The following is a 57,671-nucleotide window of genomic DNA, read 5'->3' as shown; positions in this document are numbered from 1 at the left end:
ACTTCCGAGGGACCGGCGATCATGTCGATGCCGACCGTTCCGAAAACCTGCTTCTTGGCCGCGGCCACATAGGCGTTGCCGGGGCCCATTATCTTGGCGACCGGCCGGATCGTCTCCGTCCCGTAGGCAAGCGCCGCGATCGCCTGCGCGCCGCCGACGCGGTAGATTTCGCTGACGCCGGCGACGCGCGCCGCGGCCAGAACCAGCGGGTTGAGCGCGCCGTCGGGGCAGGGCACTGTCATGACAATCCGCTCGACGCCGGCGACGCGCGCCGGTACGGCGTTCATCAGCACCGAGCTCGGATAGCTTGCAAGGCCTCCGGGCACATAGAGCCCCACCGCCTCGATCGCCGTCCAGCGCGAGCCGAGCTGCACGCCGAGCGCGTCCTCGTAGAAATCGTCGGCTGGCATCTGTCGCGCGTGGTGACGCGCGATGCGCTCGTGGGCGAGTTCCAGCGCCTGAAGGGTTTCCGGATCGATAGAGGCGAACGCCGCGTCTATTTCCGCGCTGGTCACGGCCAGACCCGTCGTTGCGAGATCCAGCCGGTCGAAGCGCAGCGAATATTCGGCGAGCGCTTCGTCGCCGCGCTTGCGCACGGCGTCTATGATTTCGGCGACCGCGGCGTTGACGTCATCGGATACCTCCCGCTTCATGGCGAGAAGCGCCGAGAAGCGCGCGTCGAAATCCGGATCCTGTTGTCTCAGGCGCATGACCACGGTCTGTCTCCCTGCATGTCCCGTAGGGCGCGGCTACACGTCGTCCAGCGGATGTTTCGGCTTGAATTCGGTTTCCCAGGCGGCGCCCAGATCGCTCAGTTGCGCTTCAACGCATTCGACATCGAGCTCGATGGCCATCTCGCCGGAGAAGATCAGTTCCACCAGGCCGGCGGGCGCGTCCTTGCCCGGAACGAAGTTCACGGTCAGCAGCGAAAGCACCTTGTCGCCGTCCCTGCGATCGAAACCGCGCGAGCGAACGCCTGTCACCCGGTTGAAGTGAAGTGCTGTGCGGCGGCGTTCATACTGCCTGGCGCTGCGGCCTTCCGCCGCTTCCCAGACGAAACGGTTTGCGACGAGTATGAATCTCTGCGCGGAAGCCTGCCACGTCAAATCCGCGGCTTTGATGACGGCGTCCTGCATGTGGGCCGACAGGATGGAGAGATCTTCCTTGTCGAGTGCGATCAGTTTGAGAAGCTGCATGGTCGGTCGGTGGTCCGCTTGAGGAGGTTTTCAGGACAAGCCCTAGATAGTGGTTTGTCGCCGCGCGCGCAATTCGGTCTCAGGCGCTCAGACGCTCAGACGTTCGACCTCGGCGCCGCATCGGGTCAGTTTCTCTTCGAGGCGTTCGAAGCCTCTGTCGAGATGATAGACCCTGTTGACGACGGTTTCGCCCTCGGCGGCAAGCGCGGCGATCACCAGCGACACGGAAGCGCGCAAATCCGTCGCCATCACCTGCGCGCCCTTCAACCCGCCCACGCCCTTGACGGTGGCGGTCTGGCCGGACAACGAAATGTCTGCGCCCAGTCGCGCCAGTTCCTGGACATGCATAAAGCGGTTTTCGAAGATCGTCTCGGTGATTTGCGACGTGCCCTTTGCCTTCGTCATCATCGCCATGAATTGCGCCTGAAGGTCGGTCGGGAAGCCTGGAAACGGATCGGTCGTAACGTCCACCGCCTCGAGGCCTGCGCCGTTGCGCGATATCCGGACGCCGGAATTGGTGGGCGTGACTTCCACGCCGGCTGCGCGCACGCTGTCGAGCGCGGTTTCAAGCAGGCTTGCGCTGGTGTCCTCAAGGGTCACGTCGCCGCCGGTCATGGCCACGGCCATGGCGTAGGTCCCGGTTTCTATCCGGTCGGGCAGAACCCTGTGACGCGCGCCGGAGAGCGACTGAACGCCCTCGATCACAATGTGCGACGTGCCGGCTCCGGAGATGCGCGCGCCCATGGCGTTCAGGCATTCGGCCAGGTTGACGACCTCGGGCTCGCGCGCGGCGTTGGAGATTTCCACGGCGCCGTTGGCCAGGGCCGCAGCCATCATCAGCACATGGGTGGCGCCGACGGAAACCTTCGGAAATTCGTAGTGGCCGCCCTGGATCCCTTTCGGCGCGCGGGCGTGCACATAGCCGCCGTCGATGTCGATGTCGACGCCGAGCGTCTTCAGCCCGTCGATGAAAAGATCGACCGGTCTCGTGCCGATCGCGCAGCCGCCTGGCAGCGACACCTTTGCTTCGCCCATGCGGGCGACGAGGGGGCCGATGACCCAGAAACTCGCCCGCATTTTCGATACGAGATCGTACGGCGCCGTCGTGGTTACGATATGCCGTGCGGTGAAATGTATGGTTCTGGAATAGCCCGCGCCCTGGCTTTCCCGGCGTCCGTTGACGGAGTAGTCGACCCCGTGATTGCCGAGAATGCGGATGAGCCGTTCCACGTCTGCGAGATGCGGCACGTTTTCCAGCGTCAGCGTGTCGTCCGTCAGAAGCGACGAAATCATCAGCGGAAGGGCGGCGTTCTTGGCTCCGGAAATCGGTATGACGCCGTTCAGCCTGTTACCGCCTACAATTCTGATCTGATCCATCGGCTTTCCGGGCGCAAACCCGCCTTTCTACTCGTCTTGTCTGTGTGCAGCGGCCTGTCCGTCAGGACTTCTGGCCCTCCGAGGCGGGCAATCCGGCTGCGTCGTCCATGGCGCCTTTGCGGCGCGCGCGCACCTGCTGCTTGCGACGTTGCAGATTGGCGCGCAGGGCGTCGGCGAGACGTTCCTTGCGCTTGTCCGCGGCGGATTTGGGTGACTTGTCCTGCCTGTCCTCGTGCATCCAGCCGACATACCGCAATTGTCGTGCAAGGGCAAAGGACAATTGCGTGGCTTAAACGCGGCATTGGTCCTTGCGCTGCAGGAAACTCTGTGGCAATAGGCGTTCCGTCCCGCGGACGGGGCATTTGCTGCCGTAGCTCAGGGGTAGAGCACTCCCTTGGTAAGGGAGAGGTCGAGAGTTCAAATCTCTCCGGCAGCACCAGTAAAATTTCCGCAATATTCACGAATAAATAGCAACGAAAATAAGTACTTAGTTGCGTTGCGGCTGGCGGGCGGCAACTTGCAGAAACGTGCAGCAAGTTGCAGAACGAAACGTGATCAAACGCCAACTTACGGCACAATGTGGCACAGATTCGGCACAGTTGAGTCTTGTTTTGTTCTCGCTTGCTACTTCGTTCAGAAGGATAAGGCTCCAGTTAAAACCCTTTACGCGGACAGGTCATTGTTTGTGGAGCTAAGCGCTTCGATTTGGGTCCAAGAGCCGCTGTACTTTTCTTTGTCATGTCCGCTTTGCGCCCTAAATCCTGCCGTTGAAGGGTTTCTGCACAGTATCTCGATACCGGATACCTGCCACCTGTCGTAATCAGAGCACGATTTGACACTCGCAAGGGAGCAAAATAGCCCGTGCCCACGCTCTGCTGCTGAGCACCGTAGCCCTCGATTCCAGGTTAGATGACGTCGCCGCCCGTTGGATAGCTGGGCAGAGTTCCGGTGAAGGTGATTTCTCGGCCTTTCACTTCCGCAGGCGCGAAAAGGCCATCGTCGGATTGCAGCCGTGCGGTTAGCGCCATATCATGCCTTTCACCTTGGTATCCTTATAACTCGAACTCCTCGATGATCGCCGCCGTGTGCTCGCCGACGCGTGGCGCCGCGCGGGAGAATTTCGGCCGCTCGCCATTGACCCGGATCGGTGAGCGGGTTGTCATGATCGACACATTGTCCTCGCGTTCGACCGTCTGCAGGAGGTCGAGAACGTTAAAACCCTCGCTTTCCAACAGATCGTCCCAGCCGAGCACCTGTGCGCACCAGATATCGGCGGGTTCGAAGATTTGCATCCAGTCCTCCACCGTCTTCCCGGCGATCGCGCCGGCCAGGAGTTTCTTGATGTCATCTCGCTCGGTGAACGAGATTGCCGGATCGCCGCAATATGGATCGAGCGTTTCCAGCCCCATCAAATCGCGCAGCCGAGAGATCGGCGTCATCGCGATGGCTATGAAGCCGTCCTTCGCTTCGTAAACGCCGTAAGGCGCCGACAGATAGGCGTGAGCGCTGCGGAAGCCGGCGCGTTTCGGCATCCGCCTGCCGTCATTGAGATAGGTGGTCAGCACCTCGAACTGAAAGTCGACGAGAGCCTCCAGCAAGCTCGTCTGGACATGGCTGCCTTCGCCCCTCATGCCGCGCTTGACGAGGCCGGCAAGAAGACCCTGCGCCAGCGCCGCACCGGCGAACATGTCGCCAACCGCAAGGCCCATTGGCACCGGGCCGTCGCCATCGTCGCCACTCAGCCACATCACTCCGGATCGCGCCTGGGCGAGAAGATCCTGGCCGGGTCGCTTCACCCATGGACCTTCCTCTCCATAGCCGCTGATCGAGCCATAGACGAGGCGCGGATTGATCGCGCGGACGGTTTCGTAATCGAGCCCGATGCGCTCTATAACGCCTGGCCGAAAATTCTGGACCAGCACGTCGGCACTGGCGATCAGTTTCTTGAGGCGGGTGAGATCGTCGGAATTCTTCAGGTCGACAGCGAGGCTTTCCTTGCCGCGATTGATGGCGTGGAAAATCGTCGAATCCCCGCCGATTTCGGTATCGCTGAGATAAAGCGTGCGGGAAAGATCACCTGCGCCAGGGCGTTCGATCTTGATGACGCGGGCGCCGAGGTCCTGCAACCGTAAGGTCGCATAGGGGCCCGAAAGGAACTGGCTCATGTCGAGAACGAGGAGGCCGGCGAGCGGTAAATCGGAGTTGTGTGTCACTGTACTTTCTGTCCGGCTTTGCGTTCCACCCGGTCCGAAAAATCTCGCGGCTTCCGGTTTTTCGCGGTCTGCACACATGGGTCATCGGCGCAAGAGTCGATTTGGCCGTGCGTTTTGTTCATTCCTGTCGTTCCTGTCACAGTATTCCCCGATCAGCGAAATTGACTCCCGTCATGTATCGTATATAAACATTATTTATCACATGGAAAACTTCACCAGGAAGTTTCCCACAAGAGGAGGAGCAAGAATGGCCTGGAAGAAACTCAATCCGACTATGGTCGCCGGAACAGGATTGCTGGCGACAGCGCTGTGTTTCCAGATCGGCGCCGCATCGGCGGAAACGCCGGAAGCGTTCAACACGCTTCCGCCCGAACTGAAGGCTCTCTACGAAGGCGTCGAGGACACGCTTCAACCGGGTGCCTATGACGGCTTCAAAATGCCGGAAAAGCCGTGGAAATGGTGCCATTCGGAATCCTATCAGGGAAATCCCTGGCGCGTCTCGACCACCAACGAACTGAAACGGCTGGCTGACATCTACAAGGACAAGGGCTGGGTCGAAAGCTTCGAGATGTCCGACTCCAACGGCGACGTCAGCCGTCAGATCTCGCAGATCCGCAGTTTCATCGACAAGGGCTGCAGCATCATTACGTCTTTTGCCGGCTCTTCGACGGCGCTTAACGAGGCGATCAAGGCCGCTTACGACGCCGGAATTCCCTTCGTGACGGGCGCCGGCGCCGTGACCAGCCCCTATGCGATCAATGTCGATTCGAATTACGTCAAGTTCGGACAGGACCTCGCCCAGGCGATCGTCGACGACCTTGGCGACAAGGGTGGAAGCGTTCTGCGTATCGAAGGCATCGCCGGAAGTCCGCTTGTCGCACAACAGAAGGCCGGCGCCGACAAGGCTTTCGACTCCGCCGACAACGTCAAGGTTATCCGCGACGTGAACGGCAACTGGTCGGCCAACGTCACCAAGACCGTCGTCCTTCAGACGCTCGCCACAAGCCCGCAGCCGATCGACGCCGTCTGGACCTCCGGCAGCGAGGCGCGTATCGTCGCGGAGGCCTTCAAGCAGGCAGGCCGTCCGGTGCCGCTGATCACCGGCAGTATCTCCGGCGACGCCCTTGGCTACTGGAATGAAAACCAGGACGAGTTCCGCTTCGCAGGCGGCGCGCTGATGCCGACCTGGACTTCGCAGACCCTGTTCCGCGTTGGCGTAAGAACGCTGGAAGGCCAGGAGCCGAAGCTCAACATCATCATGGTTCCGGTGCCGGAAGTGAAGCAGGATGAACTCGGTTCCTGGTATCAGGACTGCATGACCCCGGCTTCGTCTTCAATCTTCCCGGTCGCGCCGGAGGATCCGCTCCCGCCGCAGCTCATGAACGATTACTTCAAGAAACCCGAAGCAATTGCCGAATTCGATTATTCGGCGACGCCCGACCCCTGCGCGGGTAAGTAGAAGCCCTCCCGGGATGAGCCGCTCCGGCGCCCCTTGCGGGTGCGCCGGAGCGGTTTTTCTGACACTATTCGCCGGAACTGCAAGAGCTGACGACAGGACACAATGCTCGAAATAAAGGGCCTTTCGAAGCGATACGGTGAAACGGTGGCGCTCGACCGAGCCGACATATCGCTCGATTTCGGCGAAATACACACAATTCTCGGAGAGAATGGTTCGGGCAAGAGCACGCTCGTCAAGCTGCTGTCCGGCATAGTCTCACCCGACGCCGGCGAAATCATGCTTTCAGGCGAAGACATCACGGGGAGGAACCCGGCGGCTTTCCAGGAGAAGGGCTTCGCCACGGTGTTCCAGGAAGTGTTGGTGGCGCCGGACCGCAATGTCATCGACAATATCCTGCTTGGCTACGACGACCTCTGGCGTCGCAGGACAGCGCGCCGCGACCGCGCAACGCTCGCAGCACAAACGCTCAAGGAGTTCGCTGTTACAGAGGCGCCCCTTGAAGAGCCGGCCGGCCGGCTGCCGCTGGCAGCACAGCAACTCGTCGTCATTGCGCGCGCGCTGGTGCGCAAACCGCAAATTCTGATTCTGGACGAAGCGACCGCGGCGCTTGATTTTGCAGACCGCGAAGCGGTATTCGACCTAATGCGCCGGTTGGCCGCCGATGGTTGCCTGATAATCTTCATCACCCATCGCATGGACGAGGTGATGAGCCTCTCGAACAAGGTCACTGTATTGAGAAGCGGCCGCGTGGTCACCACTCTCCGGCGCGAGGAGCTGGAGCCGGAAAAACTGCTCGCCCTGATGGCCCCGGAAATGGCGGGGGTCGAAGAGTGAACGCGGTAAGGGACAAGCTGATCGTGGAAGGCCTGCGGCTGCGGACCGACCGACAGGCGATCGACGAAAGCATCGGCGCCGGCGAGATCGTGGGCCTCGCCGGTCTGGACGGAAACGGCCAGGAACGCTTTCTGGAAATGCTGGCCGGCCTGGTCGCCCCCGCAGGCGGCAGCATCGGGTACCGCGACGATGTCGGGCGCACGCACGCGATCAACAGCTTTCGCCGCGCCGTTTCGCACGGCGTCGCATACCTTCCGCGTGATCGGCGCGCCAGCGGGATTTTTCCGGCTCTCTCGATTCTCGACAATTTCGCCATGGCGACAGTAACCCGGGATTGCGTCGCGGGCCTTATCAGCTATCGCCGCCGCCGCGAACGCTATGACCATTACCGCGAGCGGCTTTCCATCGTGGCGCCTCATCCGCGGGAGCCGATCACCACGCTTTCCGGCGGCAACCAGCAGAAGGTTCTGTTGGCGCGGGCGCTTGCCTTGCAGCCAGGCGTATTGCTGCTGAACGATCCGACCAGAGGCGTGGATATCGCGACGCGCAAGATACTCTATGAAGTCTTTCGTGAACTGTCGAACGAGGGCATGGCGCTGGTAATTCTTTCTACTGAAATCGAGGAATCATTGCATCTGTGCGACCGCGTTCTGGTGTTTCGCGATTTTGAACTCGCAAGCCGTCTCTCCGGTGAAGAAATGAGCGCCGACCGCATCATCGCAACCATGTTCGGAAGAGATTCATGAGTGAGCGGGGCGCCACCACAGGTTCGGGACATCGCCTGGCCAGAGCTATCCAGCGCAGCGTTTTTTCCAGTGCGGGCTTCGCGCCGCTGCTCTTCGTCATTCTTCTGGCGATCAATATCTGGCTCAATCCTGCGCGGTTCGCGCCGGCTGCCTGGGGAACTTTGCTCGGGCTGGCCGCGCCGCTGATAGGCGCAGCCGTCGCCTCGACCCCGGCCTTTCTCGGCGGGCGCGGCGGCATCGACATTTCCGTCGGACCGCTCATGGGTTTCGTCAACGCGATCGTCGTGCTCGTCTTCATCCAGATGCTGGGCGTATCATCGCCCTTCGCGATTGTTCCGGCGGCTTTGCTGGTCGGAGTGGCGGGCGGTGTGGTCAACGCCTTCCTGGCGACGATCCTGCGGATCCAGCCGATTGTCGCCACGCTTGGCACATATCTTGTGCTCGTCGGCGCAACGCTGACGATCCTGCCCGCGCCCACCGGGACGGCGCCGCAATGGCTCTCGCAGCTTGCCGGAACATGGTCTATCCTGCCGCTCGGATGCGTGTTCCTGGTCTGGTGGGCGATCTGCCGGACGCCTTATTACGATCAGCTGATGGCCGTCGGCAGCGACGACCGCGCCGCCTACACCGCCGGCGTGCCGGTGACAAAGGTCCGTTTCCTGTCTTTCGTCATCACCGGACTGTTTTCCGGGGCGGCGGGACTGATGCTGACGGCGCTGATTGGGTCGGCCGACCCGGCTGTCGGGCCGACATATACGCTGATCGCGATTTCGGCGGTTGCGCTCGGCGGAGTCAGTCTGGCCGGCGGACGCGGCAGCGTCATTGGCGCCGCTATCGGCGCCATCGACATTTTTCTGCTGCAGAGCGCGCTGACCTATCTCAACGTCTCTACATTCATCTTGCAAATCAGCTACGGCGCGATCCTCGTGCTGGCGATCGTCCTGACTGCGGTTCAGGATCGATATATGGAACAAAGAGCGCAAAGGGCGGGATCATGAAGAGCCTGTCGACAGACCAGCGCAGGGCGCTTGGCGCATTTCTCATCGCCATAGCCCTGCATATGCTCGGAACATTGCTCATCCAGGGCTACAGTTCGGCCTTTTCGATGAGGGCCATGCTGGTGCTCGCATCGCTGCTTGCGATCGCCTCGATCGGCCAGACGCTGGTCATCATTCTGGGCGGCATCGATCTTTCGATCCCGTTTGTCATCGGTTTCGCCAATGTGGTCTCGGCGCAATTGTATGGCGACGGCATGAGTTTCTGGGTCGTCTGCGTCATCGTGCTTGCGCTGGCGCTCGTTATCGGCGCGTTTAACGGGCTGGTCTCAGGTGGATTGAACATCCATCCACTGATCGTCACACTTGGAGTCGGCACTATAATCCAGGGCTCGGTCCTGTTGTGGACCGCCGGGTTTCCGTCCGGTTCAGCCCCCGCGACGCTCTCCGAATTCGTGTCCATCGGAGGTTCGGCAATGGGGCTTCCGGTGCCTTGGCTCGTACCCTGTTTCATTGTCGTGATCGCCTTGATCACCGTTCTTCTCGTGCGCACGCCCTATGGGCGGCGCGTCTATGCGGTAGGCAATAATCCGCGCGCAGCCATGCTCGCCCTGATTAGTCCACTCGGGATGTGGACGCTGACCTTTGCGATCAGCGCATTCTTCGCCGCCGTGACCGGCATCCTGCTCCTGGGCTTTACGGGCTCGGCATACGGTGAAGTGGGTCAACCATACCTGTTCCAGACGATCGCCGCCGTCGTTATCGGCGGAACCGCGCTGGTTGGCGGACGCGGCTCCTATCTCGGCACGGTCGCCGGAGCGCTTGTCCTGACTGAACTTAATACGCTGCTGATCGGCCTCGGCCTCCAGCCCTCGGTGGTGCAGGCGGCCCTTGGTCTTGTCATCATCCTGCTGGTTTCGCTCTACGGTCGTGACCCGCATGTCAGCACGCGGATCTGACTGTCCTTGTCAGACAGGGATGCGATAGATCTTCCGGGCGTTGTCAAAAAACAGCGAGCGCTTTTCGTCCTCCGACAGATCGGCGATGATGTCGCTGAAGAGCGCGAGCCAGTGATCAAATGTGATATGCAGACCGGCGACCGGATAGTCGCTGGCGAACATGCAGCGTCCTGCGCCGAAGCAGTCGATGCAGTGAAGGATCACGCCCGCCAGACTTTCGCGCGTCCATGCCGGGTCATAGGCGACGGGATCGGAAATCTTCAGGCTCACATTTCCCGCCGCGGCAAGACGGCGAAGTGATGCGCGCCACTGGTCCATCCCCTCGGCGTCACGGTCCATCGGACTGCCACAATGGTTGAGGACGAATTGCATATCCGGGAAATCCCGCGCCAACCGCAAGGCCATATCGAGCTGGCGGCTCGATATCAGCAGGTCGAAACTGAGACCGTGGCTCTGCAGATGCGCCAGCCCGGCGCGCCATCGGGCATCCTCCATCAGGTCGCCTCGTTCCACCCGGGCCTTGGCGGGGTCAGGATGCCAGGAGATGATTTCGCGGATGCCGGCGACGCGTTCGTGCGCGGCCTGTCGTTCGATGATTTCCTGCGCATTGTCGCTGGCCAGCGCAGCGTAGGCAACGTATCGGGCCGCGATGCCCGCCGGGCGTTCGAGGCTGTCAAGCCATTCGGTCTCGCCGAGCGGATCGGTCGGATCCCAGTTCGCCTCCACATGGACGCTTGCGACGATCCCCGATCGGGTTGAAGCCTTGAGGTAATCCTCGACGAGGTAGTTGCGCCGCAGCGGCGCGAGTTCATCGCCTTGTGTCGGCCAGTCGAGCCAGGCATGACGTTCGAGGCGCAGATCCCACAGATGATGATGGGCGTCTATGATTGGTCCGCGATAGGTCTCACCGCCCACCGGGAATGCCTTCCGTGCCGGCGCCGCAGACCAGCGCGCAGACCTCATCGCCCTTGGAGAACGCGACGCGCCCGGTGCGCAATGCGGCGATTGCGGCGGCGCCGCTCAGATCTGCGGCGAGACCGAATTCCGACCACAGATAGCGTGCGGCGGAAACCATGTCCTCGTCCTCGATGAGCACGACTTCGTCGATGAGACTGCTGGAAAGTTCGAAAACCTCCGGATCCGTTTCGGCGCAGGCCATTGTGGCGACGCGAGTCGTCACCTTTTGGACAGGAACCACATGTCCGGCTTCGATGGAGGCATGAAAGGTGGGACAGCCCACCGGTTCGACTCCTATGATGCGGATCGAAGGCTTGAGCGCTTTCAGGGCTATCGCCATTCCGGTGATGAGGCCGCCGCCTCCGATGGCGATCAGGACTGCGGTGAGACCCGGCCGCTCTTCCAGGATTTCCAGCGCCAGGGAGCCCTGCCCGGCCACCACGGCCGGATCGGCGAAGGGGTGAAAATATGCAGCGCCGGTTTCTTCCGCGAATGCGGTCGCAAACCGGTTGGTCTCGTTCCAAACCGAACCGGTGACGATCACTTTCGCGCCCATTGCCCGCAGCTTGTCGACTTTGTAGGGCGCGACATTCTCCGGGACGTAAATGGTTGCCGGCACTTTCGCCATGGTCGCTGCGCGGGCTGTCGCAAGGCCATGATTCCCGCCAGAGGCCGTGACCACACCGGCCGCAAGCTCGGCTGGCGGCAACGTCAGGAGCTTGCTGGTCGCACCCCGCGCCTTGAAGGAACCGGTGACCTGCAGGTTCTCCAGTTTCAGCCAGAGACGCGCGGGAGTTGGCGGCTCGGCGACGGTCGTCGCCTCCATGAGCGGCGTTTTTCTGATATGCGGCGCAATGCGTGTTTGAGCCTGTCTGATGTCATCGAGTGATACTTTCATGTCATTCACATGGCGAGGCGACAACAGCGCAACAATTGCCCGGACGAACGCGACCCGGATGACGAAGACCGTAGACCACCCCGTCGGCCCAGAAGGTCAGTTCCACAGGCGGTTTGCGCGGATCGCTTAGAGAATGCACGCGTCCGGCCGCCTCTCCCGCGCGGACGCGGGATCCCAGAGCATGAAAGGATTCGAATACGCCGGCGTCCTCCGTCAGCACGTGCGCGTTCCGTCCGAGTTCATGGAAAACCTGTTCTGTTCCCATTACCGGCGGCGATGCGTCCGCCGATTTGAAAACGCCAAAATGATGCAACAGATTATTCACCCCGCGACGACAGAGTTTCACCGCCTCCGGGGAAACCGTGCCGGCGCCGGCCATTTCCGTGCCGACCGTTACCAATCCTGCGCGCACCGCCGAAGCAGTCGAAGTGCGGGTGTCTCCGCGGTTCGAAATCACAACGCTCATCGGTGCATTGAAAGCAGCGACGGCTTCGTGATTGCGCGCGGTCAAGGCCGGATCGTCCGAGGGTTCGACGATTGCGCTCGGGACGATCGACAGGGAAGACCCGCCGGAATGCAGATCGACGAACGCGTCGGCCATCGGAAATAGCTCATCGTTGACCCAGGAGGAAAGTTGCTGCGTCGGCGACCCCGAGGGATCGCCGGGAAAGGTGCGGTTTAGATTGAGTCCGTCTATCGGCGAAACGCGGGAGCCGGCCTGCACCGCCGGAAGATTGAGCGCCGGGACGATTATCAGGCGGCCGTTGACACTCGCGGGATCCAGATCGCGGATGATCTCTCCAAGCACGATCGGACCTTCATATTCGTCGCCATGATTGCCGCCCTGGAGGATCACCGTCGGACCGTCACCGTTGCGGATCACGGCGAGCGGGACGGGAATGACACCCCAGGCGTCGTCATGTTCGGAATAAGGTAGGCGCAGGAAACCCGTCTGCTTGCCGTCAATGTTGAAGTCGATATCGGTGTCGCCGACTTTGCTGCCCACGGAAATTCCCCTCCCAGCGTCTCCGAACCTTGCGAAATCGGTTACGCCCTCAAACGATCCCGCCTTGCAAAAGCGGCCTCATTTTTTCTATATGAAAACTATCGTTTATTTATGATACTAGCAACAGTGAATTTTTACTGGTATCCAGCGCCTCGACTTATTAGGGAAGGACGGATGAGCAGCGTCAAGAAAACTTCCACCCGAAAGGCCCAGTCCACACCCTCCGTACCGTCATCCTATCGGGCGCCGGCGCTCGAGAAGGGGCTCGACATCCTGGAACTTCTGGCGCTCCAGTCTGAAGGCCTGATACTCAGCCAGATCGCTCAAAAACTCAACCGATCGGTCCAGGAAGTGTATCGCGTTGTGATGTCGCTGGAGAGGCGCGGCTATGTTTTGCGCGGCCCTGGAGACGACGCTTTTCGACTGTCGCTGAAGCTGTTCGATCTCGCAAGCAATCACCTTCCGATCCGCCGTCTTATCCAGGCGGCTCACCCCGTGCTCGATCGCCTTGCGATGCAGGTGGAACAGGTCGTCATCATTTCGGTCCTCGACGGCTGGACGACGCGCGTCGTCGTGGTCTCTGACAATCCTGCGCCTATCGGCTTCCGCGTCAGACTTGGAACCCAGCGTCCTCTGCTCAAAACCGCCTCGGGCCGCACGCTGATCGCTTTCCAGCCGTCATCCGTGCGCTATTCTCTCGAAGAGGCCCTGGGCGGAGCATTGCGCGAGCGGGGAGAGGACCCGAAGCCGCTGATTGAAAGAATCGCAGACGTCAACCGGCGCGGCTACGAATGCGTCAGCGACGAGACACTGCGTGGAATTACGGACGTAAGTTTTCCGATTGTTGATTCCAGCGGCGAGGCGCAGGCGGCGCTGACCATGCCATACCTTGTCTGGGTGGAAAATGAAGTCCAACTCGCCGAGGCGGAGCAGCGTCTGTTCGAATGCGCCGATACGCTGTCGCGCGAGCTCGGCGGCAGACTGCGCCGTCCCGAATTTCCATTGTCGACCGACTGACCCTCAGGCAAGCGGTGTCCGGGCAAATTTGACGCACATCGGCGTGCCCGTTTCAATCGCCTTACCAGTATCGGTCAATTCGCCGTTCTCTTCATTGCGACGGAAGATCGTAACCCGGTCGGCGTTCTGGTTTGCGGAAAACAGGAAAGCACCGTCCGGGGACAAGCCGAGATTGCGCGGCGTCGCCCCGCCGCATGGCGCGTGACCGACCAAGGCCAGTTTGCCGTTTTCTGCATCGACCGAAAAGACCACCACCGTGTCGTGTCCGCGGTTCGACCCGTAAAGGAACCGGCCGTCCGGCGATATCTGCAGATCGGCGCAATGGTTCTCGACGTCCGGCTGGCTCGCATCGGCGGCCGACTGTATATCCAGCAGGCTCATTGCGCCTGTTTCACCATCGATACGCAGCGAGCAGATTGTCGAGTTCAGTTCATTGATGACGAAGATCAACTTCCCGTCTGGATGCAACGCCAGATGCCGTGGACCGGAGCCAGGCGCCATTTTCAACTCGTCAAGCCGGGAAAGCGATCCGTCCGGATTAAGCCGGTAGGCGATCAGCATGTCCAGACCCAGATCGCAAGCAACGGCGATGCTGCCCGTCTTCAATTCAGTGAGGCTGTGGGCGTGGCTACGTTCCTGACGCTCCGGATCCGGTCCTGTTCCGACATGTGCGATGGCTGAAAGGACGTTTGTCAGGCCTCCGTCGTCGCTCAGTCCAAAAACAACAAGTGATCGGTCGGGGCCGCCGTCGCCCATCGCATAGTTTGATACGAGCAGCTTCGAGCCATCGCGTGTTATCATGTTGTGCGCGGTGATGCTGCCGAGCGTCGCATGCATGTTGATATGGGAGAGCGTGTTCGTTGCGCGATCGAATGCAAGCGCTGTCACCAGACCTTCAGGCCAGCCGAAGATTTCGGAATTGGCATAGATCCGGGAGCCGTCGTCATTCACGGAAAGATAGCTGGGATTGTCGATGCCGCCATATTCGGCGAGCAAGGTCGTTTCCAGAGACTGATCGTCAAAACTGAAGACCGAGAGACCCACGCCGCGCGCGCCCTGGAAGTATGGAGCTTCGCGATTAAGCCCACCGATGAAGACAAGCTGTTTTTTTCTCATGCTTTACACCTCAACACCTCAGATCCATTTCGGGCAAAGTTGCACCAAGCAGTAAGTGATGGCAAAGGCGGCAGTCAACCGATATGCACATTGTCTTTGAACCAGCAGTTCCGCACTGAACTCAGCACTTCAACCAAAGGCCGAATATGCCTCCTGGATTGACGTGTATGGCAAGGTATTGAGGGCTGCCATCCCTTAAAAAAAGTTGAATTCTCACTTATTCTCTGAGCACGTAAGGCGACTTTGACAATCTCTTTGAACGTCAGCAAATCGCCGAAAGCCCAAGCGCACTTGACGGCGAAAAATGGCAGATATTCGCCTTCGGGCTAATGTCGCAATTGGAACAGTGCGGAGCACTTTGTATGTCTGCTTTGCCTTCGAACTGATCAGAAGCCGGAAGTTCCCCTTCCGGCCCCAAGCACGAACCCGCTTCGCGGGAGGGTGCGCGTTGCGAGGGTTTGCTGGTTCCGTCTGAGGCTCTGGGCAGGTAGAGGCTGAGGTCCGAGCATGGAGTTCCTTTCAACAAGAGGAATTTGCCATGACGACCTTTCAGACCGATGCCCCAACCACACCGCTTCGCCAGCGCATGCAGCAAGACATGGTGATGCGGGGTTTGGGATCCCATACACAGCAGGATTATGTTCGACATGTCCGGAACTTTGCCGCTTTCCTCGGGCGTCCTCCCGACACAGCGACCGCTGAGGACATCCGGCATTACCAGTTGCATCAGCATGAGACCGGCGTGGGCCCGGCGACGATCAACAGCACGGTTTCGGCGCTGCGCTTTCTGTTCACGGTGACGCTGAACCGGCGGGATCTGTCGCGAACTCTGGTGATAACCCGTAATCCGCGCAAGCTGCCCGAGGTGCTGAGCGTGGATGAAGCCGCACGTCTGCTCGAGGCGGCACCGGGCATCAAATAGAAGGCGGCGCTCGGTGTCGCCTATGGCGCGGGCTTGCGTGTCTCCGAGGTCGCGCATCTCAAGGTCGACGATATCGACTCGACCCGCATGCTGATCCGCGTCGAACAGGGCAAGGGACGCAAGGACCGCAACGCCATGCTCTCGCCGCAACTCCTGGAACTGTTGCGTCTGTGGTGGCGCGAAGGAAAGCGGCGCGGCGTGATGCTGCCCCATGGCTGGCTGTTTCCGGGACGCAGTTGCACCGATCCGATCTCGTCGCGGCAACTGCATCGCGCAGTGCAGGAAGCGGCCGAGGTCGCCGACATCTTCCGCGCTGCCGGACCCGCCTACCGGGCAACCCATGAAGGACACCTGAGCCTCGCTCAGCTCAAGGTGATGTCGGCGATCGAACATTGCCGCACCGCTGCATTGGGCGGACACGTAGAGGCCTGCGAGGACTGCGGGCACTGGCGCATCGCCTATAACAGCTGCCGCAACCGGCACTGCCCGAAGTGCCAGGGGGCCGCCGCACGCGCGTGGCTCGCGAGCGGGAGGCCGACCTCTTGCCGGTCGGCTACTTCCATGTCGTATTCACGCTGCCCGCCGAGATCGCCGCCATCGCCTTCCAGAACAAGGCGCTGGTCTACGACCTGTTGTTCCGCGCCACGTCGGAGACGATGCTGACGATCGCTGCAGACCCCAAGCATCTCGGCGCCCGCATCGGCATCACCGCGGTGCTGCATAGCTGGGGATCGGCAATGACCCACCATCCCCATGTGCACATGATCGTGCCGGGCGGCGGCATCCCGCTCGACGGAAAGCGCTGGATATCGTCCAGCCCCGTATTCCTGCTGCCGGTGCGGGTGCTTGGCAAGCTGTTCCGCCGCCTGTTCCTGACCCGGCTGATCGCACTTCACGATACAGGCCGGCTCGCCTTCTTCGGATCAATGGCCCAACTGGCGGACCGCGGCGTCTTTCTGCGTCATCTGAAGCCGTACGCAGCAAACGCTGGATCGTCTACGCCAAGCCACCCTTTGCCGGACCGGAAGCGGTGCTGGCCTATCTGTCCCGTTACACCCACAGGGTCGCCATCTCGAACCGGCGTCTCATCGGCTTCGACGAGAACGGGGTCACCTTCCGCTACAAGGACTACCGCCGTGTCAACACCGACCGGCAGCAGGTCATGACCCTCGCCACCGATGAGTTCATTCGTCGCTTCCTGCTCCATGTCCTGCCGCGCGGCTTCCACCGCATTCGCCACTACGGCCTGCTTGCCGGCACCTCTCGCAAAGCCAGCCTCGATCGTGCTCGCGCGTTGCTGAGCGTTGCCCCGGAGCCCGGAACCGATGCATCAGAGGAGCCCGATAAACGGCCATCATGCCCTTGCTGCGGTGGGCACATGATCATCATCGAGACCTTCGCACGCTGGCACCAGCCCCGCGCACCGCCGCACTGCACCGCTTCGAGCCGGGAGACCACGCCATGACCCGGCATGGATTATTCGCTCATTTGGCCGACCCGCAACGGCATCGGCCAACGGGACGGCTTGTGCATTGCAAAAAGAGAATGGCTCTCAGCAATCCAAAGCCGCTTGAGGTCCCCGCGACCAGCGCTGCGGCCACACCTGAAAATCCCAGGCTTGCCCCGCTATACCCACCATGTGGTGCTGTTCGGAACTACCCCAGACCTGCCTCGAAAAACAAATCCCCATAGCCTGAAATGCGCCGACCGCGGGTTCCTGCATGAGAGGGTTTCGTACGCCTGACGGCATCCGAAACCCTTAGCCATTCAAGCCGTTCAGCGAAGAACGCGCTGATCCTGCAAGCCTCTGTCCGGTCTTCATTGACAGCTTGCTCGCACGACCGGTCGACAACGAGCGACGGTACGACAACGAACATCGCGGTCCCGGCTACCAGATCGCTTGACGTATCCGGATGCGGAGAACAAGGTCGCGTCCAACCAGGCCACACGGGTTAAACCGCCTGATATTGGCTCCGGGGCTACTGCGTGGCAAAGAGAACTTCCAGCCTTCACAGCATCGCCGTTTCTCCATGCTGCGGCCTGATGCACGCGGCCTTTCTTCGGTCGTCGATGCGATTCAATGAGGGCCTTCTCGCTTCGCAATCGGAGACGACTCGCGAACAACGGGGGGCAAACGGGCAGCCGGGTGGTGGCGAAAGATAGCTCGGAACCGAGCCGGCGAGCGGAACGAGTTTGTCGCGCCGTGACGGGTCGAGCGGAGGGACAGCATCAAGCAATGCCCTGGTGTAGGGATGCGCAGGCGAACCGAACACGGACCCGACAGGCCCGCTCTCGACGAGTCTTCCGAAATACATGACGATGACGTCATCGGCGATGCTCTCGACGGTCGCGAGGCTGTGGGAGATCAACAGATAGCCGAGACCCCGGCTTTCCTGGAGATCGCGAAGCAGGTTGAGGATCTGTGCCTGTACGGAGACATCGAGCGCGGCCGTCGGCTCGTCCAGGAGCAGGATGTCAGGATCGAGCGCCAAGGCGCGGGCGATTCCGACACGCTGCCGCTGGCCTCCGGACAGTTCATGCGGATATCGCTCCGCGTGTTGCGGCGACATGCCGACATCCGCGAGATGGCTTTCGATTGCACCTTGAATGGTGACCCGATCTCGGAAACCGGCCTGGTACAGCGCTTCGGCAAGCGTGTCGCGAACCCGCATGCGGGGATTTAGAGAGGAATACGGGTTTTGAAACACCATACCGAGAGGCCTGCGACCCCTGCCCCGCTCGGAAGCATATGACAGACCGATATGTCCTCCATCCCGCTCGATAAGGCCAAGTATGGCCTTTGCCACCGTACTCTTGCCACACCCCGATTCACCGACAAGGGCCAGTGTCCGGCCAGCCTCCACCGAGAAACTGACACCGTCGACAGCGCGCACGACGCCATGCGGTGTTTGGTAGTGCTTGACGAGATTTTCGACATCCAGACGCACTGTGTTCATGGGAAAATATCCTCGCGAGCAGTCACCTCGTCGATCCTGTGCGGATGATGGCAAGCCGCGGCATGGCCGGGCTCGTGTGAAAGCAGCAGTGGACGGACCTCGCGGCAAAGTTCGGTCGCGCGTTCGCAGCGTGGTGCGAAGAGGCAACCGGGGCGCCTGTCGGTGAGTTCCGGAACGCGGCCCGGAATGTTCGGCAGTGTCGCGCGGCCCCGACCAAGCACCGGAGCGGTTGCCAAAAGTTTGCGCGTGTAGGGGTGCATGGCGTTCGCGAACAGTTCGGTACACCACGCTGTCTCGACGATCGTTCCTGCGTACATGACCGCGACCCGATCGCACAGGGCTGCGACCACACCGAGATCGTGGGTAATAAAGAGAATTGAGAGATTGCGCTGCCGCGCCAGTTCGCGCAGCAGGACAAGGATCTGGGCCTGCACCGTAACGTCCAGTGCGGTCGTCGGCTCGTCAGCGAGGAGCACCTCCGGCTCGCAGCTCAGGGCCATCGCGATCATCGCGCGCTGAAGCTGTCCGCCTGACAGCTGATGGGGGTATTTGCCGACCATCAGCCCGGGATCCGGCAGGTTCATGTCTGCGAGGTTTTGCGTCACGACATCCACGGCATCGCGATGAGAAAGACCGCGGTTCAGACTGACCACATCGCTAAGCTGTCGCCCAAGCGTGAAATACGGATTGAGGGATTTCGTCGCGTCCTGGAAGATCATGGCGCAGCGTCTCCCGCGAACCTCGCGGAGCCGGTCGGCAGGTGCGCCGATGACCTCGAAATCCCCTATCCTGATCTGCCCTGAAACGCGGCTGTCGGCAGGCGCGAAGCCAAGGGCCGCGAGCGCGCTCAACGACTTGCCGGATCCCGATTCTCCAACAAGGCCGACTATTTCGCCATGGCCGACGCTGAGAGTTACGTCGCGGATGAGGGGCAAGGGTCCCGCAGGACCGGGTACGTCGATCTTCAATCCGCGAAAGTCGAGGGCCGGGGACGTCATCGGGTGCTGCTCCCGCGCGGGTCCAGCAGATCCCGCAAACCGTCGCCGATGAGGTTGATCGACAGTACGGTCACGAAGATAGCGAGGCCGGGAAACGTGACCGTCCACCAGAAATCCATGAACAGGGAACGCGCCTGCGAGGCCATCAATCCCCATTCGATCTGGGGCGGCTGGGCGCCAATGCCGATGAAGCTCAGCGAGGCTGCAGCGAGTATTGTGTAACTGAAGTCAAGGGACCCCTGCACAATGATCGGCGTCATCGCATTGGGAACGATGTGGCGCACCATAACGCGGCCGTGTGAGACACCCATCGCACGCGCGGCGTCCACATACAGTTCACTCCTTATGCGCAGAACGGAGGAACGCATGATGCGCGCGTACCATGGGAACCACGAAATCGCCAGCGCGATCATCGCATTCAAAAGGCCGGTGCCAATGGCGGCGGTTATCGCGATCGGCAAGAGGAGCGGTGGAAATGCGAGAAACACATCGCAACCGCGCATCATGAAAGCATCCGTCTTGCCGCCAAAGTAACCGGCCAGTAGCCCGAGGGGAGCACCGATCGCAATTGCCAGAGCGGTGACGATCGCTCCGATCAGAAGCGAGGTGCGGGCGCCATAGACGACGCGCGAGAAGATGTCCCTTCCAAGGTTGTCGGTACCGAACAAATGCTCCGCCGACGGTCCAACGAGCTTGTCCGCAAAGTTGATGGCGACCGGATCATGGGTCGCGATAAACGGGGCGAACAAAGCGCAGGCCACGATCGTGGCGAGCCCGGCGATGCCGAACGCGAACAGCGGTCGCCGGCGCAGGAAGGCGGCAAGGCCTCGGGGCTGGATCATGGCCGGGTCATGTGCCGACATATCGCTCATGTGTTGCGCAGCCTCGGATCGACGGCGTGGTAAAGTAGATCCACGACGAGGTTGATGAGAAGATAGGAGGCAGCGAGCACCGTCGTGACGCCGACCGTGGCGGGAAAGTCGTTCCGCGAAATGGAGCGAACGAGATAACCGCCGAGACCCGGCCAGTCGAATATGAACTCGACGACGACCGTACCCCCCAGCATGTAGCCATAGGTGAGGCCGGCAACCGTGATGAGCGGGATAAGCGTCGCCCGAAGCGCGTAGCGATAGTGGACGTATGATGCGCGAACGCCATAGGCATGAGCTGTTCGGATGTATTCTTCCTCCAGCACTTCCATCATCATGTTGCGGGTAATTCGCGTCACCAGCGGAAGCGTCGAAAGCGTCAGTGTTGCGACCGGCAGTACGAGATGCGCCAGGGCGTCGAAGAATGTGCTCCAGGATCCGGCGATTAGGCTGTCGATGACGTAAAGACCCGTCCGCGGCTCAAACGAGCCATCAAAGAGCAAACTGCTCGAAAGCCGTCCCTGCAGAGGAAACCAGCCGAGCTGCCCTTCGAACAACATCTGCAGCAGGATACCGACCATGAATACCGGCAAGGCGGCGCCGGCGATGGAGACCGCCCTGACAAACTGGTCGGCCGGCTTCTCGCGGTTCACAGCGGAGATTACGCCGAGAGGAATGCCGATCAGCAGGACCAGAACCATGGAGGTGAATGTGAGTTCCAATGTCGCACCGGCTCGTTGCCCGATGTCTTCTATCACCGGCCGGCCGGTGCTGAGGCTCTTCCCGAAATCTCCCCGGGCGGCGTCGACGAGAAAAGACAGATATTGAACGGGCAGGCTTTTATCCAGACCGAGCTCGATCTTGGCTGCTTCGATCTCCTCGGCGGTCGGCCGATATCCAATCATCATTTCCACCGGGGAACCCGGCAGCACGCGGCTCAGGAAAAAGGTGATGGTGATCACCCCTGCAAGGATGATCACCAGCATCAACAGACGACGCCCGATGTAGCTGCCAAGTGTCATCGTGCGCCCTTCCAGCTTTCCGGTCAGTCAGCCCGGTGCAGTTCATAGGCGAATATGGTCTCGTAGGCCGGATTGTATTCGACACCTTCGACATCGGCACGATAAACAACGGCTTGCTTCAGGTCGACGAGGCACATCGCAACGGCGTCCTCATGAAGCTTACCCTGGGCATCGGCAAATTTCTGAGCGGCCGCCTCCGGATCGGTTCCCTGCAACCCGGTGGCCTCATCGAGGAGCTTGTCGAAATCGGCGTTCGAATAGTACGAAAAGTTGAAGAGGGTTGGATCTTCGGAACGCCAGAGGGTTGTCAGCCACCCGGTCGGAGAGGCCCAGTCCGCCCACCAGACCATCGCAAACATATTGCCTGATGTTTCGAGCGTGCGCTGCTTGTCCCACATGACGCCCCATTCGCCGTTCTGAATATCGACGGTGACCCCGACCTGGGCGGCGAGAGCCTGGAACATCTCAGCGATCTCCATGATTCCCTCCCGGCCGTTATAGGCGTAGTAGTTCACCTTCCAGTCCTTCTCGGGAATGCCGGATTCTTCGAGGAGTTGTCGGGCTGTCTCAGGATCAAAGCTTGGCAGGTCAAACTGTCCCGACCCGGCGATCGACTGCGGCAGGCAGGATTTTGGAACAGACCCGGTTCCGGGGAAGATGCTTTCGGCAATCGCAGCGTAGTCCATGAGATAGGTGAGCGCCTCACGGAATTTCAGGTTATCGGTGGGGTATTTTTGGGTGTTGATCGAGAGCGGTATGTTCAACCAACTGTCGAAAATATCGACCTTGAGTTCCTGGTCCTGAGATAGCGTATCCAGAAGGTTGGGCGGCGGCGATATCATGAGGTCGCCCTCTCCCCCGCGCAGCATCTGAACCTGTGTCGACACCTCCTGTACGAAACGAACAACGACCCGATCAAAATGGTCGCCTGTCCAGCCTCCCCAATAGTCATCGAACTTTTCCAGCACCGCCTGTTGGGACCTGCTGTAATCGGCGAGTCGATACGGCCCCGTGCCGGCCTCGTTTCCGTTTGCAAACCATTCGGGGCCCTTCTCGGTCGCCGTCGGTGAAACGATGAACGCGCCGTATTGCGACGACGCGATCAGATCGAGCGGCATGGGTTTTTCGGTTTTCATCAGAAGCGTCGTGGAGTCAGGCGCCTCTATGGAAGTTACACCGGACCAGATATAAGATGCTCCCTTGCCCATCTTCATCGTCCGGTCGATCGAAGATTTCGCCGCCTCGGCGTCAAAAGGCGTGCCGTCATGGAAGGTAACGCCTTCGCGCAGCTTGAACGTCCAGGTCAGACCATCGTCACTGACGGACCAACTCGTTGCCAGAAGAGGATCCGCCTTTCCGGCCGCCGGATCGAATCGAGTCAACGTCTCATAGACATTGAGAAGTGTGCGAACCTCGGTGGAATAAATAACGGCGGGATCCCATTCCTTGATGTCGTTGGAAAAGACGTAGGTAATCTGGTTGGCGTCATCCCTGGACATGGCCGTCGAAGTCGACATTATCGTCGCCGAACAGACGGCAAGCATTGCAAACACAAATTTTTTCGACAGCATATTTCTCTCTCCTTGAAACGGTAACTAACGAGCCGTCACCCGGGCGTCTCCGCCCTCGGACTGGCTGATCTCGAGCAGGCGAGCGACGTCGCTCAGGCTCACCTGAAGATATTGCTTGATCGATTGCTCCACGGCGTCGGCGTCGCGCTCCTCAAATGCGGCGATGATGGCGGGCGCGTAGGCGCTGAAGAATTCACGGGTGGCCGCCGGATCGTCCCGAGCGTTCACCGCGGCGTGAACCTGGCGCAGTTCCCACACGAGGTCGTCGTAAGCTTGGAGGAACCGTCCGTTGCCGGACGCCGTGAAGATCACGCGATGAAAATTGAAGATCAGATCGAGCAGATCGAGCTCGGCCAGGTCGGTCGCAGCATAAGCCTCATCCGCCCTCGCCTTGAGGTCCTTGATGTCGGCGGAAGTCATCTTGATTACGGCAAGTCTGGCTGCCGCGATCTGAATGCACTCACGGTACTGATAAAGTCCTTCGACATCGGCAAGCTCGTATCTCTTGATGAAAAAGCCGCGTCGCGGTTGGAAACGAAGCAGGCCCCGCTTCTCAAGCTGGCGGGCAGCCTCCCGAACCGGCCCCCGGCTGACGCCGAGCTGGCGGGCTATTGGCGCTTCAGGCAGTCGTTCATGGGCAGAGTACGCTCCCGATAATATCAGACGGAGAAGCTCCTCCCGGACCTGGTCCACCAGGTTGACCGGGACGAGCCGCTCGATGTGGGCTTTTCCCTCCCAGCTTGAATCATCCGAAACCATGCCTTCGCTCCGTTTGTCACTTTCATAAGAAATCATGCTATGCTATTTGCAAACTGTCAACAGTTTTCAGTTAGCAAATAAAAATGCACGTTAGGTGAAGGGAAATCGCGATGACCGGAGTTGAGGATAAATCGGGCCAATCGATCTTTGACGGGCGCGGGGCCACGAGAAGCAGCGATATTGGAGAGTTCGCGCCGCGCGATCCCAACCAAAGCCCCCGTTTTGCTGAAGTCGCGACTTTCATGCGCGCCCGCAGCCTATCACTGGGAGAGGCGTCGCTGGTCGATGTCGGAATCGTCGGGATGCCGTTCGATCTCGGAACGCATTATCGGTCCGGCAGTCGGCATGCGCCTGCAGCCGTACGCGAAGCGTCGCGTGTTCTGCGGGACTGGAACGGGCACACCGGCGTCGCGCCGTTCAAAACGGCGCGCATCGCCGACCTCGGCGATGTTCCGGTGCACCCTGTGGATTTCAATGCAAGCCTCGAAGCGGGCACCGACATGTTTTCCGAGGTGAAGAAGGCCGGTGTACGGCCGCTCGCTTTAGGTGGCGACCATACAGTGTCGCTTCCTATCTTGCGAGCGCTCGCTGCTGACGGGCAGTTAGGCATGGTCCACTTCGACGCCCACAGCGATACGGCGGATTCGATTCGCGGTTCGAAGATCAATAATTCCACGCCTTTCAGGCGAGCCGTCGAAGAGTCCCTCATCGATCCGAAGCGGACGATACAAATCGGGCTGCGCAGCCAAATCAGCAGCGAAGACGAGTACGAATGGGCTCGTGATGTCGGAATGACGCTTATCACGATGGACGATTTTGAGGGGCGCGGCCGATCGGCGATCATTGAGAAAACAAGAGAGATTATTGCCGACGGTCAGACCTATATCTCGTTTGATATCGACTCGCTCGACTCCGTATATTGTCCTGGAACCGGGGTACCGGAGCCTGGCGGATTTTCCATGCGGGATGCGATGGTGATGCTGCGGAGTCTGAGGGGAGCCGACATCGTCGGCGCGGATATAGTGGAGATATCACCGTCGCTGGACATCTCCGGCATTACCGCACTGCATGGCGCGCATCTCGGCTTCGAGATTCTCTGTCTGCTTGCAGAGGCATCCCGGCAGGGCTCTGCCTGAAACTCAATCCGATACGTATCCGAATGATGCAATTACGGAGGCGCCCGCTTGGGATCGGACGCAGGCCGAGTGGTGTGGAACGTAACATACACATTGGGGCAGGGGCGACAGACCAGAGTCCGCTTTCGCAATATCAAGTGTCAAAGCCGCCTGACTGCAACCGGCCCCATCTCGCATGGCCTCAACTCAACTTAACAGTGATATATGTCAATAGGATCTGCGGTCAGACAACGTGGGGAAGCGGTGAGTGGATAATTGGTTTTCCTGCCCCTATTCGTAAAGCTCTCATCTCGCCTCGATCAGCCTCATAACCACCTGTGCTTGAAAGCTATCGCTTATTGGATGCCGTCATGCGCTTCTATGTTAGCAGTCAGAACCGTATGTTTTAGTTATCGCTCACTTACCAGAACTTCACGGTCGATCAATGAAGTCTTCAGGCTGATCGGCGAACGATAAGTTCCGGCATAAATGTCCTGCTGCCAGCTTCATCTTTTTCTCCTGCAATCAAAGAGTGGAAAAGCAGCGCCGCGTGTTCGCCGACTTCTCGGATCGGATAGGCTACCGTTGTCAAAGGCGTAGAGAGGACTTGGGCTAGTCTCGTATCGTTGAAACCGGCGACGGCCATGTCTTCGGGAACCCTGAGTCCACGTTCTCTCAGGGCTTCGATTACGCCGATTGCTATGGCGTCGTTGTGGGCGAAAATCGCGGTTGGCCTTTCCTCGCAATCAAAAACCAGATCAAGCGCTTTTTTACCTGCCGTCGGCGTCGCTTCAGCCGTGTATATCGGCTTTGTCACCTCCCTGACGCCCAAGTCGGCGCAGATCTTGGAAAACCCCTGGGCGCGCAGTTTAAAGGTCGTGGCGAGGGGAGGGCCCTGAACCTGGCAGACAAGCTTGTGTCCGCGCTCCACGAGATGACGCGCCACCATGGCGCCGCCCTCGCGGTCGTCGCACAGCGCCGAAGGAAGGTTAAGAGCGGCGAGCGTTCTGATTGCGAGGATAACCGGAACTTCGCGTGAGGCGTCTTCCAGCGCCCGCTCATCGGCTTCTGTCGAAGCAAGCGAAATTATTGCATCGACCCGCCGCGAAAGAAAGGTTTCAATCAACCGGCTGGCCGCATTCGGCTTGTCGCGAGTCTCCGCGATCAGGGGTGTGGTCACGGGTACTCCGTCCACATTCAGTGAGGCGATCAACGTTCGGATGACATTTATGAAGGTCTCGTTTTCGAGGTCCGCGACCAATACGCCGATCGTCTGAGACCTTCCTCGGCGCAATGACGCAGCCGTCAGATCCGGACGATATCCAGCGTCGATCGCCATTCGCCGGACTTTCTCGCGTGTCTCTGGAGCGACGAGATGCGCTTTGTCCTGGCTCAAAGCGCGCGAGATAGTGGACCTGTCAACTCCCAAACGCTGGGCGAGCTCCTTCATACTCGGTCGTCTCATCTGCTGTTGTCCTCCCCGCTGCGCCGGTCCCCGCCAGCATCGGTCGTTCTGCCCACATATCAAATGACATGAATATCTTTGGCAATCATACAATAGCTGCACGAGAAATTATGCAATCGATTGATAATTGATATTGCAATCGATTGACAAGGCATTATTGGGCAATTATGCATCCAGTTATCAACAGGGAGCAGGGAGGTGCTTATGCTTAGAAAATCTATCCTCGCGATCGCAGCGTCGCTGATGATGGCGTTGCCGCTTTCAGCCAACGCCCAGGAGCCGGACGGCAAGCTGGACGGTGAAGGCAAGGAAATCGTGGTGCTCATGCCGAGCCGCAGCAATGCCTATCTGGCACAGTGGATCCGCGGCGCCGAAAAGGCTGCCGAGGAAGCCAACTACAAGCTCACGATCATCGAGAACAATTTCGATCAAACCGAGCAGGACGCGCAGGCCCAGCAGCGCATCAATTCGCCCAACCAGCCGGTCGCCTATGTATGGTGGCCCGCCGACAACCAGGCGGGGCTCGCAACCTTGCGCCGTCTGAGCCGCACCGATGTGCCGGTCTTCCAGGTCAATCAGGCCGTTCGTCCCGAAGCAGAGAACATGGTCGTGGCCTATGCCGGGGTCGATGATGTCTTCAACGGACAGGTCGGCGGCAAGAACGCGCTGGCCGCACGCGAGGCGTTTCTCGCTCAAGGTGGTGAACTTTCCAGCGAGGGCGGCAATCTCGTCATCCTGAAATTCATCCCCGGTTATTCCGCCGGCGATGACCGTGAAAGGGGCTTCCTGGAAGCCACCAAGGATGCGCCGTTCAATGTGGTTGCTTCGGAGTATGCGGGATTTGACAACGCCAGCGGCTACAAGGCCATGAGCCAGCTCATCCCGAGCATCCGCAGCGGCGGCATCGATTTCGTCTATGGCGGTTCCGACGGCCCGGTAACGGGCGCGGTTCAGGCTCTTGAGGAAGTCGGTCTGGTTCCCGGCAAGGACGTGCTGCTCTTCAGCGCGACCTGTATTGCTGACATTTCGGCGCTCGAATCCGCGAAGGAATTCGCCACCGGCGTACAGTCGGCCGGCCTCGAAGGTTGGTTCTCCATCAATGTGGTGGCCCGCTACTTCGAATATGGCGAAACCGTAGAGGAAGGCACCTTCATTGCGCCCGACGATGCGGATGCGCGGCCCGAATTTAATTCCGCGCCGAGCAAGATCAACATCATCCCCAATCCGCAGGTAGTCGTCGGAACCGATCCGGCCACAGCAAAAGACAAGTTGGCGGAATTCAAGCTCTGGGGTGAGACTTTCCAGGACCACTGCGTCTACTGATGCGTGAATGGAGCGCCGTCTTCGGGCGGCCCTCCAAACTTATCCTTGTCGCGCGGAGTGCCGCCGTACTCGGACATCCATTTGCAGTGATACTGGTCTGGTGCGACTACTCATGCTTGAGATCGAAAATCTTTCAAAGGCTTACGGACCGGTACAGGCGCTCTCCGGCGTCAGTTTCTCCGCCGAAAGGGGTAGGGTCACTGCGCTTCTCGGAGAGAACGGCGCCGGCAAGTCGACCCTCGTCAAGGTTCTTTCCGGATTGATTTCGCCCTCGTCTGGCGAAGTGAACCTTGACGGATCGCCGGTCGATCTATCGTCACCGGAGCGGGCTCTCGGGTCGGGCATCGCCGTCGTCCAGCAGGAAATCAGCGTTCTTTCCAATCTGACGGTCGCGGAGAATTTCCTGCTCGCCCATTCGTCGCGGCTGCTCAACCGCCGGCGTGCAGCCGACTGGTGCAAGCCCTATCTCGAACGGCTGGGCCTCGGCCGGATTCCTGCAAATGCGCCCGTCTCGGATCTTACCATCGGTGAGCGGCAGCTCGTGGAAATCGCCCGGATGCTGGCTCAGGATGCCGAGGTTCTGGTCCTTGACGAACCGACGGCCGCCCTTGCCGACCACGATATCGAACTGGTGCACGAGGCCGTGCGCCGGCTCGCATCGGAAAACAAGATCATTCTCTACATCACCCATCGCCTGAACGAGCTGGAAGAGATCTGCGACGATGTGGTGGTGCTGCGAAACGGGCAACTGGCCGACCGGTTCGAGACGCAGGACGCCAGCATCAATCGCGTTGTCCATGCGATGATCGGCCGGGAACTGGAAGAACTCTACCCGCCGCGCGTCGAGTATTCCGGACAGCGGCCGGAACCGATTGTCCGGCTGGAGGGCGTGACCACGGACGATCTGGTCCAGCCCCTCTCCATCTCCGTGTGTCCCGGTGAAGTGGTCGCAACGTGCGGGCAACTCGGAAGCGGTCTTGTCGAACCCTTGAGGGCGATCTCGGGAATCTCCGAGACGCGGTCGGGCAAGGTGTATTTCGGAAGCGCGAACGGCAAGGCGCGCTCTGTCATCGACGGTGTCGCCTATTGCTCCGAAGATCGCCAGCATGACGGCTTCTTCAACAATCGCCCGGTCTGGGAGAGCCTTAGCGCGCCGGCCCTGGCGGCTACCGGTATCTGGGGTTTCGTCAGTCCCCAGCGGATGCGGAAATCCGTCGACGGCATTGCCGAGCGAATGACCATTCTGCCAGCCTATCGCGACAGGCAGGTGAGCGCGCTGTCTGGCGGCAACGCGCAGAAGGTATCCATCGGAAAATGGCTCTCCAACGACCCGAAGGTCCTGCTTCTGGAGGAGCCGACACGCGGCGTCGATATCGGCGCGCGGGCGGAAATCTACGCATTGCTTCGCAGTCTGGCGGAAGAGGGGATGGCGGTACTCTTCGCCAGTTCCGACCTCGACGAAGTGCTCGGCTTCGGCGAGCGCGTACTGATCTTTCACGGAAACCGGATGGTGCACGAAGCACCCACGGGAGAGCTTTCCCGCGACACACTCGCAACCTGGATAACTCATGGCGGACTTGAAAGCAGATAGCCCGGCGTCCTACGGGCAGGGTGGGGCTGATGAGAAATCGGCCGAAAGGAAGTGGCTGAGGGATCTGACTCCCTTCATCCCGATCATCGCGCTCGGCGTGCTCGCGGCCTTGACGATCGACGGTTTCGGGACGGCGCCAAACCTCATCGCCATCGTGCAGGCCTCGGCGATCACGGGTATCGCAGCCATCGGCGTGGCGGCCATCACCATTTGCGGCAAATTCGTCAGCCTCTCGATAGAGCAGCAGGCGGTGACGTCCGCCTATGTCTTCGCCGCGCTCTATTCCGCCGGAACCCCGGTTGCCCTTGCCATGCTCGCTGCCTTGCTGGTGTCGGCCCTGCTGGGGCTCATCCAGGGCTATCTCGTGTCGCGCGGACTCAACCCGATCGTCACGACACTCGCCTTCGGATCGGCCCTCTTCGGCGCCGTCGTGCTGCTGGCCGACAACCGCACGATCACGCTCAACCCCAATCCCATCGCCTGGCTCGGCGGCGGAACCACTTTCGGCGTCCCCAACCAGGCGATCATATTCCTGATCCTTGTTGCCATCGGCTCGTTTCTCCTGTCACGAACGAAGATCGGCAGGCAGCTCGTTCTAACCGGAGCCAATCCCGAAGCTGCGGAACTCGTCGGTATCCCGACGAAACGGATCGTCATGATCGCCTTCATTGTGGCAGCCCTTGCCGCAGCCATCGTTGGTATCCTGGTCGTCGGGCAGGTGTCGCAGGCCAAGAGCGACATGTTTCGCGGCCTGACCATCGATGTGGTTGCCGCCGTTCTCGTCGGCGGCATCGCCATCCAGGGCGGCGAGGGCCAGCTCTGGCGCGCCGGTTACGGCGCCATCGTGTTGACCATGCTCAGCAACGTCATGCTTCTGCTCGGCGTCGACGCCGGAGCGCGCGAATTGCTGAAAGGCCTTCTGGCTGGGGCCGTGCTCATCTTCATGACTGTACTGAGGAATCGCAGCCGATGAACGCCAATTTCCTCAAGGACGCGAACTTCCAGGTCCGGCTCGCCATCGGCGTACTTCTCGTCCTCGGACTTTCCGCGACCATTCCGGGCTTCGTCTCGGTGCCGAATGCCGGGTCCATCATCGAGAATGTCGGCCTCATCGGTCTCATCGGCACAGGAATCATGCTTACCATGGTGGTCGGTCAACTCGATCTGGCCGTTGCTTCGGTTGCTGCCGTTGCGGCGATCATCGCATTGTCCCTGGCAGGCGTGTCGATCGCGCTCGGCATCGTCATCGCTCTTGCGGTCGCCGGAGTGTATGGCTGCGCGGTCGGATATATCATCGACAGGACCGGGGTGAACTCGCTGGTGCTGACCGTATGCATGCTGATCGGCCTGCGTGGTCTCGCGCTGATGATGACACCGGACCGTCCGGCCATCCTGCCGTTCGAGATGTTCTGGATTTCCGACGCGCTGGTAGCGCAATGGGGTCCCCTCACGCTACTCGGTGTCATTTGTCTCGTCATTATCGGGATCGTCGGACTGGCGATGCGGCAGACAAGGCTCGGCCTTTCCATGTATGCCGTGGGCGGCAATGTCGAGCGGGCGCGTGGCTCGGGCATTTCCACACGCCGCGTCTATATGGCGGCCTTCGCGGGGTCCGCCATTTTGGGGGCGATTGCGGGCATTCTCGCCGCCTTGCGTTCAGGTTCGGCTTCCGGTCTCGGTTTCGAGAGTTTCCTGCTTGCCGGGATCACCGTTGCGGTGGTCGGGGGCATTCCGCTGGAAGGTGGTCGCGGCACCGTCATAAATGTTCTGCTCGGGGCGCTGATCATCAGGCTGATCTCTTCAGCCGTCGCCCTCGGCGGCATACCCGGTTCATTCGAAAGCATAGCAGTCGGGGGCATCCTGCTCGCCATGCTGCTGCTCGACTACGGCCTCGGTCGGCGAAGACAGGCGGCTGCGGCCGGGTCCAGGGCCGATCCGGGGTCGATCCAAACCCAACAATGACAATGGAGGTAAAGACATGAGCAATGGAAAAGGAGGCGCCGTCGTCACCGGCGCGGCACGCGGCATCGGACGCGAACTGGCATTGGGCCTTTTGAAGGACGGATTCGGTGTCGTCATAGCGGATGTCGATCCGGATGCGGGTAGCAAGACTGTCGATGAACTTGCCAAGGAATTCGGAGACAAGGTCATCTTTACCAGAACGGACGTGACCAAGCGGGCCGAGGTGAAGGCCGCCGTCGATGCTTGCCGCAAAACGTTCGGATCGATCAACGTGATGATCAACAATGCCGGCTTTAACAAGCCGGAACCCTTCCTGGAGGCAAGTGAGGATATCTGGCGGGCAATACTCGAGGTGAACTCGCTTGGCGTATTGATCGGTATACAGGAAGCTGCCAAAGCCATGATCGAGGATGGTGTCAAGGGAAAGATCATCAATACCGCGTCGATTGCGGGCCGGTCCGGTTTCCCGGATTTCGCTCCCTATTCGGCGAGCAAGGCTGCGGTCATCAGCCTGACCCAGGCCGGCGCCCGGGCTCTGGCAGACAAGGGCATCACCGTCAATGCATTCGGTCCCGGCGTCGTCGACACGCCGCTTTGGGAAAAACTCGACGCCGACCTGCTGGCTATGGGAGCAAGTTCCGCTCCCGGTGAGGCCATGGGCGCGCTCGCCGGCCAGATTCTGCTCGGTCGCGTCGCCAAACCTGCCGATGTCGTGGGAACCGTCCAGTTCCTCTGGTCGCCGCAGAGCGACTACATGACCGGTCAGGTGGTTCTGATCGACGGCGGGATGATCCTGCAATGAGTGCGCGTACGGGAGTGCTGACCGGCGCAGCCGGAGGCATCGGCAAGGCCACCACGGAACGTCTCCTCAAGGAAGGCTGGTCGCTGGTCCTGGTCGACCGCGATGAGTCGATCAAAGACGTCGCCGCATCGACACAGACATCCGGAGACCAAAAGGTTCTGGGCGTCGCCGCCGACATCACCGATCCTTCCACCTACGGAGAGATCGACGACGCCGTGGCCGAGATCGGCGCGCCATTGAAGCTGCTTGCCCTGGTGGCGGGTGTGCTTCAGGAAGTAGGCGCCATCGAAACGCTCGCCATCGAGGAATGGGACCGCGTCTTCAACATCAATCTGCGGGCCAATATGCTTCTGATGAAGCATTTCATCCCGGCGCTCAAGGCTGCTGACGGTGCGGCGATCGTCACCGTCTCGAGCTGGTATGGCAAGAGCGGGCACGGCTTCTTCGGCGCTTATTGCGCGTCCAAGGCTGGTCTGATCTCGCTGACCCATACCGCCGCGGACGAATTGTCGAAGGACAAGATTCGCGTCAACACGGTGGCCCCCGGCAATGTCGCGACGAGCATGCATCTGGATGCGCTGACTGAGGAAGCGGAGAAGCGTGGCATCAGCTTCGAGGAAATGAAGAAGACAGAGTGGGACAAGATTCCGCTGGAACGTGCCGCCTATCCCTCGGAGATTGCGGACGCGATCAACTTCCTTGCCGGACCGGACAGCAACTACATCACTGGTGCGACCATTGATGTGAATGGTGGTTGCCTGTTCTCATGACCGTCACTGCATATCGGGATAGCAGCAAGACACCGGAATCTCCTCCGGATACCGATGTACTGGAACGCTGCTATGTCGATATGCTGCGCATACGGGGATTTGAACAGCGTGCCGAAGCGCTGTTCGATTCCGGTACGATCAAGGGGACCGCGCATTCCTGCGTCGGCCAGGAGGCGATCGCCGTGGGCGCCTGTGCGGTGCTCGGTCCCGACGACTATATCGTGTCCCACCATCGTGGCCATGGCCACTGCATCGCCAAAGGCGCCGATACGGAACGGATGATGGCCGAACTGCTCGGCCGCGTAACCGGATACGGTCACGGGCTCGGTGGTTCGATGCATATCGCGGCGCTGGAACGCGGCGTACTCGGCGCCAACGGCATCGTGGGAGCCGGTATCGGTATCGGAACCGGCGCCGGACTGTCCGCGCGGATCCGTGGCGCCGATCAGGTTTGCGTCTCATTCTTTGGCGACGGCGCTGCCAACGAGGGCATCTTTCACGAATCGCTCAATCTGGCCGCTCTCTGGAAGCTTCCCGTCATCTTCCTGTGCGAGAACAATCAGTACGGGCTGTCGCTCGGCGTTGAGCAGGCTTCGGCCGTCCCGCAGATTTCAGCGCGCGCACAGGCCTACGGAATTCCCGGCGAAACAATCGACGGCAACGACATCTCGGCCGTGATGGCTTCGGTCGGAGCCGCCGTCGAACGTGCGCGGGCGGGAGACGGACCAAGCCTGATTGAATGCATGACCTATCGTTGGGGCGAGCATTCCATGCGCAGCAATCTTCCATCTTACCGCTCGGCGGAGGAGGAGGAAAGCTGGCGTCGCGACCGCGATCCGATCCTTCATGCGGAAAGGCTGCTTTCAGAAAGGCAGGTGGGAAATGCGGCACTGCATGAATTCAGAAACCGCGCCGACAGCGAACTCGACGCGGCTGTCGAACGCGCCATGGAAGCTGCCGAACCGACAATAGACATATTGCCTCATGCAGTGCAGAAGCCTGCTCGAACCGACGTTTCTGCTCCGGCTGCGTCAGGCCGGACGATCGGTTACGTCGAGGCGATCCGCGAAGGCCTTCACCAGTCGATGGAACGGGACGACAGCGTCATCCTGCTCGGCGAGGATATAGGCAGGATCGGCGGGCTGTTCCAGTGCACCGCAGGGCTTTACGAAGCGTTCGGCGCCGAACGGGTTCGCGACACGCCGATATCGGAAAATGCCATGATCAATGCCGCGGTCGGAGCGGCGCTGACGGGACTGCGGCCGGTCGTCGAGGTGCAGTTTTTCGACTTCATCACCCACATGATGGATGCGATCGTCAACCAGGCAGCCAAGCTGCGGTTCATGCTCGGCGGCGAGACCAGCGTTCCGCTGGTGGTCAGAGGTCCGCAAGGCGGGGGTCTCCGGCTGGCCGCCCAGCACTCTCAATCCCTTGAAAGCTGGTTTGCCTTCATACCGGGTTTGACGGTGATCGCACCCTCGAACCCGTTTGACGCCAAGGGTCTTCTCGCAGCCGCGATCGCGGACGACAATCCGGTCGTCTTCATCGAACACAAGCTTCTTTATCAGCGCAGCAACGGTGAGGTTCCCGAAGCCTATTACACCCTGCCCGTCGGGAAGGCGGACATCAAGCGACCCGGCGAGGATGTGACGATCGTTGCCACAATGGCGATGGTCGATGCCGCCCTTTCCGCGGCGCGGACGCTGGAGCGCGAAGGTATCGAGGCGGAAGTTATCGATCCGTGTACGCTGCGTCCCCTGGACATGGATACGATCATCGGATCGGTCCGCAAGACGAATCGTTGTGTGGTCGTGCACGAAGCCTGGCGATCCTATGGATGTGGCGCGGAGATTTCCGCGCAGATCATGGAACAGGCTTTCGACTATCTGGACGCGCCCGTTGCGCGGATCGGTATGGAGGAAGTGCCGATGCCCTACAACGCGAAGCTTGAGCGCGCGCTGATCCCGAATGCGGACGGGATCGCCGAAGCTGCGCGCAATGTCTGTTACCGGGATTAGCAATTCAAAAAGACAATTCACGATGAGACAAGAAGGAGAGTGAAATGGTCGAAAGATTGGATGTCGAATTCCAGTCGGAAGGGACAACCTGCCGGGCCTGGTTCTATCGTGGCCACCCGACGGAGAAACGGCCGACTGTGGTGCTCGCCGGCGGCTGGTGCTATGTCCGCGAGATCGTCATGCCGGTCTATGCCAAGGCTTTCGCCGAGGCCGGCGTCAACGCCATGATCTTCGATTATCGCAATCTCGGCGTATCGGACGGCGACAACCGCCAGCACCTCGACCCCTGGGCGCAGATCCGCGATTACCAGAACGCGCTGAGTTTCCTGGAGCGCCACGAGAACGTCGATCCGGACCGGCTCGGCGTCTGGGGCATCTCCTATTCCGGCGGCCATGCGCTGATCCTTGCCGCAACCGATCCCCGCATCAAGGCGATCGTCAGCCAGATTCCGGTGGTCGACGGATACGAGAACATGCGTCGCGCCCACGGCACGATGGAATACCGGGCGCTTTGGGATCTGATCCTGAAGGACCGGGCCCTGCGCTACGAGAAGCCCGGCGAACGGCTCTACCTTCCGCATGCGACGGAAGATTCCTCGAAGGAGATCTCGTCCTGGCCGTTCCCGGAAACGGTCCGCACCTTCATGCAGATCAAGGAAACGGAAGCGCCGCTGTATCAGAACAAGAGCACGGTGGAGTCGGTCGACCTGTTGCTGAACTACGACGTCGGTCCGTTCGTCAAGCGTATCTACGACACGCCGACATTGATGATCGTCGCGGAAGGCGACGACCTGACGCTGTGGGACCTCGAGATCAATGCGTTCAACCGGATTCCAACGAACAAGAAGAAGCTCGAAGTGCTGCCGCACACCAGTCACATGACGCTTTATTCTGACAAGTCGAAGGTGGAGAAGGCCGCCGAGATGGCGACGGCCTGGTTCGTGGAAACTCTGAAACCCTGAACACGCAAGAATCTTGCCGAAAGCGGCTATGCAATCGATTGACAAGCTGCTTTCTTTCATTGCAAGATAACTGAAGTCGGAGGAGACAATCGACTGAACAGTTGACTATCGCTGCCCTGAAAATTGGCAGGGCTCATACTTTTGATCGAAAATGCAATCGATTGCATCAACGGGAGGAACCGTAATGTCTGATGAAGAATCTATCCTGAAGGCGGGATCCGAAATCCGCAATCCAATCTCGCGTCGGGTGTTCATGCAACTCGCGGCGGCGGCTGGTGTCAGTGTTCCGGCTGGTCTGGCCCTGGGCGGCCTGGATGGTACTGCGCTGGCTGCAACCGGGAAGGCGGCAACGCTCGTTGCTACGCCGGCCAATGACTACTGGGCAGCATTTATCAAGGGTTTTCAGGCAACTGCGCCAGCGCTCGGAACAGAGCAGGTGGAACTTTACCACGACAACGATACGGCCCGGGAAATTTCCCAGGTACGAGGCTTGCCGACCCAGGGCGTCAACATGCTGATCAATACGGTGATCGCGGCGGGTGAAGTTCCGATGATCGCCAAGCTTTGCCAGGAAAACGGCATCTATTACACGTCCGTCTGGGAAATTCCGGCATGGTTCACGCCGCCAGATGTCGGCGATCACTTTATCAACTACATGACGGCCAATTCCGTCGAGGCCGGATACCAGGTTGCCAAGGTTCTGTTCGAGTCGATCGGCGGGGAAGGCGAAGTCGTCCACATCAAGGGACTTGCCACGCCGACGGACGACGCTCGCACGGCCGGTGTGGAAAAGGCGGCAGCGGAGTTCCCGGGTATCAAGCTCGTCGGCAATCCGCGTGGCGACTGGGTCCGCGAAAAGGCCCGTACCGTCATGCTCAGCATGGTGACGGCCTATCCCAACATGAAGGCGGTCTTCGCCCAGAACGATTCCATGGCGCTCGGTGCGCTGAGCGTACTGGAAGAACGTAATATGACTGACGTCAAGATCGCCGGAATTGACGGACTGTCCGAAGGTCTCCAGCAAGTGGCGAAAGGCGGACAGTATGTTGCGACCAACACATCGCTGGCCCCGTACCAGGCCGGCTTTGCGGCCGTGACCTTGTTCGACGCCTTCAACGGTTGGAAACCCAAGCTTGCCGAACGGCTTCTCTATACCGGATCGCTTACGGCGACGGCGGAAAATGCTGCCGAGATCGACGAGAAGATCTACAAGGCGGCCGAGTTGCCGTTTGATTTCAAGAAAATGAGCCGGACGCTCAATCCCGACTCCTGGGATCCGCAGAACAATATCTATCCGATAGATCCGTTCACGCACTGGGCAGGCCAGGACGGTGAGTCGAACCTGAATGAAGCCTACAAGTCCGGTGACTGGCAGGCCGAGTTCGATGCGGTAACGAAGCTCTATGCGGATCACTACAAGTCCGGCCCATTCAAATGACGACTTCGACTGCGACGGCTGACGAGGGATCGACCGACGGTCGGTCCCCCGCAGCGCCCGCACTCGAACTTCGCGGCGTCTCCAAATCCTATCCGGGCGTACGCGCGCTTTCCGATGTCAGCTTCACTCTGCAGCGCCATCAGATGATTGGCCTCGTGGGCGAGAATGGCGCGGGAAAGTCCACGCTTCTGTCGATCGTCAACGGCACCGTCCGACCGGATTCCGGATCGATCAGGATCAATGGTGCGGACGTCCGGTTCGGTCATCCGACGGAAGCGTCGCGAAACGGCATCGCCACTGTTTTCCAGGAACAGGGGCTCATACCCAACATACCTGTCTTCGAGAATATCTTCCTTGGCCGGGAAAAAAGGTTTGCCGTCGGCGGCTGGCTGCTGCGCAAGGCGATGATCGACGAGGCGAAACAGGTTCTCGACGAATTGCAGATCGATGTCAGCCCGACCAGCCTGACCGGTTCACTGACTTTCGGTCAGCGGCAGCTTGTGGAGATTGCAAAGGCCTTCGCCTTGAAACGGGTTTATCCGGTCGAGCCGATAATTCTGCTGGACGAGCCGACAAGCGCTCTTTCGGACCTGGAGGCCGAGAAGCTGTTCGAGGGGATCCGACGCTGGCGTTCGCAGGCATCCTTCGTACTGGTTTCGCATCGCCTGGCAGATGTCTTTGCAACGTGCGACGAGGTAGTCGCCCTCAAGGATGGCGAAGTGATCGACCAGCGGCCCATCGACTCGATCGATGAGCCCGCACTACACGAGTTGATTGTCGGGCGTCAGAGAAACGAGGAATATTACCGCGAGGCGATCCAGCGCAACCCGTCGGACACGGTAGTCCTGCATGCCGAAAACATCATGCGCGAGGGGCACCTCGAAGGTGTTTCGCTTGATCTCCATGAAGGCGAGATCCTTGGAATCGCAGGGGTTCTGGGATCGGGCAAGTCGTCGCTTGCACGCATCATTGCCGGGGCCGACAGCCAGGACGAAGGCCGCGTTGACGCGTTCGGTACTGTGCTGGATGCCGGATCTCGGCAGAGCGCCATCCGCCAGGGTATCGGCTATGTTCCGGCGGAACGCCACGCCGAAGGCATTATCGGCACCGCCAGTGTCGAGTGGAACCTGACATTGCCCAACCTCAAGCAACTCGGCTTGGGCCTTCTGGGTCTGATCTCCCAATCGAAGAGCCGCCGCCTGACCACGGAGTGGATTGACCGGCTAAAGGTACGGGCTTCCGGACCTGCAGCAAGCTGCAGGACGCTTTCCGGTGGAAACCAGCAGAAGATCGTTTTCGCCAAGTGGCTTGCGAGCGGTGTGCGCATCCTGGTGCTCGACGATCCAGGACGCGGCCTCGACGTCGGTGCAAAGGAAGACATTTACGGGCTGATGCGGGAAATCACTGCCAACGGCGGCGCGATCATGCTCGTCTCGGACAATCTGCCCGAGTTGATTGGACTGTCCAATCGCATCCTGGTGCTCCGGCAGGGGAAAGTTTCAGCCATTTTCGATGCACCGAAAGAAGACAAGCCGCGCGAAGTCGATGTCGTGGCTGCCATGCTCTAGGAACTGTGATGACCGGTACGGGTACTAAGAATATCACCGCAGACATCAACCTTCGTACGATCTTGCTGCCATTGGTGGCGATTGTCGTTCTGATTGTATATTTCACCTACGTCAATCCGCTGTTCTTCTCGTACGCCAACGCGATCAATATCGGCCGTCAGTCCGCCGTCCTGCTGATCGTGGCGCTGGCCGGAACGGTAGTGATCCTGATCGGATCCATAGACCTGTCCGTGGGAGCACAGGTCACCCTGACCGGCATTCTCGCCGCTCTCACTGTCGATCAGTATGGTGCGCTTGGCGCAACGTTGATATCGGTCGGAGCAGGCGCCGTGGTCGGTCTCATCAATGGCGGACTCGTGACCGCGCTCAAGGTGCCTTCATTTCTCGTCACGCTTGGCATGCTGTCTGTCTTGTCGGGCGTATCGAACCAGATATCCAGGGGCCAGTCGATCCTGTTCATGAACGGGTCGTTGACCGATATCGTGAACGGTACCTATTTGCTCGGCATTCCGAACGTCATCTGGTTTGCCCTCATCGCCGTGCTGATCCTCACCATCGTCGCCTTCTACACCAAGCTTGGACGTTATCTATACGCAATCGGTGGCGGAGAGATCGTCGCCGCGAATGCTGGCGTGCCGGTAATATTCTACAAGGTTCTGACCTTTGCGCTTGCAGGCGCGATCTGCGGATTTGCGGGCGTCGTGATGACGGGCCAGATTGGCGCGGGTACGCCGACGGCCGGTGGCAGCCTTCTGCTGAATTCCATCGCTGCCGTGGTCATGGGAGGCACCGCCCTGTCCGGTGGCGTCGGAGGTCCGCACCGGACCTTCCTCGGCGTCCTCGTCATTGCAATTCTGACCAACGGTATGGACGTCACCGAAGTCAACAGTTTCACCCAGGACATCGTCAAGGGGATCGTCATCATTCTGGCGGTCTCCTTGACGATCGACCGTTCCAAATACCCATTCATCAAGTAGTCAGGGAGGTTGTCATGAAGGCATCACAAAAGCGGAAATTCGGACGTACGGGTCTCGAGGTCACCGCTATGGGATTTGGCACGGCGCCGATCGGAAACCAGTTCCGTGCCGTGCCGGAACAGGATGTGCGTGACGTGATACAGCACGCCTGGGACGCCGGGCTGCGGTACTTCGATACGGCCCCCATGTACGGCCACGGCCTGTCTGAACACAGGCTGGGGGAATCGCTCCGCAAGTTTCCGCGGGACGAATATGTGCTGTCGACCAAGGTCGGCCGATTGCTGAAGCCTGTACCGGAAGGCAACCTCACCTCGTTCTTCTGGGTCGACATGCCGCCTTTCGAGGTCGTACATGATTACAGTTATGATGGTTGCATGCGTTCCTTCGAGGACAGCCTGCAGCGGCTCGGCGTATCCAGGATCGACACACTGTTCATACATGATATTGATGTGTTCTCGCATGGGCCAGAACAGCAGAAGGAACATTTCCGCACCGCCATGGACAGCGGTTTCAAGGCATTGGAAAAGCTGCGTTCGGAAGGTGTTGTCAAGGCGATAGGTGTGGGCTGCAACGAGTGGCAGGTCTGCGAGGCGGCGCTCCGCGAACGCGATTTCGACTGTTTCCTTCTGGCCGGCAGATATACCTTGCTCGAGCAGGACGCGCTCGACACCTTCCTGCCGCTGTGCGAGGAACGAGATGTTGCAATCGTCCTTGGAGGCGGTTTTAACAGTGGTATTCTGGCTACGGGCGCCGTCAAGGGCGCGCACTACAACTACAGCGAGGCCGAGCCCGATATCCTCGAACGCGTTTCGAAGATCGAGGCCGTGTGCAAACGCTACGAGATTCCGCTTGCGGCAGCAGCGCTACAATTCGTTCTGGCGCATCCGGCGATCTCGACCAATATCCCGGGAACACGAACGAAAAGCCATTTGGACCAGAACGTCGCCCTTATAAATCAAGAGATTCCGGCCGATTTCTGGACGGATCTGAAAAACGAGGGTCTGATACGTGACAACGCACCTACGCCAGCGTGATGCGACATACCCAAATTCCGCAATGATGTCTCGGTCGCACAACTAACAAACGGAACTTGGTGAAATCAAGGATGTCATAGATTGATTTAAACAGGCGTTAGGCCGAGGCGCGACCTCTTGGAGCGAGTTAAACGATGTGCAAATCGTTTGGCTTCTTCAAGCTTCACTTTGTTGATGCCTGTATCATAGCCCTTTTCCTCGAGCAGGTCATTGACGCTTTCCGTTGAGACATTTCCCGTAGCTCCTGGAGCGTAGGGGCATCCGCCGAGGCCGCCAATTGCGGCGTCGAAAACCCGCAAGCCCCGTTCGAGAGAAGTTTCGATGTTGTCCAGCGCACGGTTGCATGTGTCGTGGAAGTGGCCGGCCAGCCTTTCGGGCGGCGCCACTGACAGGACCGCGTCGAGCATCCGTGCGACGGACTCAGGCGTTCCCGCGCCAATCGTGTCCCCGAGACTGATTTCGTAGCATCCCATGTCGAGAAGCCGCCCGGCCAACGCGGCGACGTTTTCGGCAGGCGTCGGACCGTCATACGGGCAGTCCGTGACGCAGGAAATGTATCCGCGCACCGGAATGGCCCGCAATTTCGCGGCAGTTAGTACCGGCCTGAAACGCTCCAGGCTCTCTTGGATCGTGCAGTTGATGTTCTTCCTGCTGAAGCCCTCGGATGCGGAGGCGAAAATCGCGATCTCGTCCGGCCTGGCGTCCACCGCCGCCTCGAAGCCTTTCAAATTGGGAGTGAGCACGGCGTAACGGACACCTTCGTGTCTTTGAATGCCTGCCATCACATTTGCGGCGTCGGCAAGTTGCGGAACCCATTTTGGGCTGACGAAACTCGTTGCCTCGATCTTCGGCAGGCCAGACGCGGAAAGGAGGTCCACGAGCCCTATCTTGTCTTCGGTCCTTACAGGCCTTTTTTCATTCTGCAGGCCGTCGCGCGGCCCGACTTCGAAGATTGTGACGTGCTCTGCCAAAGAATTCACTCCTGCTGAAAGGAACGGAGATGCGCCGGTCTGCTAGCTCAGCAGATGCCGCTTGAGGAAATCATAGAATCTCGCCGAATCCGCGCGGGCGATGTTGATCCGGATGCCGCTCGAGCCGTGGTCTGTGTCGGCACAGAAAACGCTGCCCGGTGCGATGAGGATATCTTCGCGGGCGCCAGCCTTAGCCAGATCGATGTCGAGCGCATGGTCGGGGAGGTTGAGATAAAGATAGTAGCCGCCACCCGGCGGGCTGAACGTCGTAAGACCGAGCCGGTCGAGATTTGCCATCACTTTCTCTGTTGTCCGCGCGATGCGCTGGCTCAACCGCTTGAGATGGCGCGAATAATGACCTTCCGCGATAAGCCCGTGGACCAGATGCTCGATATGGCCTGAACTGTTCACTGTGGTCAGCATTTTCAGCTCCGCCAGATCGCTGACGATATCGGATCTTGCGGCAATGAACCCGCAACGCAAGCTCGCTGAAAGCGTCTTGGAGAACGTGCCGACATAGATGATGTTTTCAAGCTGGTCGAGCGGCATCAGCCCGGTTCCCTGAATGCCGGGCAGGTCGCTGAAGGGTTCGTCCTCCACCACGAGGAACTTGTTTTTCGCAGCGATGTTTAGCAAAGCGTGAGCGGTAGGCAGGTTCGTGAATCCTCCGGTCGGATTGTGTCCTGTCGACTGGGTAAAGAACAGCCTCGGCTTGTAGCGCCTGGTCTTGGCTTCCAGATCCTCGATATCAGGACCTGACGGCTGCCGTTTTATACCAACGATGTTGACCTGTGCGAGCTTCAGCTTCGCAAACAGCGGATAGTAGCCGGGCTCGTCGACGAAGGCGGTGTCCCCCGGCGCAAGATAATGGCGGATGATCAGGTCAAGCGCGTGATTGGCGCCGAAGGTGAGCAGAATCTGATCCGGATCCACAGCGACTTCACGTCGGGTGATGTCCAAGGCAAGGCGCTCCCTGAGTTCTGGCAGTCCCATTGCGCTGCCGTAACCGTCGCGGTCGACATTGCCGAACTTCTGCGCCCGGTTGAGATATCGGCGCACTTCGGACTGCTCCGTCCATGACGGCGGCGGACGTCCGTCTCCGACGCGGATCGTGAAGCTCTGTTCCAACTGGGCGCTCAGCAGGGATACCACGTCCACAGCTTCGGTGACGTGCTTGAGGCGTGCATTCGGCGACTGGCGGGAAGTGTCGACGACCGTGAAGCCGTAACCCTGCCTGGATGTGATCATTCCGGCGGCTAGCAGTCGGTCATACGCCTCGACGACGGTGTTCTTGGATACGCCGAATTCCTGTGCGGATTTGCGGATGGACGGCAGCTTGTCCCCCTGCTTCAGTTCGCTGTTTCGGATTCGCTCCCTGAAAGACTGGACGATGGTGTCCGTAAGCGTCATGCCGCCTCTTCCGTATAATGGTACAGTTTGAAAGTGTTTCTTTTGACTGTACCTTTTCTTTATGGGTTGTGTATCTATTACTTAACCAAATTCAAAAAGCAACTTTCGGGAGGATGAGTTGGTGGAGAGGATTTCTGACGGCGCACATTCGGAGCGTCCGGTCTCGCGGATCGAGAATTTCCGCAATCTGTCTCCCGCTGAACGTATCCGCAAGCTCGGTGGAATTTCCGGGTTGAACCAGGCCAGCCAAAAGATGCTGAGCGGCGGCGCCCTGCCGGTCGAACTCGCGAATGGGATGATCGAAAACGTCGTCGGCACGTTCGAATTGCCTCTCGGCGTGGCGACGAATTTCACGATAAACGGCCGCGACTATCTGGTGCCGATGGCTGTAGAAGAACCTTCCGTTGTCGCTGCCGCGTCCTATATGGCGCGCATCGCAAGAGGCTGCGGAGGCTTCCACACATCTAGCACCTCTCCGGTGATGCGTGCGCAGATCCAGGTGCTGTCCCTCAAAGATCCGTACGGTGCACGCCAGCGGCTGATAGAAGCGCGCGACCGGCTGATCGAGGTTGCAAACACCAGGGACAGGGTCCTCGTTGAACTCGGTGGCGGTTGCCGCGATATCGAGGTTCATGTTTTCGAACATTCGCCTGTCGGTCCGATGATCGTCCTGCACCTGCTGGTCGATGTCCGCGACGCCATGGGAGCCAATACGGTTAACACGATGGCCGAGATGGTGGCGCCGTTGGTCGAGGAGATCTCGCGTGGCGAGGTGCGTCTGCGTATTCTTTCCAATCTCGCCGATCTGAGACTTGCGCGGGCGCGGGTGGAACTGGGTGTCGATGCACTTGCGACGAAGGAGTATTCAGGGGAGCGAATCGCCACCGGCATCGTGGAAGCCTGCGCGCTTGCCATCGTCGACCCGTATCGGGCAGCAACCCACAACAAGGGAATTATGAACGGTATCGACCCGCTTATCGTCGCCACGGGCAATGACTGGCGGGCCATCGAGGCAGGCGCCCATGCATGGGCGGCGAGAACCGGTCGCTACACGTCGCTCAGCAACTGGGAACGTGACAGCAGCGGCAATCTCGTCGGCACACTGGAACTACCCATGGCCGTCGGCCTTGTGGGTGGCGCCACGAAAACCCATCCGGCCGCGCAGGCCGCGCTGGAACTGCTTGGCGTGTCGAGCGCGCGGGAACTGGCCGAAATCGCAGCCGCTCTCGGCCTTGCACAGAACATGGCCGCATTGCGGGCATTGGCGACCGAAGGGATACAGCGAGGCCATATGGCGCTGCATGCCCGCAACATTGCTATCGTTGCCGGCGCCTCGGGAACCCAGATCGACGAGGTGGCGGCTCGCCTTGCGGCCGATCACGATGTCAGGGTCGATCGTGCCCGAGAAATCCTCGCAGAACTTTCCGGCCGGGGAGACGATTGAGGTGAGCGCCGCCAAAGCCAATCGCGACGGCGCCTGGCTCTTTGCCAATCTGGCGAAGAGCCAGGAAGGCATCGTGCTGATGCTTGCCGTACTTGCGTTTATCGGCTTTTCGCTCTTCCTGCCGTCTTTCCTCAGTCCCGGGAATCTCCTCGCTCTGGTGCGTAGCGTATCGATCCTGGGCATTCTGGCGCTCGGAATGGCGATCGTCGTCATCGGGCGCGGAATAGACGTCTCGATGATCGCGACGATGGTCGTGTCGGTAGCATGGGCCTTCGTGCTGACCCGTGGCGGCTTGGACCTGGAACTGGCCCTGGTTGTCGGCGGCCTGTTTGCTCTAGCGGCGGGGATGGCGATCGGGATTCTGATTGCCTTTGGCGAGGTGCCGCCGATTTTTGCCACGCTGGCGGCCGGTTCGATCATCTACGGTCTCGGCCGTACATTTTTCTTCAAGCTCGAAATGCAGAATGTTCCGCCGGGATACGAATGGTTTTCTTTTTTCGGCCGGGCGCAGATCTTCGGCATTCCGGTCACAGTCCTTACCTTCGGCGTGCTTTGTGTTGTCGTGCATCTTATACTCAGTCGCACCCGCTTCGGTTGGTTAACCTACGCAATGGGTAACAATCCCGAGGCGTCGCGGATAACCGGCGTGCCGGTGCGGCCCATGGTCGTCGCCCATTACGCGGTCAGCGCCATCGTCGCCTATGGCGCCGGGCTCATCCTGGCCTCCTCGACCTCGGCCATCAACGCGCGGCTTTTCAATTCAACGATGATCTACGACATCCTGCTGGTGGTCGTGCTCGGCGGCATCGGCCTGAGCGGCGGCCACGGCAAGGTCAGGAACGTGATTCTCGGAACCATTTTCGTCGGCATCCTTCTGAACGGCATGACGATCCTGAACATCGACTACACCATCCAGAACCTCGTCAAGGGCGTGGTTCTGCTGCTGGCCATTGTAATCGACTCGCTCATCAATCCGCGAGACGAGCAGACATCTCAGCAGGGTGACCTCTGAGAAACCAATCCAGTCACAACCAAGGGAGGATCTGGAATGAAATTGGGACATTTGGGAATAACAGCCATGGCGGCACTGGTCGCTACGGTAACCGCGACGGCCACTCTCGCGCAGAACAAGGGTCTGGAAAACCCTCGCAGCACGTCGTTTCACGGAACGCTCGAAGGCAAGAAGGTTGTATTCCTTCCTCTTTCCATGGGCTTCGATCTGACAGAGGGCTGGGCCGCCCGTATGCGAGCGCAGGCTGACCGGCTCAATTACGATTTCCAGATCCGGGATCCGGCCTGGAGCACCGATGCGGGAACGCGTGCGCTGCAGTCGCTCATCGGCGAGGCGCCCGATCTCATCGTAGCCCATAATCCGGACATCCAGTCCTATGCCCGGCTGTTGGCCCAAGCCCAGGCCAAGGGCATCAAGGTCGTACAGATCAATCTGGAATCGAACACGCAGACCGATTCATATGTCGGAGCCGACTGGACGGAGATCGGCAAGCAAGCGGCTGAAGCCGTCGTCGAACGCTGCGGCGAAGGCAAGGGATCTTCCAACAAGGTCGCCATCGATACCGGCGTGCCGACCGCCGCATCTGACGTATTCCAGCTAGACGGCATCTACAAGGTCCTCGACCAGCATCCGGAAATCGAGGTCGTTTCCCAGCAGGCGACGGAATACAATCCGGAAAAGGCCCGCTCGATCATGGAAACCGTCCTTCAGCAGCATCCTGATCTCTGCGGCGCTATCGGCATCTGGGACAACCAGGACACCGGTACAGCTTCGGCAATCGAGCAGGCCGGCAAGGGGGATCAGGTCTTCCTCGTCACCAGCGGCGGCGGCAATCGCGTCGGCTGCGAGAATGTCGAGAACGGCATGTTCGATCTCTACATCAGTTACAATGTACCGCTGCAGGGCGACATACTGAACGCTGAAATAGCTCGCCTCCTGCTCTCGGAGACGAAGGCCGGCGAAAACAAGGCGCTGTATTTCAATCCGCTGACGCAGATCACCAAAGACAATGTGAACCAGCGCAATTGCTGGACGCTCGACGAGATCCGTTAGGCATTCGTCACCGATGGCCGCCAAAGACGAACTGCTTACCCTTCGCTACCGGCTCATACCCGACCGGCTGCTGGGAGAGTTGCTGACCAAGAGCTGGATCGACAACGTCATTCCCGCCCTGGCTCTGGCGGTCACCGTGATCATCATGACAATCCTTATTCCCGGCTATCTTTCAGCCGGGAATATGGCCGACCTCGGCCGCCAGGTCTCGGAAATGGGACTGATCGCGCTTGCGATGACCGTCGTGATCCTGTCTGGCGGCATAGACCTGTCAGTGGGTTCCATGTTCGCACTGTGCGTGCTGACGGCGCTTACCTGCATGAATGTGGCCGGCCTGCCGATCGGCGTTTCTCTTGCCGCTACGCTTGCGGCCGGACTCCTGTGCGGGCTGCTTAATGGAGTGCTCATCGGGTATCTTCGCCTCCGGGCGTTCATTACGACGCTCGTCACACTCGTCATTTTCAGGGCGCTATACGATATCATCTTTCCGCGGCTCGCCAGCGCCATCGTCGGCAGCTTTCCGACGTCGGCGTTGTGGGACCTGATCGGTTTCGGCGACTTCTTCGGCGTGCCGGTTTCTTTCCTGATTTTCGCGGTGATCGCGATTGTCCTGCATATCGGGCTTTCGCGCCTTCGCCCGGGCTGGCGGCTGCGGGCTGTGGGCGGCGCCCGGCGATCCGCCTACAACGCCGGAATCAACGTCAAGTTCACGGTCTGCATGGCCTATGTCGTCTCCGGTCTTCTGACGGCGACGGCCGCCTTCCTGTTTTCGGCCCGCCTTGGCAGCACGGGCGCGGATACCGGTATCGGGCTCGAAATCACCGTATTGACCGCAGTTGTTCTGGGGGGCGTGTCGCTTGGTGGCGGTCGCGGTTCGGTCGGCAACGCCATCATCGGTACGGTACTTGTCCTCATCCTGTCGAACAGCCTGATCCGGCTGTCCATGCCGGGGTCGGTCAATCAGTTGATCCTGGGCCTCGTTCTGGTGGCGGCGGTGCTGTTCGACAGGAAATGGATCAAGAACCGCGGCAAGATTCTGAGCAAGGTCTACGTCTCGCCGACCTATCTACCATTGCAGGAGCGCCCTGATCCGGGCGACGACGCCTATCTGGCGGTCAACGACAAACTGGGCGATGTCGATCTCATCGGTCTCGGAGCGGTCGAGGGACCGGAGGATGTCATCCTGGATCGTGACGGAAATCTCTATACCGGCACCCGGCACGGCAATATCGTGCGCTTCTTCGGTCCGGACTTCGAGCGCCACGAGGTTTTTGCCCGGATCGGCGGCCATCCGCTGGGTCTGGCCTTTTCGGCTGAAGGAGACCTGTTGACCTGTGTCGGTGGAATGGGCGTCTACCGGGTGACGCCGCAAGGCGCGGTCGAGAAGGTCACTGACGAGACAAACAGAAGTTTATTGTCGATCATCGACGATTCACGACTGCGCCTGCCGGACGACCTCGATATCGCGCCGGACGGACGGGTCTTCTTCAGCGAAGCGACGATACGCTATGACATGTCCGAATGGGCCGTCGACGCTCTCGAGGGGCGCGGCAACGGCAGGCTGATCTGTTACAATCCACGCACCGGCACGACCCGCACTGTGTTGCGCAACCTGATCTTCCCGAACGGCATCACGATGTGCCGGGATGGACAGTCGCTGCTGTTTGCGGAAACCTGGGCCTGCAGGATCAGCCGTTACTGGTTCGACGGGCCGAACAAGGGCCGGGTGGAAATCTTCATGGACAACCTGCCGGGCTATCCGGACAACATCAACCGGGGGTCCAACGGCACATATTGGGTCGCGCTTCTGGGCATGCGGACGAAGACCTTCGATCTTGCGATGCGCAAGCCGGCGTTCCGACGGCGCATGGCGAAACGCATCGCATCGGATGAATGGATGTTTCCCAATATCAACCGCGGTTGCGTGTTACAGGTTTCCGAAGTGGGTCACATCATCGGCAGCTACTGGGACAAGGCCGGTGAAAACCACCCCTCCATCACGTCGACCTGCGAACACAGGGGCTGGCTTTATCTCGGCGGCGTTTCGAACAATCGCATCGGACGTGTCCGCGTCGATAACGCCGATCCGGACTGGACGATCCACCAGGACTATTGGGGCGCGTGATGATGTCAGGTCTTTCGTCCTGGATTGCAAACATGCTCCCGCGCCGCGACGCCGGTATCAGCGTCCCGGCGATGGACGGCGTTCTCAAGCCGAACAGCCGCCTCGAGGATGCTCCTTGTATTCTGAAAGTGGCCGGTCTCGATGACGTGGCGCCGGTGGCTTCGGGGCTTGTCCTCAGTGCAGGCAGCAGTCTTGTGGCGTTTCCCGTGCCCTCCGGCGGGGGCGACGCCGAGACGATCAGCACATTCGAAGGCACGATCGGCTTTCTTGCGGTCCTTGACGACGGGCGATATGCGGTGGGCGTCACGGGACAGGGTGTCTACCTTGGTTTGCCGGGCGATTTCAGGTTGATCGAGTTCGCTGCCGAATTGTCGGCATGCATGACGGCTGCAACGCAGGCGGCCGACGGCCGGCTGGCGATCTGCATAGGATCGCGCCGCAATACCGCAAGCGAATGGAAACGCGATCTGATGGAAAAGGGACGATCCGGCTGCCTCTGTCTGCTCGACCTCGATACCGGATCGACCGATATCGTTGCGGAGGACCTGGCCTTTCCTTATGGCGTAGCGGCCCTTGCCGACGGCAGGCTTGCCGTTGCTGAGAGCTGGCGTCACAGGATCGTTGCCATCGATACGGCCAGTGGAAAGAGAGCTGTTCTGCTGGAGGATCTGCCGGCCTATCCGTCACGGCTTTCTCCTGCGCTGGACGGCGGTTACTGGCTGACGTTGTTCGCGCCGCGGCGGCAACTCTTCGAGTTCGTCCTGCGGGAAGACGGATTCAGGAACGAGATGCTTAAAACAGTAGATCCGGAAGAATGGGTCGGCCCCTCCCTGAGCGCTTCGACCAGATACGACCATCCGCTGCAGCAGGGGGCTGTCCGCCAGATGGGCATCCTGAAACCCTGGGCGCCATCGTCCTCCTATGGCCTGGTTGTCCGTTGCGATGAAAACATGCGTCCCGTCGAGAGCCTGCACAGCCGGGCGGATGGCGCCTTGCACGGGATGACCGGCATTTGTGAAACAAAAGACGGCGTTTTTGCGGTCGCGCGCGGCGCCGGGAAGCTGGTCCGGTTTACCGGCAATTCTGCAGGCAGGGCTGCGATTGAGGTTCAGTCATGACGCCGGTTGTAGAATTTCGCAATGCCACCAAGGAATTTCGCGGCAACCCGGCCGTTCGCGATGTGAACATCACGCTGCAGAAAGGCGAGGTACATGCGCTGCTCGGCGAAAACGGCGCCGGCAAATCAACCCTGACGAAGCTACTTGCCGGCCTCTATCCGCTCACTTCCGGGGAATTGCTGCTGGATGGTAAGCCGATACGCTTCGAGAGCCCTGCGCAAGCCATGGCCGAAGGGGTGGCAATGGTCTATCAGGAAACCAATCTGGTTCCCTCGATGAACGTTGCCCAGAACATCTTCCTCGGAGATGAGGGCTTTTTCAACAGGCTTCGCGGGATCAATATCCGAGCGCAGCAGCATCTGCAGCGCCTCAATTTCCATGTCGAGCCGACCGCTTTGGTCTCGACTTTGGGTGCGGCGAAAAAGCAGATGGTGGAAATTGCCCGCGCCGTTCACCACAATGCCAGGATCTTCATTTTCGACGAGCCGACTGCAACGCTCACGCCGGAAGAAAAGGAGCATTTCTTTGTCCTGCTGGACCGGCTGAAGACCGATGGAGCGTCCGTTTTCTTCATTTCACATGCGCTGGAAGAAGCACTCGGCCATGCCGACCGGATCAGTGTGTTGCGCGACGGGGAACTGATCGTTACGGACCGCACGAAGAATTTCAGTCGCGAAACGATCGTCCAGGCCATGGTCGGCCGTCAACTGACACGTGAACTTTACGGCGTGGGCAAGACGCTGCGCAAGAGCCGCCCGCCCGGTGAGAAGGTTCTAAGCCTCGAAAACGTTTCCATGGGAAAGGCCGTGCGCAGTGCGACATTGTCGGTATTTTCCGGGCAGGTGACAGGCCTGTTCGGGCTTGTCGGGGCAGGGCGGACAGAGATGATGAAGATCGCGGCAGGCGTCCTGAAACGGGACTTCTTCCACGGCGGGCGCGTGCGGGTTCATGGCGAACCGGTGCGGTTCCGCGTCCCGCGGCAGGCGGTCAACAAGGGCATTGCCTATATAACCGAGGATCGCAAGTATGACGGCCTCTTCGAAACGATGGGCATTGCGCAGAACATCTATCTCGGCAAGCTCATACAGGGCGAGAATCCCGTTTTGCTCACCTCCATGTCCGAGGCGAAAAGTCAGGCTGCAGAATGGACGAAGGCTTTAAACATTCGGGCTATCAATGAAAATTCCAAAGTGGTTGAACTGTCGGGCGGGAATCAGCAGAAGGTGGTGATCGCCAAGTCCCTGATCCAGGCGCCCTCCATCGTCATTTTCGATGAGCCGACACGTGGCGTTGATGTGGGGGCGATCGCCGAAATCCACAAGATCATCGAGGACCTGGCCGATGCCGGCGCAGCAGTCGTAGTGATTTCATCTTATTTGCCGGAGGTGCTCAACCTCTCCGATCGCATTCTCGTGGCGCGCCAGGGACGCATCGTGGAGGAATTGGACACCGATGAGGCGACAGAGGAAAAGATCATCTATGCGGCGGTTCACTAAAATTCATTCTGAGAAATCTCTTTCTTTCGGTCTGACCCGCTCGCCTGTGCAAGAGTGAGGAATTCTGGCATTTGTCACAATGCGATCATGACAGAAACAACGGAACGTTTCTTGAAGTATCTGTCATTATTCGCTTACTAACTAGTTGATTTTTATTGGTCTGCGGATTCTGCTCTCCCTTGGTAAGGGAGGTCATTTCCTAACAGTTTCATATGCTTAGAGAAAAGACGAGGCGAGAATGCGCCGATTGTCCTGCGATCCGCCAGGAATAGACCAGGTTTGGCAGGGTCTCGCCCGGCCTGGTAACAGGACTGCTTCTGAAACTCAGAGAGTTGATTTTCAGAATCCGAGTTTGGGATACTCCCATGGGGGTTCCTTTTCACTCACACGAACGAGTGTAACTGCGTTGCTCGAATGCCGCCGCCGTATGGAAGGGGCGGGGGCGGAGAGTTTTTTCTGCTCGGAACACAAGTACCCGTTGTGCCTGTTCAAAAAAGGCACTGATTCACAAGGTGGTGGTCTGGGAAGACGTGGTCTTTTCTCTCGAAATGTCCATGCAGGCGCTCGGACTCACTCTTTGAAAAGCAGACATGACCAACGCTCAAGGCCATTCAGACTGCGATACCGATCTACCGGCGAAATTGTGCCAATTTGATCGGTCAAGTGCACTTAGGGATTTCGGTTCTTGTCAGTACCTAATCATGAACGATATCCCGCAGGCCGGAGAGGATTTCCTTGACATTTTTGCGCTGGAATACGTTGCGGCCGAAGATGATGCCTTTCGCGCCATTCTTGATCGCCGAGGATGCGAAGTCGAATAGCGCCTTATCGTCCCCTTCGGTGGCGCCGCCGGCAACGGCCACCGGCGCCAGGGATTGTTTGGCGACTGTCTTGAATCCCTTCGCACCGCACCAGTCCGTCTTGATGATGTCGGCGCCCATTTCACCTGCGATCCGGCAATTGAGGCCGACGACATCAGGATCCTCGGTGGTTGCAAACCCGCCCTTGGCCGCCATAGCCTCGATGACATGAACCATGCCCCATTCCCGGCACTCGCTGGCGATCGCCCCGCAGATCTCGAAGCAGCGCGTTTCCTCCGCCGGGTCGTTGTTGCAGGTAAAGAGATAGCTGATCACAGCCTCGGCCCCCATCTGCACGGCTTCACGGACCGTCGCCACCTGCCGAGTATGGGTGTCGGGATAGCCGGTTTTGGTTCCGGTCCGCCACATGGTGGTCTGGTCGAGCCGCAGGATGATCGCAGGTCCGTTGGCGAAACGCTCATGGTAACGGATGTAGAGGCCCGGATTGATGATCACCGCATCGACTCCCGCCTCCACAACCGCGTCGATCAACGGTTCCGGGTTCTGGATGCCGGCAATCGGTCCGACCTGCATTCCATGGTCCATGGGAACGCAAAGCATCCTTCCCGACTTTTCGTTGAACAGGCGCGCAAGCCGTCGTGCTTTTCCGATTTCCGACATGGTGGGTCTCCTCCCGACTTGATGGGTTGATTGAATATCAGACGATTTCGAACTTGACCTTTACGTCAGTCAGCAGATCGATGTTCTCCTGCGGAATACTCCCGGTCAGAAGAACGAGATCGAATTCGGTGACGTCCGCTACATAGTTGAGGGCGCTGAAGTGGAACTTCGTGGCGTCGGCGAGCAGGATTTTCTTGCGTGCGATGCTCATCATCGCTTTCTTGGCCCTCAACACCTGTTCATCCTGGGTGTAGAGCGACAGGCCCTGAATCGTTGTCGTCGACATGATAGCGAGATCGACATGGTAGGATTTGATTGCCTGTTCGCAACTGGTGCCGAAATAGGCGTTGTAACCGCGATGGTAGCGCCCGCCGAGCGCAATAAGATCGACATCCGGCTTGCTTCGCAATGTCTCCAGCACCGGCACAGCGTTGGTAAGAACGGTCAGCGGCGTCACTGCGTCGATATAATCGCAGATGTGGTAGGTGGTGGTGCTGTCGTCGCAGACAACAGCGTTGCCGGGTTCGATCTTTCCAACGGCCGCCTTGGCCAGCGCTTTCTTTTCCTCGAGCTGTTTCTTGCCACGGTAGTTGTAACTGCTTTCAAACAGCAGCGACTTCTCCGCTGAAACGGATCCGCGCACGCGCCGCACCAGACCCTCGCGATCGAGATGGTTGAGGTCGCGATGCACCGTCATCAGGCTCACGTCCAGCATGTCGGCCAAATCCTTGATCTGGACCGAGCTGCCTTCCATCAGCAGCTGCAGGATCTTCATCCGACGCCGTTCAGATTTCGACATGGACTCAACTGTTTCGATGGCGCTCAATGGTCTCCTCGCGGTCTGTCTCTCGTTTTAACATTTTCCAAGTTAATCTCGCAGATTTTGTTAAAAGTCCAGCATAAAGTGACTTTGTGGATAACTTCAATTGTTTGATATTGGCACCGAGATTTTGTAAGAAATCCATTTTAAAATCAACAAAAACAATGTGATAAAGATTACTTGCTCACTAAACAAGCTCGATGTTCCGTTAACATTTTTCTGTTTTTACTAACAAAATAATTGATTGATATCACGAAATGATGTTAGGTTGCCGTCGTTATTTTAGAGCTGGCGGGAGTAGGAACAGGTCACGCTCTAATCCAAATCAGGAGGAGTACAGAAATGAAATTGCGCCACACTCTCATGGCGTCGGCCGCCGTGATCGCTGCATCCGCGGCTTCGACAAGCGCGAATGCCGACACCGAGCTGACATTCGTCTGGCATGCGGGCACCTGCGCCGACGCACTGGTCGAGATCGCCAAGGACTATCCCGACAAATCGGTCACCATCGTCCCCGCCCTCGTTCCATACGGCCCGGAATGGCACAACAAGATCGCTTCCGAATTCGCCATCCAGGGCGACGCGTTCGACTTCGCAATGTGGGACAGCCAGTCGACGGCTGAGTTCGCCGGCGGCGGCCATGCCGTCAAGATCAACGATATCTTCGCCGATTCGGATTATCTCAGCGCCGAAATCTTTCCCGCCTCGTCCCTGTCCCAGTACGGCGAGTATCCGGATGGCTCGGGTGAGTTCTACGGCCTGCCCGCCAACCAGGACGCCTATGGTCTGATGTATCGCAAGGACCTGTTCGAGGATCCGGACGAGCAGGTGGCGTTCAAGGAGAAATACGGCCGTGACCTCAGGGTCCCGGAAACCTATCAGGAAGCCAAGGAAGTCGCCGAGTTCTTCACGCGTCCCGACGAAGGCCTTTACGGCTGGGGGCAGATGGGCGGTCGCGAATACGACTTCGCCACCACGGCGTCCAACTCTTTCCTGTGGTCCTTCGGCGGAGAGCTTTACAACCCGGAAACCTTCGAGGTTCAGGGCTACCTCAATTCGCCGGCCTCCATTGACGGCGTGCAGGCCTATGTCGACATGTTCCAGTTCGGCCCGCCCGGAAGCGGCAACTGGGGCTTTGACGAAGTCAACGCCGCCTTCCAGCAAGGCCAGCTCGCCATGGCCATGCAGTGGTTCTACTTCAACGGCTCCAACGCCGATCCGGAAGTCAACAAGTTCGCCAAGGATACGGGCTTCGGCATCTTGCCGGGCGCCGTCGGCCGCGACGGCAAGTTCCGCCGGCAGTTCTCCGTTGGTGGCCAGGGCATGGGCATCAACAAATACTCCGAGAAGCTCCCTGAACTCGTCAAGTTCATGGAGTGGTACTTTCAGCCCGAACAGCAGGAGCGATATGCGGCTGTGTGCCAGACTGGTTTGAAGGCGGTGCTCGACAGCCCCGACTGGCAGGGACTGAACAGCTATAATGCTCAGTTCTCAAAGGCCCTGCAGTATCTCAACGACTATTGGCACCTGCCGGAATATCCGGTGCTGCTCGACCAGCTTCAGGAGGAAGTCTCCAACGCTGTCTCCGGTTCGAAGACGGTGGAGCAGGCTCTGACGGATGCGGCCAAAAAGCACGAGCGGACCCTGCAGCGCGCCGGTCACGAGATCAAGCGTTCAGACTCGACGCCGGAAGTGCCGGATCAGGAAATCGCGCCCGTCGGCATGGACGACGTGGTTCCTGTCAACAACTAATATCCTCCCGGTATGGCGCGTTGAACACCGTTTCGACGCGCCATACACTCCAAAACAAAGAATGATCAAGGCGCGCTGTCATGACAGTGGCCGAGGGAGGAGAGCGTATCCAGATGACGAAAGCGCAGACCGATTCCGTCCAGAAACTGACCCAGTGGATCCTGATCGTTCTTCTGGCCGCCTACACGTTCTATAATCTGGGTCCGATCTTCTGGCTGATCATTTCCTCACTGAAAAGCAGGGCCGATCTGTTCTCCATGCCGCCTGTGTGGTTTTTCGAGCCGGATCTGTCCGGATATCAGCAGGTCTTCGGAGTCGGCGCCGCGGCCGAGAGCGCCTCGGCTTACGGGGTTCTTGATTCGCTGATCAGCAGCATCGTCGTTTCGACGGTCGGCACGGCGCTTGCCGTCATTCTCGGCACGATGGGCGGCTACGTCTGCTCTCGTTTCAATTTCACCGGAAAGAACGACTTCCTGTTTTTCGTTCTGTCGACGCGCATGCTGCCCCCGGTGGCCGTGCTCGTCTTCTATCACCTGATGTTCGCACGTCTCGGTCTTGCCGACACCCGCACCGGTCTTGTGCTTGTCGCGGTCTTCGCCAATGTTGGTCTTGCGACCTGGATCATGAAAGGCTTTTTCGACGGAGTGCCCAAGGAGATAGAGCAGATTGCGCTCGTCAGCGGCTATACGCGGCTCTACGCCTTCTTTCGTCTGGTCCTGCCGATGGTCAAGGGCGGTATCGCAGCCACCGCCGGTTTCTGCTTCATCTTTGCATGGAATGAGTTCGCCTTCGCGTCGATCCTCACGACTACCCAGGCCAAGACCCTGCCGGTGAAGATTTCAGCGGCCTCCGGCGCGACGGGCATCGAATGGACCCAGATCTGCGCGGCCGGCGTGGTGCTCATCATACCTGTCCTCGTTTTCTTCTATCTCATCCGAAAGCATCTGCTGATGGGCATGACCTTCGGCGTGCTGGGGAGGCGTTAGACAATGTCCATGCAAACGACAGACGCCGCCGCCACGATGCGCGCGACCGGCAAGCCCGCGAAGAAGAAGTCCTCCGGTCGACTGATGATCCTCGGATTCCTTTCGCCCACCCTGCTGATCCTGATCTTCATGGTGGCCTATCCAATCTTCTCGCTGGTCTTCTACAGCTTTCACAATTTCTCGGCGCTGCGTCCGAATGCCGGCATGACGCCGGCCGGTTTCGACAACTACAGCTATCTGCTGAGCGATCCGGACCTGTGGCAACGTTTCGTTTTCACCGGCAAGTTCGTCTTTCTGTGCGTAAGCCTGCAGATGATCATCGGCATCTTCGTCGGCTACCAGCTTCAAAAGAGTTTCCGTGGCCGCGACGTCATCTTCACCCTGCTGATGATGCCGATGATGCTGTCTCCGGTAGTCGTAGGTTTTTTGTGGCGCTACATGCTGAATTCGGAGTGGGGCATCGTCAACTACATGCTCACCCTCGTCGGCCTCGGGAAGGTCGACTGGCTGGGTCAGACCGATGCTGCCCTGTGGGCGGCCGCCGCCGCCGACACCTGGATGTGGACCCCTTTCATAATCCTGCTTGCGACCGCGGCGTTCCGGGGCATTCCCGAAACGATCTACGAGGCAGCGGAAGTCGATGGCGCCAGCCAGGCTTATGTGTTCTTCCGCATCACCTTGCCAATGTCGGCTCCGGTGCTCTTCATCGCGCTGATCCTCAGGCTGATCGACAGCTTCAAGCAGTACGACCTGTTCTTTGCGCTGACCGGCGGCGGGCCGGGATCGAGCACCGAAACCGTCTCCTTCGCCGTCGCAAAAACCGCATTCAACTATTTCTACACCGGAGAAGCGTCTGCACTTGCCGTGATACTGCTCTGCATCATCATCGGCCTGTCGCTGATCCTCGTCCGGCATCTGATGAAACTCGGGGAGCGCTACTGATGGCGAAGATTGAACTGAGGGATCTGTCAATCTCCTTCGGCGCATTTACCGCCGTCGATAAGGTGAATCTGACGGTCAATGACGGCGAGTTTGTCGTCTATCTCGGCCCGTCCGGCTGTGGCAAGACGACCACGCTGCGCTCGATCGCCGGTCTTGTCGACGCCA

The 57,671-nt window shown here is 59.5% G+C and carries 51 protein-coding genes, 1 tRNA gene and 2 pseudogenes (2 of these 54 only partly in view); 33 read left to right on the top strand and 21 right to left on the bottom strand.

All coding sequences use genetic code 11. The features are described 5' to 3' along the window. The 4 genes from hisD to K1W69_RS10315 all read right to left on the bottom strand — a co-directional run. Nucleotides 1-716, bottom strand: the 5' portion of a protein-coding gene (hisD, locus tag K1W69_RS10330; protein ID WP_220228277.1) for a histidinol dehydrogenase. Its footprint begins 583 nt before the window's first position; the window shows 716 of its 1,299 coding nt (coding positions 1-716); its start codon is at nt 714-716; the stop codon falls past the left edge of the window. Between the two features lie 33 nt (nt 717-749). After that, complete coding sequence (locus K1W69_RS10325; protein WP_220228276.1) at nt 750-1,196, bottom strand: DUF2948 family protein; 447 nt, start codon at nt 1,194-1,196, stop codon at nt 750-752. An 87-nt stretch (nt 1,197-1,283) separates the two neighbouring features. After that, a complete protein-coding gene (murA, locus tag K1W69_RS10320; protein WP_220228275.1) occupies nt 1,284-2,573 on the bottom strand; it encodes a UDP-N-acetylglucosamine 1-carboxyvinyltransferase in 1,290 nt (429 codons plus the stop codon). A gap of 61 nt (nt 2,574-2,634) precedes the next feature. After that, on the bottom strand, nt 2,635-2,853 hold the full coding sequence (locus K1W69_RS10315; protein ID WP_220229388.1) for a hypothetical protein: 219 nt from the start codon (nt 2,851-2,853) through the stop codon (nt 2,635-2,637). Nucleotides 2,854-2,937: 84 nt separating this feature from the next. Here K1W69_RS10315 and K1W69_RS10310 point away from each other — a divergent pair. Next, nucleotides 2,938-3,012: transfer RNA gene (locus K1W69_RS10310), tRNA-Thr, on the top strand. A 466-nt stretch (nt 3,013-3,478) separates the two neighbouring features. Here K1W69_RS10310 and K1W69_RS27020 read toward each other — a convergent pair. Both K1W69_RS27020 and K1W69_RS10305 read right to left on the bottom strand, forming a co-directional pair. After that, the gene (locus tag K1W69_RS27020) at nt 3,479-3,601 is read right to left on the bottom strand and encodes a hypothetical protein (protein WP_258570980.1); all 123 of its coding nucleotides are present in this window, start codon (nt 3,599-3,601) and stop codon (nt 3,479-3,481) included. A 24-nt stretch (nt 3,602-3,625) separates the two neighbouring features. Then, entirely contained in the window at nt 3,626-4,786 is a 1,161-nt protein-coding gene (locus tag K1W69_RS10305) for a CaiB/BaiF CoA transferase family protein (RefSeq protein ID WP_220228274.1), read from the bottom strand. A gap of 247 nt (nt 4,787-5,033) precedes the next feature. On the opposite strand from K1W69_RS10305, the gene K1W69_RS10300 reads away from it, so the two are divergent. The 5 genes from K1W69_RS10300 (at nt 5,034) to K1W69_RS10280 (ending at nt 9,779) form a co-directional block, all read left to right on the top strand. Continuing rightward, nucleotides 5,034-6,245, top strand: a complete 1,212-nt coding sequence (locus K1W69_RS10300; RefSeq protein WP_258570979.1) for a substrate-binding domain-containing protein — start codon at nt 5,034-5,036, stop codon at nt 6,243-6,245. Nucleotides 6,246-6,347: 102 nt separating this feature from the next. Continuing rightward, nucleotides 6,348-7,079, top strand: coding sequence for an ATP-binding cassette domain-containing protein (locus K1W69_RS10295; RefSeq protein WP_220228273.1), 732 nt, complete (start codon nt 6,348-6,350; stop codon nt 7,077-7,079). Next, nucleotides 7,076-7,825 carry an ATP-binding cassette domain-containing protein gene (locus tag K1W69_RS10290; RefSeq protein ID WP_220228272.1) on the top strand — a complete coding sequence of 250 codons (750 nt, stop codon included), beginning with the start codon at nt 7,076-7,078 and terminating at the stop codon, nt 7,823-7,825. The genes K1W69_RS10295 and K1W69_RS10290 overlap by 4 nt, the downstream gene beginning before the upstream one ends. After that, nucleotides 7,822-8,823: an ABC transporter permease gene (locus K1W69_RS10285; protein WP_220228271.1), complete on the top strand. Its 1,002-nt coding sequence runs from the start codon at nt 7,822-7,824 to the stop codon at nt 8,821-8,823. Before K1W69_RS10290 ends, K1W69_RS10285 begins: the two co-directional genes overlap by 4 nt. After that, nucleotides 8,820-9,779 (top strand): ABC transporter permease, encoded by a 960-nt coding sequence (locus tag K1W69_RS10280; RefSeq protein WP_220228270.1) that lies wholly within the window; start codon nt 8,820-8,822, stop codon nt 9,777-9,779. The genes K1W69_RS10285 and K1W69_RS10280 overlap by 4 nt, the downstream gene beginning before the upstream one ends. Nucleotides 9,780-9,788: 9 nt before the next feature. On the opposite strand, the gene K1W69_RS10275 is transcribed toward K1W69_RS10280, so the two are convergent. Genes K1W69_RS10275 through K1W69_RS10265 form a run of 3 tightly spaced genes read right to left on the bottom strand, consistent with a single transcriptional unit; the run spans nt 9,789 to nt 12,640 of the window. Continuing rightward, on the bottom strand, nt 9,789-10,694 hold the full coding sequence (locus K1W69_RS10275; protein WP_370688228.1) for an amidohydrolase family protein: 906 nt from the start codon (nt 10,692-10,694) through the stop codon (nt 9,789-9,791). Further along, complete coding sequence (locus tag K1W69_RS10270; RefSeq protein WP_220228268.1) at nt 10,684-11,634, bottom strand: threonine ammonia-lyase; 951 nt, start codon at nt 11,632-11,634, stop codon at nt 10,684-10,686. Before K1W69_RS10270 ends, K1W69_RS10275 begins: the two co-directional genes overlap by 11 nt. A gap of 1 nt (nt 11,635) precedes the next feature. Further along, the gene (locus K1W69_RS10265; protein WP_370688227.1) at nt 11,636-12,640 is read right to left on the bottom strand and encodes a succinylglutamate desuccinylase/aspartoacylase family protein; all 1,005 of its coding nucleotides are present in this window, start codon (nt 12,638-12,640) and stop codon (nt 11,636-11,638) included. Between the two features lie 174 nt (nt 12,641-12,814). Between K1W69_RS10265 and K1W69_RS10260 the strand changes: the two genes are divergently transcribed. Then, nucleotides 12,815-13,657 (top strand): IclR family transcriptional regulator, encoded by an 843-nt coding sequence (locus K1W69_RS10260; protein ID WP_220228267.1) that lies wholly within the window; start codon nt 12,815-12,817, stop codon nt 13,655-13,657. A 3-nt stretch (nt 13,658-13,660) separates the two neighbouring features. Here the strand turns inward: K1W69_RS10260 and K1W69_RS10255 are convergent, their stop codons facing one another. Beyond that, complete coding sequence (locus K1W69_RS10255) at nt 13,661-14,773, bottom strand: lactonase family protein (protein WP_220228266.1); 1,113 nt, start codon at nt 14,771-14,773, stop codon at nt 13,661-13,663. 538 nt (nt 14,774-15,311) lie between these two features. Between K1W69_RS10255 and K1W69_RS27015 the strand changes: the two genes are divergently transcribed. The 3 genes and pseudogenes from K1W69_RS27015 (at nt 15,312) to K1W69_RS10245 (ending at nt 17,160) form a co-directional block, all read left to right on the top strand. Continuing rightward, entirely contained in the window at nt 15,312-15,695 is a 384-nt protein-coding gene (locus K1W69_RS27015) for a phage integrase N-terminal SAM-like domain-containing protein (RefSeq protein WP_258570978.1), read from the top strand. Nucleotides 15,696-15,728: 33 nt separating this feature from the next. Continuing rightward, nucleotides 15,729-15,947: pseudogene (locus tag K1W69_RS27010) on the top strand (tyrosine-type recombinase/integrase); the annotation flags it as partial. Between the two features lie 24 nt (nt 15,948-15,971). Beyond that, nucleotides 15,972-17,160, top strand: a pseudogene (locus tag K1W69_RS10245) (IS91 family transposase). A 544-nt stretch (nt 17,161-17,704) separates the two neighbouring features. Here K1W69_RS10245 and K1W69_RS10240 read toward each other — a convergent pair. The 6 genes from K1W69_RS10240 to K1W69_RS10215 are packed head-to-tail and all read right to left on the bottom strand — an operon-like array spanning nt 17,705 to nt 23,871. Further along, nucleotides 17,705-18,652 carry an ABC transporter ATP-binding protein gene (locus K1W69_RS10240; protein ID WP_220228265.1) on the bottom strand — a complete coding sequence of 316 codons (948 nt, stop codon included), beginning with the start codon at nt 18,650-18,652 and terminating at the stop codon, nt 17,705-17,707. Next, the gene (locus tag K1W69_RS10235) at nt 18,649-19,650 is read right to left on the bottom strand and encodes an ABC transporter ATP-binding protein (RefSeq protein ID WP_220228264.1); all 1,002 of its coding nucleotides are present in this window, start codon (nt 19,648-19,650) and stop codon (nt 18,649-18,651) included. The genes K1W69_RS10240 and K1W69_RS10235 overlap by 4 nt, the downstream gene beginning before the upstream one ends. Beyond that, the gene (locus K1W69_RS10230; protein WP_258570977.1) at nt 19,647-20,522 is read right to left on the bottom strand and encodes an ABC transporter permease; all 876 of its coding nucleotides are present in this window, start codon (nt 20,520-20,522) and stop codon (nt 19,647-19,649) included. The genes K1W69_RS10235 and K1W69_RS10230 overlap by 4 nt, the downstream gene beginning before the upstream one ends. Beyond that, entirely contained in the window at nt 20,519-21,541 is a 1,023-nt protein-coding gene (locus K1W69_RS10225; RefSeq protein WP_220228263.1) for an ABC transporter permease, read from the bottom strand. Before K1W69_RS10225 ends, K1W69_RS10230 begins: the two co-directional genes overlap by 4 nt. 23 nt (nt 21,542-21,564) lie before the next feature. Beyond that, nucleotides 21,565-23,112, bottom strand: a complete 1,548-nt coding sequence (locus tag K1W69_RS10220; protein WP_220228262.1) for an ABC transporter substrate-binding protein — start codon at nt 23,110-23,112, stop codon at nt 21,565-21,567. Between the two features lie 24 nt (nt 23,113-23,136). Beyond that, nucleotides 23,137-23,871, bottom strand: a complete 735-nt coding sequence (locus K1W69_RS10215) for a GntR family transcriptional regulator (protein ID WP_220228261.1) — start codon at nt 23,869-23,871, stop codon at nt 23,137-23,139. A 110-nt stretch (nt 23,872-23,981) separates the two neighbouring features. On the opposite strand from K1W69_RS10215, the gene speB reads away from it, so the two are divergent. Continuing rightward, on the top strand, nt 23,982-25,007 hold the full coding sequence (speB, locus tag K1W69_RS10210; protein ID WP_220228260.1) for an agmatinase: 1,026 nt from the start codon (nt 23,982-23,984) through the stop codon (nt 25,005-25,007). 433 nt (nt 25,008-25,440) lie between these two features. Here the strand turns inward: speB and K1W69_RS10205 are convergent, their stop codons facing one another. Then, on the bottom strand, nt 25,441-26,451 hold the full coding sequence (locus tag K1W69_RS10205) for a LacI family DNA-binding transcriptional regulator (RefSeq protein WP_220228259.1): 1,011 nt from the start codon (nt 26,449-26,451) through the stop codon (nt 25,441-25,443). Between the two features lie 204 nt (nt 26,452-26,655). Here K1W69_RS10205 and K1W69_RS10200 point away from each other — a divergent pair, with 204 nt between their 5' ends. From K1W69_RS10200 to K1W69_RS10145, 12 genes are all read left to right on the top strand, one after another. Then, nucleotides 26,656-27,774, top strand: a complete 1,119-nt coding sequence (locus K1W69_RS10200; RefSeq protein ID WP_220228258.1) for a sugar ABC transporter substrate-binding protein — start codon at nt 26,656-26,658, stop codon at nt 27,772-27,774. 112 nt (nt 27,775-27,886) lie between these two features. Beyond that, on the top strand, nt 27,887-29,365 hold the full coding sequence (locus K1W69_RS10195; RefSeq protein ID WP_220228257.1) for a sugar ABC transporter ATP-binding protein: 1,479 nt from the start codon (nt 27,887-27,889) through the stop codon (nt 29,363-29,365). Then, entirely contained in the window at nt 29,343-30,338 is a 996-nt protein-coding gene (locus K1W69_RS10190) for an ABC transporter permease (RefSeq protein ID WP_220228256.1), read from the top strand. Before K1W69_RS10195 ends, K1W69_RS10190 begins: the two co-directional genes overlap by 23 nt. Continuing rightward, nucleotides 30,335-31,327: an ABC transporter permease gene (locus K1W69_RS10185; protein ID WP_220228255.1), complete on the top strand. Its 993-nt coding sequence runs from the start codon at nt 30,335-30,337 to the stop codon at nt 31,325-31,327. The genes K1W69_RS10190 and K1W69_RS10185 overlap by 4 nt, the downstream gene beginning before the upstream one ends. A 16-nt stretch (nt 31,328-31,343) precedes the next feature. After that, nucleotides 31,344-32,129: an SDR family oxidoreductase gene (locus tag K1W69_RS10180; protein ID WP_220228254.1), complete on the top strand. Its 786-nt coding sequence runs from the start codon at nt 31,344-31,346 to the stop codon at nt 32,127-32,129. Next, the gene (locus K1W69_RS10175; protein WP_220228253.1) at nt 32,126-32,899 is read left to right on the top strand and encodes an SDR family NAD(P)-dependent oxidoreductase; all 774 of its coding nucleotides are present in this window, start codon (nt 32,126-32,128) and stop codon (nt 32,897-32,899) included. The genes K1W69_RS10180 and K1W69_RS10175 overlap by 4 nt, the downstream gene beginning before the upstream one ends. After that, the gene (locus tag K1W69_RS10170; RefSeq protein WP_258570976.1) at nt 32,896-34,917 is read left to right on the top strand and encodes an alpha-ketoacid dehydrogenase subunit alpha/beta; all 2,022 of its coding nucleotides are present in this window, start codon (nt 32,896-32,898) and stop codon (nt 34,915-34,917) included. Before K1W69_RS10175 ends, K1W69_RS10170 begins: the two co-directional genes overlap by 4 nt. 44 nt (nt 34,918-34,961) lie before the next feature. Beyond that, nucleotides 34,962-35,879 (top strand): alpha/beta hydrolase, encoded by a 918-nt coding sequence (locus K1W69_RS10165; protein WP_220228252.1) that lies wholly within the window; start codon nt 34,962-34,964, stop codon nt 35,877-35,879. Nucleotides 35,880-36,063: 184 nt separating this feature from the next. After that, nucleotides 36,064-37,317 (top strand): sugar ABC transporter substrate-binding protein, encoded by a 1,254-nt coding sequence (locus tag K1W69_RS10160; protein WP_220228251.1) that lies wholly within the window; start codon nt 36,064-36,066, stop codon nt 37,315-37,317. Beyond that, nucleotides 37,314-38,885, top strand: a complete 1,572-nt coding sequence (locus K1W69_RS10155; RefSeq protein ID WP_220228250.1) for a sugar ABC transporter ATP-binding protein — start codon at nt 37,314-37,316, stop codon at nt 38,883-38,885. Before K1W69_RS10160 ends, K1W69_RS10155 begins: the two co-directional genes overlap by 4 nt. A gap of 8 nt (nt 38,886-38,893) precedes the next feature. Next, on the top strand, nt 38,894-39,862 hold the full coding sequence (locus K1W69_RS10150; protein WP_220228249.1) for an ABC transporter permease: 969 nt from the start codon (nt 38,894-38,896) through the stop codon (nt 39,860-39,862). A 14-nt stretch (nt 39,863-39,876) separates the two neighbouring features. Then, the gene (locus K1W69_RS10145) at nt 39,877-40,896 is read left to right on the top strand and encodes an aldo/keto reductase (RefSeq protein WP_220228248.1); all 1,020 of its coding nucleotides are present in this window, start codon (nt 39,877-39,879) and stop codon (nt 40,894-40,896) included. 86 nt (nt 40,897-40,982) lie between these two features. Here K1W69_RS10145 and K1W69_RS10140 read toward each other — a convergent pair whose 3' ends face one another. Both K1W69_RS10140 and K1W69_RS10135 read right to left on the bottom strand, forming a co-directional pair. Beyond that, complete coding sequence (locus tag K1W69_RS10140; RefSeq protein WP_220228247.1) at nt 40,983-41,867, bottom strand: hydroxymethylglutaryl-CoA lyase; 885 nt, start codon at nt 41,865-41,867, stop codon at nt 40,983-40,985. A gap of 42 nt (nt 41,868-41,909) precedes the next feature. Beyond that, nucleotides 41,910-43,277, bottom strand: a complete 1,368-nt coding sequence (locus K1W69_RS10135; protein ID WP_220228246.1) for an aminotransferase-like domain-containing protein — start codon at nt 43,275-43,277, stop codon at nt 41,910-41,912. A 121-nt stretch (nt 43,278-43,398) separates the two neighbouring features. Between K1W69_RS10135 and K1W69_RS10130 the strand changes: the two genes are divergently transcribed. The 6 genes from K1W69_RS10130 to K1W69_RS10105 all read left to right on the top strand — a co-directional run bounded on the left by K1W69_RS10130 (nt 43,399) and on the right by K1W69_RS10105 (nt 51,525). Continuing rightward, on the top strand, nt 43,399-44,721 hold the full coding sequence (locus K1W69_RS10130; RefSeq protein ID WP_502793608.1) for a hydroxymethylglutaryl-CoA reductase, degradative: 1,323 nt from the start codon (nt 43,399-43,401) through the stop codon (nt 44,719-44,721). Nucleotide 44,722: 1 nt separating this feature from the next. Further along, nucleotides 44,723-45,733, top strand: coding sequence for an ABC transporter permease (locus K1W69_RS10125; RefSeq protein WP_370688226.1), 1,011 nt, complete (start codon nt 44,723-44,725; stop codon nt 45,731-45,733). Between the two features lie 66 nt (nt 45,734-45,799). Then, nucleotides 45,800-46,786 (top strand): sugar ABC transporter substrate-binding protein, encoded by a 987-nt coding sequence (locus tag K1W69_RS10120; protein WP_220228244.1) that lies wholly within the window; start codon nt 45,800-45,802, stop codon nt 46,784-46,786. A gap of 13 nt (nt 46,787-46,799) precedes the next feature. Then, a complete protein-coding gene (locus tag K1W69_RS10115; RefSeq protein ID WP_220228243.1) occupies nt 46,800-48,911 on the top strand; it encodes an ABC transporter permease in 2,112 nt (703 codons plus the stop codon). 32 nt (nt 48,912-48,943) lie between these two features. Continuing rightward, complete coding sequence (locus K1W69_RS10110; RefSeq protein WP_220228242.1) at nt 48,944-50,029, top strand: SMP-30/gluconolactonase/LRE family protein; 1,086 nt, start codon at nt 48,944-48,946, stop codon at nt 50,027-50,029. After that, nucleotides 50,026-51,525: a sugar ABC transporter ATP-binding protein gene (locus tag K1W69_RS10105; RefSeq protein WP_220228241.1), complete on the top strand. Its 1,500-nt coding sequence runs from the start codon at nt 50,026-50,028 to the stop codon at nt 51,523-51,525. Before K1W69_RS10110 ends, K1W69_RS10105 begins: the two co-directional genes overlap by 4 nt. A 695-nt stretch (nt 51,526-52,220) precedes the next feature. Here K1W69_RS10105 and K1W69_RS10100 read toward each other — a convergent pair. Then, on the bottom strand, nt 52,221-53,006 hold the full coding sequence (locus K1W69_RS10100) for a class I fructose-bisphosphate aldolase (RefSeq protein ID WP_220228240.1): 786 nt from the start codon (nt 53,004-53,006) through the stop codon (nt 52,221-52,223). Nucleotides 53,007-53,043: 37 nt separating this feature from the next. Continuing rightward, complete coding sequence (locus tag K1W69_RS10095) at nt 53,044-53,832, bottom strand: DeoR/GlpR family DNA-binding transcription regulator (RefSeq protein ID WP_220228239.1); 789 nt, start codon at nt 53,830-53,832, stop codon at nt 53,044-53,046. Nucleotides 53,833-54,168: 336 nt separating this feature from the next. On the opposite strand from K1W69_RS10095, the gene K1W69_RS10090 reads away from it, so the two are divergent. From K1W69_RS10090 to K1W69_RS10075, 4 genes are all read left to right on the top strand, one after another. Further along, nucleotides 54,169-55,578: an ABC transporter substrate-binding protein gene (locus K1W69_RS10090; protein WP_220228238.1), complete on the top strand. Its 1,410-nt coding sequence runs from the start codon at nt 54,169-54,171 to the stop codon at nt 55,576-55,578. A gap of 80 nt (nt 55,579-55,658) precedes the next feature. Then, a complete protein-coding gene (locus K1W69_RS10085; protein ID WP_220228237.1) occupies nt 55,659-56,564 on the top strand; it encodes a carbohydrate ABC transporter permease in 906 nt (301 codons plus the stop codon). 3 nt (nt 56,565-56,567) lie between these two features. Next, a complete protein-coding gene (locus tag K1W69_RS10080) occupies nt 56,568-57,506 on the top strand; it encodes a carbohydrate ABC transporter permease (protein WP_220228236.1) in 939 nt (312 codons plus the stop codon). Then, nucleotides 57,506-57,671: the beginning of an ABC transporter ATP-binding protein gene (locus K1W69_RS10075; RefSeq protein ID WP_220228235.1), read on the top strand. The gene runs 923 nt beyond the window's last position; the window shows 166 of its 1,089 coding nt (coding positions 1-166); its start codon is at nt 57,506-57,508; the stop codon falls past the right edge of the window. The genes K1W69_RS10080 and K1W69_RS10075 overlap by 1 nt, the downstream gene beginning before the upstream one ends.

The organism is Flavimaribacter sediminis (assembly GCF_019492055.1).
Lineage (GTDB): Bacteria > Pseudomonadota > Alphaproteobacteria > Rhizobiales > Rhizobiaceae > Flavimaribacter > Flavimaribacter sediminis.
Note: the sequence above shows the minus strand (reverse complement) of the source record. Positions and strands in the feature narration are given on the sequence as shown.

Excerpts from the sequence above, each read along its gene's own strand:
- K1W69_RS10325 (WP_220228276.1), bottom strand. The coding sequence starts at position 1,196 with ATGCAGCTTCTCAAACTGATCGCACTCGACAAGGAAGATCTCTCCATC.
- murA (WP_220228275.1), bottom strand. The coding sequence starts at position 2,573 with ATGGATCAGATCAGAATTGTAGGCGGTAACAGGCTGAACGGCGTCATA.
- K1W69_RS27020 (WP_258570980.1), bottom strand. The coding sequence starts at position 3,601 with ATGGCGCTAACCGCACGGCTGCAATCCGACGATGGCCTTTTCGCGCCT.
- K1W69_RS10300 (WP_258570979.1), top strand. The coding sequence starts at position 5,034 with ATGGCCTGGAAGAAACTCAATCCGACTATGGTCGCCGGAACAGGATTG.
- K1W69_RS10295 (WP_220228273.1), top strand. The coding sequence starts at position 6,348 with ATGCTCGAAATAAAGGGCCTTTCGAAGCGATACGGTGAAACGGTGGCG.
- K1W69_RS10285 (WP_220228271.1), top strand. The coding sequence starts at position 7,822 with ATGAGTGAGCGGGGCGCCACCACAGGTTCGGGACATCGCCTGGCCAGA.
- K1W69_RS10280 (WP_220228270.1), top strand. The coding sequence starts at position 8,820 with ATGAAGAGCCTGTCGACAGACCAGCGCAGGGCGCTTGGCGCATTTCTC.
- K1W69_RS10270 (WP_220228268.1), bottom strand. The coding sequence starts at position 11,634 with ATGAAAGTATCACTCGATGACATCAGACAGGCTCAAACACGCATTGCG.
- K1W69_RS10260 (WP_220228267.1), top strand. The coding sequence starts at position 12,815 with ATGAGCAGCGTCAAGAAAACTTCCACCCGAAAGGCCCAGTCCACACCC.
- K1W69_RS10255 (WP_220228266.1), bottom strand. The coding sequence starts at position 14,773 with ATGAGAAAAAAACAGCTTGTCTTCATCGGTGGGCTTAATCGCGAAGCT.
- K1W69_RS27015 (WP_258570978.1), top strand. The coding sequence starts at position 15,312 with ATGACGACCTTTCAGACCGATGCCCCAACCACACCGCTTCGCCAGCGC.
- K1W69_RS10240 (WP_220228265.1), bottom strand. The coding sequence starts at position 18,652 with ATGAACACAGTGCGTCTGGATGTCGAAAATCTCGTCAAGCACTACCAA.
- K1W69_RS10235 (WP_220228264.1), bottom strand. The coding sequence starts at position 19,650 with ATGACGTCCCCGGCCCTCGACTTTCGCGGATTGAAGATCGACGTACCC.
- K1W69_RS10230 (WP_258570977.1), bottom strand. The coding sequence starts at position 20,522 with ATGAGCGATATGTCGGCACATGACCCGGCCATGATCCAGCCCCGAGGC.
- K1W69_RS10225 (WP_220228263.1), bottom strand. The coding sequence starts at position 21,541 with ATGACACTTGGCAGCTACATCGGGCGTCGTCTGTTGATGCTGGTGATC.
- K1W69_RS10220 (WP_220228262.1), bottom strand. The coding sequence starts at position 23,112 with ATGCTGTCGAAAAAATTTGTGTTTGCAATGCTTGCCGTCTGTTCGGCG.
- K1W69_RS10215 (WP_220228261.1), bottom strand. The coding sequence starts at position 23,871 with ATGGTTTCGGATGATTCAAGCTGGGAGGGAAAAGCCCACATCGAGCGG.
- speB (WP_220228260.1), top strand. The coding sequence starts at position 23,982 with ATGACCGGAGTTGAGGATAAATCGGGCCAATCGATCTTTGACGGGCGC.
- K1W69_RS10205 (WP_220228259.1), bottom strand. The coding sequence starts at position 26,451 with ATGAGACGACCGAGTATGAAGGAGCTCGCCCAGCGTTTGGGAGTTGAC.
- K1W69_RS10200 (WP_220228258.1), top strand. The coding sequence starts at position 26,656 with ATGCTTAGAAAATCTATCCTCGCGATCGCAGCGTCGCTGATGATGGCG.
- K1W69_RS10195 (WP_220228257.1), top strand. The coding sequence starts at position 27,887 with ATGCTTGAGATCGAAAATCTTTCAAAGGCTTACGGACCGGTACAGGCG.
- K1W69_RS10190 (WP_220228256.1), top strand. The coding sequence starts at position 29,343 with ATGGCGGACTTGAAAGCAGATAGCCCGGCGTCCTACGGGCAGGGTGGG.
- K1W69_RS10185 (WP_220228255.1), top strand. The coding sequence starts at position 30,335 with ATGAACGCCAATTTCCTCAAGGACGCGAACTTCCAGGTCCGGCTCGCC.
- K1W69_RS10180 (WP_220228254.1), top strand. The coding sequence starts at position 31,344 with ATGAGCAATGGAAAAGGAGGCGCCGTCGTCACCGGCGCGGCACGCGGC.
- K1W69_RS10175 (WP_220228253.1), top strand. The coding sequence starts at position 32,126 with ATGAGTGCGCGTACGGGAGTGCTGACCGGCGCAGCCGGAGGCATCGGC.
- K1W69_RS10170 (WP_258570976.1), top strand. The coding sequence starts at position 32,896 with ATGACCGTCACTGCATATCGGGATAGCAGCAAGACACCGGAATCTCCT.
- K1W69_RS10165 (WP_220228252.1), top strand. The coding sequence starts at position 34,962 with ATGGTCGAAAGATTGGATGTCGAATTCCAGTCGGAAGGGACAACCTGC.
- K1W69_RS10160 (WP_220228251.1), top strand. The coding sequence starts at position 36,064 with ATGTCTGATGAAGAATCTATCCTGAAGGCGGGATCCGAAATCCGCAAT.
- K1W69_RS10155 (WP_220228250.1), top strand. The coding sequence starts at position 37,314 with ATGACGACTTCGACTGCGACGGCTGACGAGGGATCGACCGACGGTCGG.
- K1W69_RS10150 (WP_220228249.1), top strand. The coding sequence starts at position 38,894 with ATGACCGGTACGGGTACTAAGAATATCACCGCAGACATCAACCTTCGT.
- K1W69_RS10145 (WP_220228248.1), top strand. The coding sequence starts at position 39,877 with ATGAAGGCATCACAAAAGCGGAAATTCGGACGTACGGGTCTCGAGGTC.
- K1W69_RS10135 (WP_220228246.1), bottom strand. The coding sequence starts at position 43,277 with ATGACGCTTACGGACACCATCGTCCAGTCTTTCAGGGAGCGAATCCGA.
- K1W69_RS10120 (WP_220228244.1), top strand. The coding sequence starts at position 45,800 with ATGGCGGCACTGGTCGCTACGGTAACCGCGACGGCCACTCTCGCGCAG.
- K1W69_RS10115 (WP_220228243.1), top strand. The coding sequence starts at position 46,800 with ATGGCCGCCAAAGACGAACTGCTTACCCTTCGCTACCGGCTCATACCC.
- K1W69_RS10110 (WP_220228242.1), top strand. The coding sequence starts at position 48,944 with ATGCTCCCGCGCCGCGACGCCGGTATCAGCGTCCCGGCGATGGACGGC.
- K1W69_RS10105 (WP_220228241.1), top strand. The coding sequence starts at position 50,026 with ATGACGCCGGTTGTAGAATTTCGCAATGCCACCAAGGAATTTCGCGGC.
- K1W69_RS10100 (WP_220228240.1), bottom strand. The coding sequence starts at position 53,006 with ATGTCGGAAATCGGAAAAGCACGACGGCTTGCGCGCCTGTTCAACGAA.
- K1W69_RS10090 (WP_220228238.1), top strand. The coding sequence starts at position 54,169 with ATGAAATTGCGCCACACTCTCATGGCGTCGGCCGCCGTGATCGCTGCA.
- K1W69_RS10085 (WP_220228237.1), top strand. The coding sequence starts at position 55,659 with ATGACAGTGGCCGAGGGAGGAGAGCGTATCCAGATGACGAAAGCGCAG.
- K1W69_RS10080 (WP_220228236.1), top strand. The coding sequence starts at position 56,568 with ATGTCCATGCAAACGACAGACGCCGCCGCCACGATGCGCGCGACCGGC.